Annotated in this window: 53 protein-coding genes, 2 tRNA genes, 2 pseudogenes and 1 riboswitch (2 of these 58 only partly in view); of the genes and pseudogenes, 38 read left to right on the plus strand and 19 right to left on the minus strand. The window is 69.7% G+C overall.

The features are described from left to right. Both ACRRRO_RS11595 and ACRRRO_RS11600 read left to right on the plus strand, forming a co-directional pair. Positions 1-169 carry the 3' end of a MarR family winged helix-turn-helix transcriptional regulator gene (locus ACRRRO_RS11595; protein WP_434080296.1) on the plus strand. Its footprint begins 287 nt before the window's first position, so the window shows 169 of its 456 coding nt (coding positions 288-456); its start codon lies beyond the left edge, outside the window; it ends in the stop codon at positions 167-169. Further along, positions 166-1,497 (plus strand): MFS transporter, encoded by a 1,332-nt coding sequence (locus ACRRRO_RS11600; RefSeq protein ID WP_424787368.1) that lies wholly within the window; start codon positions 166-168, stop codon positions 1,495-1,497. The genes ACRRRO_RS11595 and ACRRRO_RS11600 overlap by 4 nt, the downstream gene beginning before the upstream one ends. Positions 1,498-1,677: 180 nt before the next feature. Here ACRRRO_RS11600 and serC read toward each other — a convergent pair whose 3' ends face one another. Continuing rightward, complete coding sequence (serC, locus tag ACRRRO_RS11605) at positions 1,678-2,790, minus strand: phosphoserine transaminase (RefSeq protein WP_424797114.1); 1,113 nt, start codon at positions 2,788-2,790, stop codon at positions 1,678-1,680. A gap of 178 nt (positions 2,791-2,968) precedes the next feature. Between serC and ACRRRO_RS11610 the strand changes: the two genes are divergently transcribed. The 3 genes from ACRRRO_RS11610 (at position 2,969) to ACRRRO_RS11620 (ending at position 6,223) form a co-directional block, all read left to right on the plus strand. Further along, entirely contained in the window at positions 2,969-3,664 is a 696-nt protein-coding gene (locus ACRRRO_RS11610; RefSeq protein ID WP_434080297.1) for an iron dependent repressor, metal binding and dimerization domain protein, read from the plus strand. 369 nt (positions 3,665-4,033) lie between these two features. Beyond that, positions 4,034-4,203: riboswitch (cyclic di-AMP (ydaO/yuaA leader) on the plus strand. Continuing rightward, positions 4,203-5,048, plus strand: a complete 846-nt coding sequence (locus ACRRRO_RS11615) for a C40 family peptidase (RefSeq protein WP_424797112.1) — start codon at positions 4,203-4,205, stop codon at positions 5,046-5,048. Its footprint overlaps the riboswitch before it by 1 nt. Before the next feature lie 227 nt (positions 5,049-5,275). Next, on the plus strand, positions 5,276-6,223 hold the full coding sequence (locus ACRRRO_RS11620; RefSeq protein WP_424797111.1) for a universal stress protein: 948 nt from the start codon (positions 5,276-5,278) through the stop codon (positions 6,221-6,223). A 229-nt stretch (positions 6,224-6,452) separates the two neighbouring features. Here the strand turns inward: ACRRRO_RS11620 and rocD are convergent, their stop codons facing one another. Both rocD and ddaH read right to left on the minus strand, forming a co-directional pair. Then, on the minus strand, positions 6,453-7,655 hold the full coding sequence (rocD, locus tag ACRRRO_RS11625) for an ornithine--oxo-acid transaminase (protein WP_424797110.1): 1,203 nt from the start codon (positions 7,653-7,655) through the stop codon (positions 6,453-6,455). A 32-nt stretch (positions 7,656-7,687) separates the two neighbouring features. Further along, positions 7,688-8,569 carry a dimethylargininase gene (gene ddaH / locus ACRRRO_RS11630; protein ID WP_424797109.1) on the minus strand — a complete coding sequence of 294 codons (882 nt, stop codon included), beginning with the start codon at positions 8,567-8,569 and terminating at the stop codon, positions 7,688-7,690. Positions 8,570-8,787: 218 nt separating this feature from the next. Here ddaH and ACRRRO_RS11635 point away from each other — a divergent pair. Both ACRRRO_RS11635 and ACRRRO_RS11640 read left to right on the plus strand, forming a co-directional pair. Next, positions 8,788-8,860, plus strand: a tRNA-Arg gene (locus ACRRRO_RS11635). A gap of 269 nt (positions 8,861-9,129) precedes the next feature. Then, positions 9,130-9,309 carry a hypothetical protein gene (locus ACRRRO_RS11640; RefSeq protein WP_424797108.1) on the plus strand — a complete coding sequence of 60 codons (180 nt, stop codon included), beginning with the start codon at positions 9,130-9,132 and terminating at the stop codon, positions 9,307-9,309. Between the two features lie 6 nt (positions 9,310-9,315). On the opposite strand, the gene ACRRRO_RS11645 is transcribed toward ACRRRO_RS11640, so the two are convergent. From ACRRRO_RS11645 to ACRRRO_RS11655, 3 genes are read right to left on the minus strand one after another with little or no spacing between them, the layout of a single operon-like run. Then, positions 9,316-10,011: an SRPBCC family protein gene (locus tag ACRRRO_RS11645; protein WP_424797107.1), complete on the minus strand. Its 696-nt coding sequence runs from the start codon at positions 10,009-10,011 to the stop codon at positions 9,316-9,318. Positions 10,012-10,016: 5 nt separating this feature from the next. Further along, a complete protein-coding gene (locus ACRRRO_RS11650) occupies positions 10,017-10,187 on the minus strand; it encodes a hypothetical protein (protein WP_434080298.1) in 171 nt (56 codons plus the stop codon). Between the two features lie 24 nt (positions 10,188-10,211). Further along, positions 10,212-12,170 (minus strand): DUF2207 domain-containing protein, encoded by a 1,959-nt coding sequence (locus tag ACRRRO_RS11655; protein ID WP_424797106.1) that lies wholly within the window; start codon positions 12,168-12,170, stop codon positions 10,212-10,214. Between the two features lie 166 nt (positions 12,171-12,336). Here ACRRRO_RS11655 and ACRRRO_RS11660 point away from each other — a divergent pair, with 166 nt between their 5' ends. Beyond that, positions 12,337-13,455 carry an acetylxylan esterase gene (locus ACRRRO_RS11660; RefSeq protein ID WP_424797105.1) on the plus strand — a complete coding sequence of 373 codons (1,119 nt, stop codon included), beginning with the start codon at positions 12,337-12,339 and terminating at the stop codon, positions 13,453-13,455. Between the two features lie 74 nt (positions 13,456-13,529). On the opposite strand, the gene ACRRRO_RS11665 is transcribed toward ACRRRO_RS11660, so the two are convergent. Next, entirely contained in the window at positions 13,530-14,456 is a 927-nt protein-coding gene (locus ACRRRO_RS11665) for an aldose 1-epimerase family protein (RefSeq protein ID WP_424797104.1), read from the minus strand. Positions 14,457-14,691: 235 nt separating this feature from the next. Between ACRRRO_RS11665 and ACRRRO_RS11670 the strand changes: the two genes are divergently transcribed. The 7 genes from ACRRRO_RS11670 to ACRRRO_RS11700 all read left to right on the plus strand — a co-directional run bounded on the left by ACRRRO_RS11670 (position 14,692) and on the right by ACRRRO_RS11700 (position 26,836). Continuing rightward, the gene (locus tag ACRRRO_RS11670) at positions 14,692-16,029 is read left to right on the plus strand and encodes a Gfo/Idh/MocA family protein (protein ID WP_434080299.1); all 1,338 of its coding nucleotides are present in this window, start codon (positions 14,692-14,694) and stop codon (positions 16,027-16,029) included. A gap of 252 nt (positions 16,030-16,281) precedes the next feature. Then, positions 16,282-17,241, plus strand: a complete 960-nt coding sequence (locus ACRRRO_RS11675) for a carbohydrate ABC transporter permease (protein WP_424797102.1) — start codon at positions 16,282-16,284, stop codon at positions 17,239-17,241. Next, positions 17,234-18,169 (plus strand): carbohydrate ABC transporter permease, encoded by a 936-nt coding sequence (locus tag ACRRRO_RS11680; RefSeq protein WP_424797101.1) that lies wholly within the window; start codon positions 17,234-17,236, stop codon positions 18,167-18,169. Before ACRRRO_RS11675 ends, ACRRRO_RS11680 begins: the two co-directional genes overlap by 8 nt. A 264-nt stretch (positions 18,170-18,433) precedes the next feature. Beyond that, entirely contained in the window at positions 18,434-19,783 is a 1,350-nt protein-coding gene (locus ACRRRO_RS11685; protein ID WP_424787384.1) for an ABC transporter substrate-binding protein, read from the plus strand. 170 nt (positions 19,784-19,953) lie between these two features. Beyond that, positions 19,954-20,931: a LacI family DNA-binding transcriptional regulator gene (locus tag ACRRRO_RS11690; RefSeq protein WP_434080300.1), complete on the plus strand. Its 978-nt coding sequence runs from the start codon at positions 19,954-19,956 to the stop codon at positions 20,929-20,931. A gap of 6 nt (positions 20,932-20,937) precedes the next feature. Beyond that, complete coding sequence (locus ACRRRO_RS11695) at positions 20,938-21,858, plus strand: AEC family transporter (protein ID WP_434080301.1); 921 nt, start codon at positions 20,938-20,940, stop codon at positions 21,856-21,858. 100 nt (positions 21,859-21,958) lie between these two features. After that, a complete protein-coding gene (locus tag ACRRRO_RS11700) occupies positions 21,959-26,836 on the plus strand; it encodes a hypothetical protein (RefSeq protein WP_434080302.1) in 4,878 nt (1,625 codons plus the stop codon). Positions 26,837-26,926: 90 nt separating this feature from the next. Here the strand turns inward: ACRRRO_RS11700 and mscL are convergent, their stop codons facing one another. Beyond that, positions 26,927-27,364 carry a large conductance mechanosensitive channel protein MscL gene (gene mscL, locus ACRRRO_RS11705; RefSeq protein WP_424797097.1) on the minus strand — a complete coding sequence of 146 codons (438 nt, stop codon included), beginning with the start codon at positions 27,362-27,364 and terminating at the stop codon, positions 26,927-26,929. Between the two features lie 195 nt (positions 27,365-27,559). Between mscL and ACRRRO_RS11710 the strand changes: the two genes are divergently transcribed. Further along, a complete protein-coding gene (locus tag ACRRRO_RS11710; RefSeq protein ID WP_424797096.1) occupies positions 27,560-28,141 on the plus strand; it encodes a dihydrofolate reductase family protein in 582 nt (193 codons plus the stop codon). A gap of 49 nt (positions 28,142-28,190) precedes the next feature. Here the strand turns inward: ACRRRO_RS11710 and ACRRRO_RS11715 are convergent, their stop codons facing one another. After that, positions 28,191-28,838 (minus strand): SAF domain-containing protein, encoded by a 648-nt coding sequence (locus ACRRRO_RS11715; protein ID WP_424797095.1) that lies wholly within the window; start codon positions 28,836-28,838, stop codon positions 28,191-28,193. A 166-nt stretch (positions 28,839-29,004) separates the two neighbouring features. Further along, a complete protein-coding gene (locus tag ACRRRO_RS11720; RefSeq protein WP_424797094.1) occupies positions 29,005-29,373 on the minus strand; it encodes an FmdB family zinc ribbon protein in 369 nt (122 codons plus the stop codon). A gap of 214 nt (positions 29,374-29,587) precedes the next feature. On the opposite strand from ACRRRO_RS11720, the gene ACRRRO_RS11725 reads away from it, so the two are divergent. Both ACRRRO_RS11725 and ACRRRO_RS11730 read left to right on the plus strand, forming a co-directional pair. Next, entirely contained in the window at positions 29,588-30,460 is an 873-nt protein-coding gene (locus ACRRRO_RS11725; RefSeq protein WP_434080303.1) for a penicillin acylase family protein, read from the plus strand. Next, positions 30,409-32,247: a penicillin acylase family protein gene (locus tag ACRRRO_RS11730; protein ID WP_434080304.1), complete on the plus strand. Its 1,839-nt coding sequence runs from the start codon at positions 30,409-30,411 to the stop codon at positions 32,245-32,247. The genes ACRRRO_RS11725 and ACRRRO_RS11730 overlap by 52 nt, the downstream gene beginning before the upstream one ends. A gap of 333 nt (positions 32,248-32,580) precedes the next feature. On the opposite strand, the gene ACRRRO_RS11735 is transcribed toward ACRRRO_RS11730, so the two are convergent. After that, positions 32,581-33,198: a 5-formyltetrahydrofolate cyclo-ligase gene (locus tag ACRRRO_RS11735; protein ID WP_424797092.1), complete on the minus strand. Its 618-nt coding sequence runs from the start codon at positions 33,196-33,198 to the stop codon at positions 32,581-32,583. Between the two features lie 93 nt (positions 33,199-33,291). On the opposite strand from ACRRRO_RS11735, the gene ACRRRO_RS11740 reads away from it, so the two are divergent. The 6 genes from ACRRRO_RS11740 to ACRRRO_RS11765 all read left to right on the plus strand — a co-directional run bounded on the left by ACRRRO_RS11740 (position 33,292) and on the right by ACRRRO_RS11765 (position 36,789). Then, on the plus strand, positions 33,292-34,023 hold the full coding sequence (locus tag ACRRRO_RS11740) for a hypothetical protein (protein ID WP_434080305.1): 732 nt from the start codon (positions 33,292-33,294) through the stop codon (positions 34,021-34,023). Further along, positions 33,951-34,499 carry a molybdopterin-binding protein gene (locus ACRRRO_RS11745; protein WP_434080306.1) on the plus strand — a complete coding sequence of 183 codons (549 nt, stop codon included), beginning with the start codon at positions 33,951-33,953 and terminating at the stop codon, positions 34,497-34,499. The genes ACRRRO_RS11740 and ACRRRO_RS11745 overlap by 73 nt, the downstream gene beginning before the upstream one ends. A gap of 59 nt (positions 34,500-34,558) precedes the next feature. After that, positions 34,559-35,185: a GNAT family N-acetyltransferase gene (locus tag ACRRRO_RS11750; RefSeq protein ID WP_424797090.1), complete on the plus strand. Its 627-nt coding sequence runs from the start codon at positions 34,559-34,561 to the stop codon at positions 35,183-35,185. A gap of 120 nt (positions 35,186-35,305) precedes the next feature. After that, positions 35,306-35,941 (plus strand): hypothetical protein, encoded by a 636-nt coding sequence (locus tag ACRRRO_RS11755; RefSeq protein WP_434080307.1) that lies wholly within the window; start codon positions 35,306-35,308, stop codon positions 35,939-35,941. Positions 35,942-35,969: 28 nt separating this feature from the next. Beyond that, complete coding sequence (locus ACRRRO_RS11760; protein ID WP_434080308.1) at positions 35,970-36,575, plus strand: hypothetical protein; 606 nt, start codon at positions 35,970-35,972, stop codon at positions 36,573-36,575. Positions 36,576-36,713: 138 nt separating this feature from the next. Next, positions 36,714-36,789: transfer RNA gene (locus ACRRRO_RS11765), tRNA-Ala, on the plus strand. An 88-nt stretch (positions 36,790-36,877) separates the two neighbouring features. On the opposite strand, the gene ACRRRO_RS11770 is transcribed toward ACRRRO_RS11765, so the two are convergent. Then, the gene (locus tag ACRRRO_RS11770) at positions 36,878-37,468 is read right to left on the minus strand and encodes a dihydrofolate reductase family protein (protein ID WP_424797088.1); all 591 of its coding nucleotides are present in this window, start codon (positions 37,466-37,468) and stop codon (positions 36,878-36,880) included. Positions 37,469-37,712: 244 nt separating this feature from the next. Between ACRRRO_RS11770 and ACRRRO_RS11775 the strand changes: the two genes are divergently transcribed. From ACRRRO_RS11775 to ACRRRO_RS11785, 3 genes are all read left to right on the plus strand, one after another. Continuing rightward, the gene (locus tag ACRRRO_RS11775) at positions 37,713-38,549 is read left to right on the plus strand and encodes a sigma-70 family RNA polymerase sigma factor (RefSeq protein WP_424797087.1); all 837 of its coding nucleotides are present in this window, start codon (positions 37,713-37,715) and stop codon (positions 38,547-38,549) included. 83 nt (positions 38,550-38,632) lie between these two features. After that, on the plus strand, positions 38,633-38,869 hold the full coding sequence (locus ACRRRO_RS11780) for a hypothetical protein (protein WP_424797086.1): 237 nt from the start codon (positions 38,633-38,635) through the stop codon (positions 38,867-38,869). A 39-nt stretch (positions 38,870-38,908) separates the two neighbouring features. After that, the gene (locus ACRRRO_RS11785) at positions 38,909-39,223 is read left to right on the plus strand and encodes a YdeI/OmpD-associated family protein (protein WP_424797085.1); all 315 of its coding nucleotides are present in this window, start codon (positions 38,909-38,911) and stop codon (positions 39,221-39,223) included. On the opposite strand, the gene ACRRRO_RS11790 is transcribed toward ACRRRO_RS11785, so the two are convergent. Then, entirely contained in the window at positions 39,204-39,833 is a 630-nt protein-coding gene (locus tag ACRRRO_RS11790) for a LysE family transporter (RefSeq protein WP_424797084.1), read from the minus strand. The two genes, ACRRRO_RS11785 and ACRRRO_RS11790, sit on opposite strands and share 20 nt — an antisense overlap. A gap of 69 nt (positions 39,834-39,902) precedes the next feature. Between ACRRRO_RS11790 and ACRRRO_RS11795 the strand changes: the two genes are divergently transcribed. Continuing rightward, on the plus strand, positions 39,903-40,349 hold the full coding sequence (locus ACRRRO_RS11795) for an Lrp/AsnC family transcriptional regulator (protein WP_434080309.1): 447 nt from the start codon (positions 39,903-39,905) through the stop codon (positions 40,347-40,349). 34 nt (positions 40,350-40,383) lie between these two features. Here the strand turns inward: ACRRRO_RS11795 and ACRRRO_RS11800 are convergent, their stop codons facing one another. Together ACRRRO_RS11800 and ACRRRO_RS11805 are read right to left on the minus strand one after the other, a co-directional pair. Further along, complete coding sequence (locus ACRRRO_RS11800; RefSeq protein WP_434080310.1) at positions 40,384-40,767, minus strand: hypothetical protein; 384 nt, start codon at positions 40,765-40,767, stop codon at positions 40,384-40,386. Beyond that, a pseudogene (locus ACRRRO_RS11805) lies at positions 40,739-41,524 on the minus strand (serine hydrolase domain-containing protein); the annotation flags it as partial. The pseudogene ACRRRO_RS11805 and the gene ACRRRO_RS11800, both read right to left, overlap by 29 nt. Positions 41,525-41,591: 67 nt before the next feature. Here ACRRRO_RS11805 and ACRRRO_RS11810 point away from each other — a divergent pair. From ACRRRO_RS11810 to ACRRRO_RS11820, 3 genes and pseudogenes are all read left to right on the plus strand, one after another. Continuing rightward, complete coding sequence (locus ACRRRO_RS11810; protein WP_424797081.1) at positions 41,592-42,134, plus strand: PadR family transcriptional regulator; 543 nt, start codon at positions 41,592-41,594, stop codon at positions 42,132-42,134. Between the two features lie 348 nt (positions 42,135-42,482). Next, positions 42,483-43,414, plus strand: a pseudogene (locus ACRRRO_RS11815) (aldo/keto reductase). A 78-nt stretch (positions 43,415-43,492) separates the two neighbouring features. Beyond that, positions 43,493-43,870, plus strand: coding sequence for a VOC family protein (locus ACRRRO_RS11820; protein ID WP_424797079.1), 378 nt, complete (start codon positions 43,493-43,495; stop codon positions 43,868-43,870). A gap of 55 nt (positions 43,871-43,925) precedes the next feature. Here the strand turns inward: ACRRRO_RS11820 and ACRRRO_RS11825 are convergent, their stop codons facing one another. Then, on the minus strand, positions 43,926-44,321 hold the full coding sequence (locus tag ACRRRO_RS11825) for a hypothetical protein (RefSeq protein WP_424797078.1): 396 nt from the start codon (positions 44,319-44,321) through the stop codon (positions 43,926-43,928). Between the two features lie 162 nt (positions 44,322-44,483). On the opposite strand from ACRRRO_RS11825, the gene ACRRRO_RS11830 reads away from it, so the two are divergent. The 3 genes from ACRRRO_RS11830 to ACRRRO_RS11840 all read left to right on the plus strand — a co-directional run bounded on the left by ACRRRO_RS11830 (position 44,484) and on the right by ACRRRO_RS11840 (position 46,460). Next, positions 44,484-45,347 (plus strand): hypothetical protein, encoded by an 864-nt coding sequence (locus ACRRRO_RS11830; RefSeq protein ID WP_424797077.1) that lies wholly within the window; start codon positions 44,484-44,486, stop codon positions 45,345-45,347. 148 nt (positions 45,348-45,495) lie between these two features. Next, positions 45,496-45,876, plus strand: a complete 381-nt coding sequence (locus ACRRRO_RS11835; protein WP_424797076.1) for a phage holin family protein — start codon at positions 45,496-45,498, stop codon at positions 45,874-45,876. Next, positions 45,873-46,460, plus strand: a complete 588-nt coding sequence (locus ACRRRO_RS11840; RefSeq protein WP_424797075.1) for a DUF3618 domain-containing protein — start codon at positions 45,873-45,875, stop codon at positions 46,458-46,460. The genes ACRRRO_RS11835 and ACRRRO_RS11840 overlap by 4 nt, the downstream gene beginning before the upstream one ends. Positions 46,461-46,650: 190 nt before the next feature. Here the strand turns inward: ACRRRO_RS11840 and ACRRRO_RS11845 are convergent, their stop codons facing one another. Next, the gene (locus tag ACRRRO_RS11845) at positions 46,651-47,748 is read right to left on the minus strand and encodes a YihY/virulence factor BrkB family protein (protein WP_424797074.1); all 1,098 of its coding nucleotides are present in this window, start codon (positions 47,746-47,748) and stop codon (positions 46,651-46,653) included. 84 nt (positions 47,749-47,832) lie between these two features. On the opposite strand from ACRRRO_RS11845, the gene ACRRRO_RS11850 reads away from it, so the two are divergent. After that, entirely contained in the window at positions 47,833-48,423 is a 591-nt protein-coding gene (locus ACRRRO_RS11850) for a GNAT family N-acetyltransferase (RefSeq protein ID WP_424797073.1), read from the plus strand. 87 nt (positions 48,424-48,510) lie between these two features. Beyond that, the gene (locus ACRRRO_RS11855; protein ID WP_434080311.1) at positions 48,511-49,056 is read left to right on the plus strand and encodes a DUF1992 domain-containing protein; all 546 of its coding nucleotides are present in this window, start codon (positions 48,511-48,513) and stop codon (positions 49,054-49,056) included. A gap of 4 nt (positions 49,057-49,060) precedes the next feature. Here ACRRRO_RS11855 and ACRRRO_RS11860 read toward each other — a convergent pair whose 3' ends face one another. Continuing rightward, complete coding sequence (locus tag ACRRRO_RS11860) at positions 49,061-51,205, minus strand: alpha-glucosidase (RefSeq protein WP_424797071.1); 2,145 nt, start codon at positions 51,203-51,205, stop codon at positions 49,061-49,063. 198 nt (positions 51,206-51,403) lie between these two features. Here ACRRRO_RS11860 and ACRRRO_RS11865 point away from each other — a divergent pair, with 198 nt between their 5' ends. Then, positions 51,404-52,474, plus strand: a complete 1,071-nt coding sequence (locus ACRRRO_RS11865; RefSeq protein WP_424797070.1) for a hypothetical protein — start codon at positions 51,404-51,406, stop codon at positions 52,472-52,474. Here ACRRRO_RS11865 and ACRRRO_RS11870 read toward each other — a convergent pair. Then, positions 52,431-55,412 carry a BTAD domain-containing putative transcriptional regulator gene (locus ACRRRO_RS11870; protein WP_424797069.1) on the minus strand — a complete coding sequence of 994 codons (2,982 nt, stop codon included), beginning with the start codon at positions 55,410-55,412 and terminating at the stop codon, positions 52,431-52,433. The two genes, ACRRRO_RS11865 and ACRRRO_RS11870, sit on opposite strands and share 44 nt — an antisense overlap. A gap of 150 nt (positions 55,413-55,562) precedes the next feature. On the opposite strand from ACRRRO_RS11870, the gene ACRRRO_RS11875 reads away from it, so the two are divergent. Further along, a protein-coding gene (locus ACRRRO_RS11875) for a DUF222 domain-containing protein (RefSeq protein WP_424797068.1) crosses the window boundary here: on the plus strand, positions 55,563-55,998 show its beginning. The gene runs 1,409 nt beyond the window's last position; only the first 436 of its 1,845 coding nucleotides appear in the window; its start codon is at positions 55,563-55,565; the stop codon falls past the right edge of the window.

Consider the following 55,998-nt stretch of genomic DNA (forward strand, 5'->3'; position numbering starts at 1 on the left):
CCGCCGCCAAGTGCTCATCACGCCCACCGACGCCGGTACCGAACTGGTCAAAGAGACCAGGCGCCGCCGCGATCAGTGGCTGTCCAAACGACTCGCAACCTTGACCCCCGCCGAGCGCGCAACGCTCACCGAGGCAGAGAAGATCCTCAGGAGGCTCTACAACCAGTGAGCTCGATATTCGCCTCACTCCGTCTGTACAACTACCGAATCTGGTTCATCGGCGCCCTGGTCGCCAACGTGGGCACCTGGATGCAGCGGGTGGCCCAGGACTGGCTGGTCCTTGCCGTGCTGCCCGAAGGTTCGGCGATCCACGTTGGAATCGTCACCGGCCTGCAGTTCCTCCCGATTGTGTTCATCAGCCCCTTCGCCGGGCTGATCGCCGACCGGGTGGACCGGCGCAAGATGCTGATGATGACCCAGGCCGCAATGGGCGTGCTCGCCCTGGCCCTGGGCGCCCTGGTGCTGCTGGGTACCGCCCAGGTGTGGCACGTGTACTTCTTCGCACTGGCCCTGGGTGTGCTCAGCGCCTTCGACGCCCCGGCCCGGCAGGTGTTCGTCTCCGACATCGTGCCCACGTCCTCCCTGGCCAACGCGGTGGCGCTGAACTCCGCCTCCTTCAACGCCGCCCGCCTGGTGGGCCCCGGCGTCGCCGGCCTGCTGATCGCGGTGGTGGGCACCGGCTGGGTGTTCATGCTCAACGCGCTCACCTTCGCCGCCACCATCGGGGCGATGCTGGCGATGAAGTCCGAGTTGCTGCAGCGCCGCGACCGTCCCGTACGAGCCAAGGGGCAACTGCGCGAGGGCCTGCGCTACGTGCGCGGGCGCAGCGACATCATCACGATCATGATCGTGGTGTTCGTGATCGGTGGTCTGGGCCTGAAGTTCCAGATGACCTCGGCGGTGATGGCCCACGACGAGTTCGGCATGGGTGCGGGGGAGTACGGGGTGCTCGGGTCGATCCTGGCGATCGGATCCCTGGCCGGTGCGTTGATGGCCGCCCGGCGCCAGCGCCCGCGGCTGCGCCTGGTGCTGGGCGCGGCCTTCGGGTTCGGGATCAGTTCCGGGGCGATGGCGCTGATGCCCACCTACGAGCTCTTCGCCCTCAGCGCGATCCCGGTGGGCTACTTCTCCCTGACCATGCTGACCTCGGCCAACGCCGCCATCCAGATCACCACCGACCCCAACGTGCGCGGCCGGGTGATGAGCCTGTACCTGGTGGTCTTCTTCGCCGGGAACCCGATCGGCGGGCCGGTGGTGGGCTGGATCGCGGAGAACTGGGGCGCCCGCTGGGCGATCGGCATCGGTGCGATCGCCGCCATCCTGGTGGCGGGGATCGCCGCTCTGTGGACCGTGAAGCGGGAGGACGTGCGGGTGCGTTACCGCCTCCGGCAGCGTCCGCACCTGCTGGTGCAGAACCGCCACGAGCAACTCGACGCCGCGCGGGCCCGCGAGGAACTCAGGACCCAGGAGGGCGTGAACGCCGGCAGCGCCGCCTGACCGGGGGGCTGACCAGCACCGCCTGCCCAGCGTCGCCTGCCCGGCCGGCTGACCAGCACCGCCCTCAGCCTCCTGGCGCTCCTGCGGGAGCGCCGGGTCAGCGGACCTGGACCACCACTTTCCCGAGCGCGCGGCCGGCGCCCACGTACGTCAGCGAAGAGGCGCACTGGACCGAAGCGACTACAGACGCTCGACGACGTAATCCAGGCAGGCGGTCAGCGCTGCGGCATCCTCGGGGGTCACCGAGGGGTAGGTGCCGATCCGCAACTGGTTGCGCCCGAGTTTGCGATAGGGCTCGGTGTCGACGATGCCGTTGTTGCGCAGCACCCTCGCCAGCACCGCGGCATCGATGCTCTCCTCGAAGTCGATCGTGACCACCACCGGCGAGCGGTGTGCCGGGTCGGCCACGAAGGGGGTGGCGAAGTCACGCTCGGTGGTCCACTGGTACAGCAGCTGGGAGGACTGCGCGGTGCGCGCCGCGGCGAAGTCCAGGCCGCCCTGGTCGTTCAACCAGTCGACCTGCTCGGCCAACAGCACCAGGGTGGCGATCGCCGGGGTGTTCACGGTCTGGTCCTGCCGGGAGTTGGCCAGCGCCGCGGGAAGGGACAACGACGCCGGCGCCCAGCGCTGACCCAGTTCCTCGACCCGCTCGATCGCGGCCGGGGACAACAGGGCCAGCCACAGGCCGCCGTCGGAGCCCAGGGCCTTCTGTGGGGCGAAGTAGTAGGCGTCGGTCTGGCTCACGTCCACCTCCACCCCACCCGCGGCCGAGGTGCCGTCGACGAGCATCAGGGCACCGTCGTCGTCGACCCTTCTGACCGGGGTGAGGGTGCCGGTGGAGGTCTCGTTGTGGACCCAGCAGTAGGCATCGATCCCCGCAGCGGCCTCGGGGGAGCGGGTGCTGCCGGGTTCGGCGGTGAGGATCTGCGGGTCGGCCAGGAACGGTGCGCCGCTCGCGGCGGCGGCGAACTTGGCGCCGAACTCCCCGGCCCGGACGTGCTGGGAGCGGGTGCGGATCAATCCGAAGGTGGCCGCGTCCCAGAACATCGAGGCGCCACCGTTGCCCAGGGCCACCTCGTACCCCTCGGGGAGGTTGAACAGGGCAGCGAGACCCTCCCGGACGCGGCCGACCAGGGAGCGCACCGGGGGCTGACGGTGGGAGGTGCCCAGCAGCGTGGTGCCCAGGGCGGCCAGCGCCTGGCTCTGCTCCGGCCTGATGCGCGCGGGACCGGAGCCGAACCGGCCGTCCGCGGGACGGATCGAGGCCGGGATGGCGATCGCGGGATCGTTCATGGGCACGATCATCGCAGGTCCGCCGGCCTCGCCAGGAGCGCTGCGGCGCGCGGCCGGCCGGCCCTGGGCGGGAGAGTTGCCGGCAGGGCGCGCAGGAGGTGCGGCGCACCCGGTCCGGAGCCGGACGCCGGGCACTAGGCTGACGGGAGGAATGCGGCGACCACCAAGGGGCAGGCACGTGAGCGACCTGATCGACACCACGGAGATGTATCTCAAGACCGTGTTCGAACTGATCGAGGACGGCGTGGTGCCCCTGCGCGCCCGGATCGCGGAGCGTCTGGGTCACTCCGGGCCCACCGTGTCCCAGACGGTGGCGCGCATGGAACGGGACGGCCTGATGGTGGTCTCCGGTGACCGGCACCTGGAACTGACCGATGAGGGCCTGCGGCGGGCCACCCAGGTGATGCGCAAGCACCGCCTGGCCGAACGGCTGCTGACCGATGTGATCAAACTCGACTGGCCCTACGTGCACGAAGAGGCCTGCCGGTGGGAGCACGTGATGAGCGAGCGGGTGGAGCAGCAGTTGCTCGAACTGCTCGAGCGCCCGCGGGAGGATCCCTACGGCAACACCATCCCCGGCCCCGCCGAGATCGGGCAGCCCGTCGCCGCCGGTGTCGCCGAACTGCCCGGTACGTCCCTGAGCACCGCTATCACCGCCGATCCGGCCCACTACACGCTGGTGCGGATCGGGGAGCCGCTGCAGGTGGATGTGGAGCTGCTGACCGAGTTCGAGCGCGTCGGGTTGGTGCCCGGGGTGGGCTTCCGCGCCCAGACCGACGGCGCAGCGGTAGACCTGACCGTGAACGGACAGAGTCTGGAGCTCACCGAGGACACCGTGGGGCACCTGTTCGTCAGCGCCGCCGAGCCGGGGTGATCCGGTGCCCGTAGCGGGTGTCCGTGTGACGCCCGCGTGCGTTCGGGACGGGGCGCCGGAGGGCCCGCCGGCAGGTGCTCGGTGCCGTGGATCTAGCACAGCCGCAGCCCGCGCGCTCGCTGGGCGGGTCACGAGAGCGGCGTCCTGCATGTGGCGCAGTCCACATTGTGGCGATGACACAGCGTCTCGTCGATCGCGCCGTTGCCTCGGAATTCCACCATTTTCTGGGACGTAGGCGCCAGGGGCAGATCCTGTGAACCATTTCACAGAACCAATTGTGACCGGAATGTGACTTTTGCCGGGTGCGTCGGGTAACGTCAGCCGTGCTCGTCGTCCCCTCCATCGATGAGTACCCGCAGGCGGCGCCGAACCCTGTCACCGCCAGCAGGTCCCGACAGACGCAATTGACAGGGACGGGGGACCCAACCTTTGGTGCGCGAGCACCTAGGGGTGAAGTCCCACCTGGTTCGCCAGGTAAGACCGGGTGAATCTCCAACCCGAACCCGACAGCTCACCCCGTAGGCGCGTGGAGAAGATTTTGACTCAACGCACAACCGGAGCCCGCCACCGCGCAGCGTGCCGGCCCTCCACCCCCCTGACCGCTTTCGGCACCACAGTGGCCGGCACCACCGGTCGTCGTGCACTGGCCGTAGTTGCTTCCTCCGGACTGGCGCTGACCATGGGCGCCTCCACCGCGGCCGCTGCCCCCCAGGTGTCCAACTCCGCTTCCGGCCTCGGTTCGCTGGCCAACGTGGTGCTCGATGGTGACCGCGACTCCGTCAGCACCTCGCCGACCATCTCGGTCGACGCCGACACCGACTGGTCCTTCACCGCGGCCGTGGTGAGTTCCGAGGCCCCGCCACCACCTCCGCCCCCACCGCCCCCGCCGGCGGCGACCACGCAGCGGCCCACCGCGGCCACCGCCCCGGCGGCCCGCACCGGCAACCGCACCGCCGCTCCGGCTCAGGAGGAGACGCAGCAGGCGGAGGAGCAGCAGGCCGAGGAGCCCGCGAGCGAATCCACGCAGAGCGCCGCACCCGCGTCCGGTTCCGGCTCTGCCGTGGTGAACCTGGCCCGCCGGTACACGGGCACCCCGTACGTGTACGGCGGTAGCACTCCGGCCGGGTTCGACTGCTCCGGCTTCACCGCCTACGTGTACGCCCAGTTCGGTGTCTCCCTGCCCCGGTCGTCCTCGGCCCAGCGCAACGCCGGCCGTGTGGTCTCGGCTTCTGAGGCGCGGCCCGGCGACCTGGTCTGGTGGCCCGGACACGTGGGCATCTACACCGGCAACGGCCAGCACATCGCGGCTCGCAACCCCAGTTCACCCCTGCACGAGGGCCCGATCTGGAACTCGAGCCCCACGTTCATCCGTGTGATGGGCTGACCGGCACACGCACCACTCACAACGGCTCGTCCCGCATCGGGGCGGGCCGTTGTGCTGTGCGCACCGGTGCGTCGTGTACCTGCGTGCCCGTGCGGAGAGGTGCTGGCACAGGCACCGATGAACAGCTCCGATGAGACAGCTATAAGATTTTCCGGCGACATGCCCCGCAACCGTCAGGCTTGTAGCACAATGGTCAAGATCAGCCCAAAAAACGGGGGTAGACCGGTATGGAACGCGAACCCACGATCCTCGTCGGAGTCGACGGATCAGCCGCCAGCCTGAACGCACTGGACTGGGCGTTGGCCCACGCCGGAAAGTCGGGTTGGAACCTGCACCTGGTGTGTGCCTACGCGCTGCCCACCTTCGCCGCCGGAACCATCGACGGCGGGTATGCCACCCTGGACGACACCGCCATCCGCGACGGCGCGCAAGCGGTCCTGGACGAGGCCCTCACCCGCTGTGAGGGCGTGGGTGTGCAGGTGACCAGCGCCCTGGAGACCGGCGACGCGGCCGGAGTGTTGGTGGACCTGTCCGCCCAGGTGCGCCTCGCCGTCGTCGGCACCCGGGGCCGGTCCGGATTCGCCGAACGGATCCTGGGCACCGTCTCCTCGGCGCTACCGGCCCACTCCCACTGCCCCACCGTGGTGGTGCCGCACCGGGAGGGCGAGGACGACGAGGACGCCGGTCTGCCGTTGCCGGTGCGCCGGATCGTGGTGGGCGTGGACGGGTCGGACTCGGCCAAACTCGCCCTGAACGTGGCCATCGACGAGGCCGAACGGTGGGAGGCGGAACTGACCGCCGTGGTCGGTGTGCCGATGGGCGCCGGCGCCGGCCTGCTGGGCTGGCTGCCCTCCGGGGTGGACCGGGAGACCCTGCTGGCCGACGTCAAGACCGGCCTGGACGTCACGGTGGACCGGGCCAGTCAGGGTCGTTCGGTGCAGGTGCGCCGGCACGCCCTGGATGGCACCGGAGCGGCGCTGCTGTCGGAGTTCTCCACCGCGGTGGACCTGGTGGTGGTCGGCTCGCGCGGCCGCGGCGGCTTCACCGGGATGCTGCTGGGCTCCACGTCCCAGACCGTGCTGCATCACTCCCGTTGCCCGGTCATGGTGGTGCCCACCAGCAGCACCGACGATCCCGAGGACCACGCCTTCAACTGGAAGCGGCGCCGGCACTAAGCCGCCAGCCCGCCACCCCACGGCGCCCACCCGGCCCCCGCGGCACCCCCACCCCCACCCCACCCCCAACCCGTCCCTGCGGCGGCGAGGGCGAGCGTGAGCGTCGAGGGCGAGCCTTGGGGGACTCGCCTTCGGCTGGGAGGCTCGCCCTCGGCGGCGGCGGCTATGGCGGCGGCGGAGGCGGGGTGGCGACGGCGGTGGCGTTGGGGTGGCGACGGCGGCGGGGGGGCTACCGGGCGCTGCGCAGCACCCGGCCCAGGGTGTCCATGAGGCGGTCCAGGTCCGACTCGGTCACCGTCAGCGGCGGGGCGAAGCGGATGGTGTTGTCGTGGGTCTCCTTGGCCAGGATGCCCTCGGCGGCCAGCCGCTCACTGACCTCACGCCCGGACAGAGACACCACGTCCAGGCCCATCCACAAGCCGATCACCCGGGCGTCGGTGGCCAGCCCGTCGGCAACCAGATCCTTGGCCGGGCCCTCCAGCCTCGGACCGAGGTCGCGCGCCCGGGCCTGGAACTCACCCGTGGCCAGCAGTTCCGTCACCGCGATCCCCACCGCACACGCCAACGGGTTGCCGCCGAAGGTGGACCCGTGCGTACCGGCGGTCATCACACCGAGCACATCGGCCCGGCCCACCACCGCAGAGACCGGCACGATTCCACCACCGAGGGCCTTGCCCAGCGTGGTCAGGTCCGCGCGCACGCCGAACAGCTCCTGGGTGAGGGTGGCCCCGGTGCGGCCGAGGCCGGACTGGATCTCATCGAGCACCAGCAGTGTGTTCGTCTCATCGCAAGCCGCGCGCACCTGCTCCAGGTAGCCCTCCGGCGGGATCATCACCCCGTTCTCGCCCTGGACCGGCTCCAGCAGCACGGCCACGGTGTCCGGCGTGATCGCCGCGCGCACCGAGGCGGCGTCACCGTAGGGCACGACGACGAAGCCCGGGGTGTAGGGACCGAATCCTTCCCGGGCAGCCGGGTCGGTGGAGGCGGAGATGATCGTGGTGGTGCGGCCGTGGAAGGCGCCGTCGGCCACGATGATCTCGGCCCGGTCGGCCGGCACGCCCTTGACCTCATACCCCCACTTGCGGGCGGTCTTGATCGCGGTCTCCACCGCCTCGGCGCCGGTGTTCATCGGGAGCAGCATCTCGGTGCCGGTCAACTCCGTGACCGCGCCGGCGAACCGCTCCAGATGCTCATGGCTCACCGCCCTGGAGGTCAGGGTGAGCCGGTCCAACTGGTCCTTGGCGGCCCGGACCAGGTGCGGGTGGCGGTGACCGAAGTTCAGCGCCGAGTACCCGGCCAGGCAGTCCAGGTACTCCCGGCCGCTGGTGTCGGTGACCATCGCGCCCTCGGCGGTGGCCAGCTCCACCTCCAGCGGGTGATAGTTCGGCGCCAGCGGTCCGGGTGCGTTCGTGGTGTGGGGGTTGTTCGTCATCGTGCGACCTCCTCGTCGGTGACTCGCGGGAATCACTGGGCTGCGCCGTCGTCGGCCTCACCCGGGCGCAGGGCGCCCAGGGCGGGTAGTGCGCTCGCGGCTGCGTCGTCGTCGGCCTTGGTTGAACTCCGCAGGATCAGGGTGCAGCACTTGGCGCCGCCACCGCCCTTGAGCAGTTCGGAGGTGTCCACCGCGATCGGCTCCAATCCGCGCTCGCGGGCCTGCGCGGCCAGGTTTGTCGCTCCCGGTGCGTGCACCACGTGGGTACCGTCGCTGACGGCGTTCAGGCCCAGGGCCTGGGCGTCGGCGTCGCCGGCCACGATCGCCTCGGGGAACATGCGCTGCAGCACCCGCTGGGAGCCGGGGGAGAAGGCGGGCGGGTAGTAGGCGATCAGGTCATCGCGCAGGATGGTCAGTGCGGTGTCGAGGTGGTAAAAGCGCGGGTCCACCAGTTGCAGCGAGATCACCGGGCGGCCGAAGACCTCCTGGGCTTCGGAGTGCGCGGCGGCGGAGGTGCGAAAACCGGTCCCGGCCAGGATGTACCCGTTGGTGCACAGCAGGTCCCCCTCGCCCTCGTTGGTCTCGGCGGCCTCGACGGGAGTGAACCCGGCCCGGCCCAACCAGTCCAGGTACGCCGGGGCTTCGCCGGCGCGCTCGTTGTGCCGGAACCTGGCGGAGTAGGCGATGCCGCCGATCACGGTGGCACCGTTGGCGGCGTAGACCATGTCCGGGTACTGCGGCAGCGGGTCGATCACGTCGACGGTGTGCCCCAGGTCCGCATAGGTGCGGCGCAGCGTGTCCCACTGGCTCATCGCGCGGTCGACGTCGGTGGAGACCTTGGCGTTCATCCAGGGGTTGATCTCGTAGGAGACCGTGAAGTGCGTGGGTGGGCACATCAGATAGTGAGCGGGCATCGATGCTCCTTCGGTTCGTGGTCCAAGCCCTGGCCTGGTGGGCCCGGTGCCGGATCGCGGGTGCGGCCCCTGGGTGGTGGGCCACACATGTGATTGTCACAGAAACCCGCGCGTTGTGTGGGGGTGGCTGGATTACCGGCGGGGCTGGTGTGTGCCCTACGATCGGTGCGCGAGAAGTGTGGGCCCGGGTTCGCTCCGGCCCGGTGCTGCTCGCCCCCGCCCCCGTAGCTCAGGGGATAGAGCAACCGCCTCCTAAGCGGTAGGTCGCGCGTTCGAATCGCGCCGGGGGCGCTGGAGTTGGGCGCCGGTGCGGGGCACTGGCGGTGGGGCGCGCTCAGCGCCGGCGCGCCGGTCAGCACTAGCCCTTGGGCGATGCGCATCGTCTCGTTGAACGCCAGGGGCGGAACCCGCTTTCCCGAGTTGACGCCGTGGATCAAGTCGTGTGCGGCTGATCTCCTCTGCCTGCAGGAGGTGACCCGCACCCCGGGCGTGCAGGCTGGACGTGTGACCGGGGCCCGCGATCTCCAGCGGGCGCCGAGCAGAGACCCTAGGCTGGAGACATGAAGGTTCTCGTTGTGGTCCTGCTCGTCCTGTGGGTGCTGGTCTCGATCGTGGGGTTCGCGCTGGAGGGCCTGATCTGGCTGGGCCTGATCGGGATCGTGCTGTTCCTCGGCACGGTGATCATCGCCGCACTGCGCCGTAGCGCCGGTCGCAAGAGCGGTGGCCGCCCGACCCCCTGACCGCCGTCACCGCCGTCGAGCGGGCCGGTCCGGTTCAGTCGCCGGCGTGATGCTCCCTTCCACCAGGCCGGCGATCCGGTTCAGCATCCGCCAGGTCATCAAGGCCGAGATCAGGCTGGTCGCCTCCACCGGTGCCCGCTGTAGGCGGGTTCGTGGGGCGTAGCGTTCCCGCACATGCAGGCGGGTGAGCGGGCGGTCCGAGTCCGGATCGTTCAGCGGAACGAGGTGAAGAGTCCAGGTGTAACCCATGCCGGTGTCCGCGAGCACCGGGGTGCCGGCGTTGGTGGCAGCCAGCAGCACCCCGGGATCGACCGCTGCGATACGCAACTGGACCCGAGGGTGCAGGGCCAGGGTGTCGCCGGCCTGGACGTCCTGCCACTCGGGGTGGATCCGGGTGGCGCCGGCGATCTGGCACCCCGCCAGGTTCTCCAGGGTCTCGAAGGAGTAGAACCCTGCCTTGTCCTGCCCGATCTGGGCGAGCCAGGGCCAGATGCGTGCTGGGGCGGCGTTGATCAGAATGGCCCGGTCGTTCTGCACGGTGGCATCCGGCAGCAGGTAATCCCCCGGCAGTGGGGCTGCCGCCTCCTGCGGGGTGAGGCCGAGGCGGCGGTGCGCGCCGGCGATCATCACGGCGGCGGTCGTTACCGCGAGCGAGACGAACGGGGCGGCCGCCAGCCCCAGGATGGCGCGTCGGGTGGACATGAACATCACCTCACCCACCATCGTGGCACCGGAACCGCCGCCCGGACAGGTGCGAAGGTCCTGGGCGGTGTCAACCGCAGCCGCGCCCGGGCGCTGAGCGCGCCCAGCACCACCGGCACGCAGCCCAGCGCGCCCAGCACCATCGGCACGCAGCCCACCGCGCCCAGCACCACCACCCGCAGCCCCCGCTCCCAGCAGGATCAGCGCCCGCCCCCACCGCCGCCACCGCCGCCGCCACCGGCGCCGCCCCCACCGCCGAACCCCGAACCCCCGCTGGAACCGGAGGTGGGCGAGGCAGCGCCGACGAAGGAGTTCATCGACGAGGCGATCGAAGCCACGCTGGGCACCGCTCCGGGATGGAAGCCGACGTACCAACCGGTGTTCACGTGCGCGCGGCCCTGAGCCTGGAGCTCCTCGAAGATCTTCGCCCACCGCTCGGCCACCCCGAACACGATCGCGTAGGGCAGGTACCGGGAGAACACGTCGATGCCCTCCTCGAAGCGGATCTGGTTGGCCTCGGCGGCAGACAGGTACATCTTGAACCCGCGCAACTGCTCATACAAGGCCCGGCCGGTGGCGCTGCGCCGGAACGAGGTGACGAACGTGATCGCGCGCAGCACGAGCCACAGTCCCAACACGATCAGCAGCATGACCGTCAGACGCACCGCTGAGGGCGGCAGCACGTCGGCGCTGGTGCCGACGAAGGCAGTTCCGAGCAGCACCACGGCCGCGGCGATCTGCCAGACCAACGACCGGCCCCGGCGGGTCGGTCCGCTCTTCCGCCGTGCCGACGCCGACACCGGCCGGGTGAACAGCCCCTGGGCGTCGATCTGCTCGGCCACCCGGGTGCGCAGTGTGGTGGTGAGTTTGGTCAGCCGGGAACGTTCCTTGCTCAACCGCACCGTCGGCTGCGTGGCGAACAGGTCGATCAGGACCCGGTCCTCGAACTCGGCCAACTCGGAGCGCCGCTGCGCCGCATCGGGCGCCAGGGTCACGTCCCAGTCCTTGGCCCGGCCGCGCCGGTCGGTCTTCGCCTCCCGGATGGTCAGGAACCCCCGCACGGCCAGATCCACGATGGTGGCAGCCAGCGCGTGCGCGTCGCTGACCTTGTGCTCGAGCCGGCTGGCCACCGCCGGGGCCAGACCCTCGGGGGGCTGGAACCGGACCGTCTCAGGTGGATTGCGCTGCAACTGCGCCACCGGGTGGGTCTCGCGGGCGTGCGGCGGCGGGAAGGTGCCCGGGGGAATCCCGACGAAGTGGTCATCGCGGCCCTGGCGGTACCGGCGCACCAGGAGCAACGCATAGGCCAGGACGACCGCCCCCACCGGCACCGGCCAGTACGTGGTCAGGGTGTTCACGATCGGGTCGGTCACCTGCGCGATGCGTTCCTGGCCGGCGGTCAAGCCCACCACGTCCCCCTCGGCCGGGACCAGGATCGGCTCGATGTCGTCGAAGGTGCCGGCCGGAAACGCCACCGCGACCGTCTGCTGCTGCCCGGGCCGGAGCGTCCCGGTGGCGAACGTGGCGGTGCTGCCCGCGGCCTCGGCGGCGCACGGCTGGTCCGAACCGGACGGGCCCTCCCAGCAGCGGTGATCGGTGATGTCCACCGGCCCGGTCACCGTGGTGGTGACCTGGTCGAAGCGGACCTCCCACTCATCACCGGTGACGTTCCAGAAGAACTCGTCCTGGTCGGGTACCTCGTCGTCGTCGCGGATCGCGTTCAGGGCGCCGGCGATGGTGTACCCGAGTTCGTAGGTCTGCACCCCGGTGCGGGTGTCGTCGGAGCCGTCCGGGGCTCCGATGTCCACCCTCAGGTAGGCCCCGCGCTCGCTGATCCAGTGCTCCGCCGGGGCCCCGGAAGGGCTGTGGACGTCGAACTGGTCGTAGCGGTACAGGCGCATCAGGTCGGGATCGTGCGGCCAGGCGAACCGTTGGGCGAGTTCCCGTCGCAGCCCCAGACCGTCACGGTCGCCGAAGTCCCACTCATACGTCTCGGTGACGTGGACCAGCCCCCCGGCGTCGATCGTGATCTCCACATCCAAGGCCCGGACGACGTCGTCACGGGCGTCGGCCTGCGTCGGTGCGGCCGTAGCGCTCACCCCGGCGACGGTCAGGACGGCGACGGCCACAGCGAGCAGAGCGGATCTCAGCACAGTCATCCGTGCCACCGTATTGGCCCGCGGGCCCGCCCGACCACCATCCCGGGTGGGCAGGAGTGCCCATGGCGAGATGCGTCGTCGTCGGTTGTTGCCTGCCCCTCCGTAGGATCGTGGCGTCCGCAGCAATTCTCGGTGCCCCGGGGTCGACGTCGAAGTGGAGCAAGGAATGAGCCAGCAGCGCCCGAACGCGATTGCGGGTTATGAGGACTGGGCGGACTATGTGCTCGCCGGCGGCGCCGCGGGAGGCGAGGCACCCACCGGCGGGCTCGCCGAGGTGCTCGCGCCCCCGGCCGCACCCACGCAGCTCCAGGTCACCCACGGCGCGGCGACCAGCGCCGAGGGGGTGCGTACCCTGCGCCTGTCCTGGCAACTGGGGTACGGCCCGGCCACCGCGGCCTACCTGTGCACACCCGAGGGTGCCGATGGCCCGCTGCCGGCGATCCTGCTGATGCACTGCCACTCGGGCAACAAGTGGGTCGGCGCCGAACGGCTGGTGGACCTGGGGGAGCAGGACACCCCGGAGTCCCTGGCGCTGCGAGCACAGATGTACGGCGGTCAGGCGGTGGCGAACCACCTGGCCGGGCAGGGTTTCGCCGTGCTGGCCCACGACGCGTTCGTGTGGGGCAGCCGCGCCTTCACCCTCGATCCGCGACCGGCCCGGGCCGATTTCCACCTGCAGGGACAGATGGCGCTGTGGCGCGAGCAGGGCGAGGAGGCCACCCCGGAGCGGATCTACAACACCCTCGCTGCCGACCACGAGCACACCGTGGCCAAAGTCGCGCTGATGCTGGGCACCACCTTCGCCGGGATGGTGGCCCACGACGACCTGGCCGCACTGACCGTGCTGGCCTCCCTGCCGATGGTCGACGTCGATCGGATCGGCACCATGGGGCTGTCCGGGGGCGGTGGCCGGGCGATGCTGCTCGCCTCGCTCAGCCCCCGGATCCGGGCGCACCTGGTGGCCGGGATGATGTTCACGTTCGACTCGCTGCTGCCCGCGCACATCGACGCCCACTCCTGGTTGATGTACTCCCCGGGCATCCTGCGTTACTCGGAGTGGCCGCTGATCCCCACGCACGCCCCCACCCGCCAGTCGATGCACGTGCAGTTCGCCACCCAGGACGCGTTGTTCTCCCCGGCGGGCATGCACGCGGCCGATGCGATGCTGCGGGCCGCGGACCCAGCCGCCGTCGAGTACTCCAGCGCCTGGTTCGACGAGCCGCACCGGATGACCCCGCAGATGCAGGACGACGCCGCGGCGTTCTTCACCCGGGCGCTGGGATAGCGGCCGCTGGGTAGCGGCCGACGGCGCGGGACGGCGCCATGCGCGAGCGGGCGGGGCGACCTCGCCCGATCCGGTTACTGCAGCGTCAGACCCCAGCGCACGTAGTGGTCATCGCCGGGCTCCAGGCGCACCAGGTCATCCCCGGTGCGGAAGGCGTCGGCGACACAGCTCATCGGCTCGGCGGCCAGGCCGGTGCGGCGCGCGGGGCCGGGCAGCTCATCCCCGGTGCACATCTGCCAGCAACCCATGGTCCGGTCCATCCACACCGCCGCGGTGTGCCCGTCGGCCCCGCGCAGACGCAACCAGGACAGGTCCTGGGCGTCGTAGGTGGCGCCGACGAAGGCATCATCGAGCACCGTGCCGCCCAGTTTCCGGGGCTCGCGGAAGTCGAACTCCTCCGGCAGTTCCTGGGTGCCGGTGGGCAGCAACCGGTCGTCGGTGGCGACCCACCTGGTGGCGTCCAACTGCAAGGTGGCCTCATCCAGCCCGCCCTCGCCGGGGGAGAGCCACGGGTGGAACCCGATCCCGTAGGGCGCGGCCGCGCTGCCGATATTGCGGGTGCGCACTTCGATCTCCAGCCCGCCCGGCCCCAGGGCGTAGCGGATCGTGGTGGCCAGCTGGAAGGGGTAGCCGGGCGTGGCCGGGGGTTCGATCATCAGGGTGACGGAGGCCGCGCTGTGGTCGATGGTGCGCCAGCGCTTCCAGTTCACCAGGCCGTGCAGGGCGGTGTTGCGACCGGGTTCGCTGATGTCGAGCTGGTAGTCCACCCCGTCCCAGGTGTAGGCGCCGTCGCGGATGCGGTTGGGCCATGGCACCAGCACCGCGCCGTGGTAGGCCGGTGGCAACTCGTCCTCGGCGAAGGGGACGACGACGTCGCGTCCGCCGGTCCGGAAGGCGCGCAGGTGCGCGCCCACCTCGGTGATCACGGCGTACTGGTCGCCGCGCTGCAGTTCGAAGGCGGCGCCGGTGGGCAGGGGGGCTTCGTTGGTGGTGATGGTCACGGCCACACGATACTCACCGCGCGCGCACGGGGCCCGATGGGCCCACGGTGCCGTCGTACGGGGTCCCCATCGGCTGCGGTGCCGTCGTACGGGGTCCCCATCGGCGGCGGTGCCGTCGTATCGACACGATCCGGGCAGGGCGTTGCCAGCGCCACGATCGACCTGGCATGATGCGTGGAAGCGTTTACGCAGACACCAATGCCGGTGCTCACTGCCGGCCTCCAGGAGGAACTCGATGGCCGACCAGCCCAGTACCCGCCGTTACGCCGTCGTCGGCACCGGACACCGTTCGCAGATGTACATCAACGCGATCCTCGGCGAGCACGCGCCGGTCTCGGAGTTGGTGGCCTGGTGCGATGTGAACCCGGGCCGGATCGACTACTACGACGAGGTGGTCCAGGCCGCGGGTGGCCGGGCGCTGCCGCGCTACGCACCGGACCACCAGTTGGAGCAGATGATCGCCGAGCAAGCCGTGGATGTGGCGATCGTGACCTCCCCGGACCACACCCATGCCGACCTGGTCTCCCGTTCCCTGCGCGCCGGCGCCGACGTCGTGGTGGAGAAGCCCTTGACCATCGACGCCGACGGCTGCCGCAGCATCACCACCGCCGTGGCCGAGAGCGGCAAGGCGGTGGTGATGACGTTCAACTATCGCTACTCCCCGCGCAACTCCAGCCTGAAGGAGGTCATCGCCTCCGGCCGCATCGGCCAGGTCACCTCGGTGCACTTCGAGTGGGCCCTGGACACGATGCACGGCGCGGACTACTTCCGCCGCTGGCACCGCTACAAGAACTCCTCCGGCGGCCTGCTGGTGCACAAGTCCTCCCATCACTTCGATCTGGTCAACTGGTGGTTGGCCGACGTGCCGGTGCGTGTCTACGCTCGCGGTGGCCTGAAGTTCTACGGCGACCAGGGCGCCGGCATCGCTCAGGCACCAAGCCCGCGACCCGAGCGCGGCACCCCGGCGCCGGGCAATGACCCGTGGACGCTGGATCTACGCGAGGACGAACGGCTGCGCCGGCTCTACCTGGACGCCGAGCACCACGACGGGTACCTGCGCGACCGGGATGTGTTCGACGCCGGCATCACCATCGAGGACAACGTGGCGGTGCTGGTGGACTATGCCGGCGGCGCGGTGATGACCTACTCCCTGAACGCCCACGCGCCCTGGGAGGGCTACCGCGTCACCGTCAACGGCACCAAGGGCCGGGCCGAGTTGGAGGTGGTTGAGCGCGGTTCGGTGGCGATGACCGCCGAGGGCGTGCTGGACCCGAGTGCCCGGGAGGCGCAGGACAGTGACGCGCTGCGACCCAAGGGGGAGCACCTGGTGGTGCAGGAGCACTGGCAGCGTGCCACCGAGCACCCGATCCCGATGGGGCAGGGTTCGCACGGTGGCGGCGACGCGATCTTGCTCTCCGACGTCTTCCGCGGCCCGGGGGAGGATCCGCTCGGCCGCCCGGCGGGCTACACCGACGGCATCCACGCGGTCTCGGTGGGCATCGCCGGCAACGAGTCCCTGCGTACCGGCGCCCCGGTGGACATCGCCGACCTGCGCCTCAACGACGCGACCTGACCGCCCGGTCCGGGACGGGCAAATGTTTCGGTTCTGCATCAATCGCCGCGGTAGCCACCAGGGGCTGTTGCGGTGGGATGCCTCGTGCTACTCTCTGCGAAAGCGTTTACGCACACGACCAACAAAGAGTCAGATCATCGGAGTGGATGGCCGCGTGAGCGGGCTCCACCACCCAGAGCGACAAGGAAGCCGCATGATGGAAATGGACCCGATCGGCACCCGCTGGTGCCGGAATGTTTCGGGGGGTGGGTAATGGCTGCTTTAGGTGAGTTGTCGAAATTGCGGTCAAAGGCGGGGCGGCCTACGCGCTCTCCGTCGGAACGTAATGACGGTAAGGCGGCGGTGTTCTTCCTGGGGCCGTGGTTCGTGGGCCTGGCGTTGATTGTGGCGGGGCCGTTGGTGGCGTCGTTGTATCTGTCGTTCACCGATTACGACTTGTTGTCCGATCCGAATGTGATCGGGCTGGACAACTACGTGCGGATGTTCAACGATCCGCGGCTGATCCAGGCGTTGTTCGTGACGTTCTCGTATGTTTTCATCTCGGTGCCGTTGCAGTTGGGTGCGGCACTTGGGTTGGCGTTGATCCTGGACAAGGGGTTGCGCGGGCTGTCGTTGTACCGGTCGGTGTACTACCTGCCCTCGCTGCTGGGGTCCTCGGTGGCGATCGCGATCTTGTGGCGCCAGATCTTCGGTACCAACGGGTTGGTGAACCAGGTGCTGGAGTGGTTCAACGGTGTGCAGCCGTTGATCCAGATCGGTACCCAGGGGTGGGTGTCTCACCCGGACTACGCGTTGGGCACGTTGATGATCTTGAACGTGTGGACGTTCGGGTCCCCGATGATCATCTTCCTGGCCGGGCTGCGGCAGATCCCGGAGATGTACTACGAGGCGGCCAGCATCGACGGGGCGAGCAAGATCCGCCAGTTCCGCTCGATCACGATCCCGATGCTGACCCCGATCATCTTCTTCAACCTGGTGCTGCAGGTGATCAACGCCTTCCAGACCTTCACCCAGGCCTACATCGTCTCCAACGGCACCGGTGGCCCGGTGGACTCCACGTTGTTCTACACCCTGTACCTGTACCAGCAGGGCTTTGCGAACTTGAACATGGGTTATGCCAGCGCGATGGCGTGGTTGCTGTTGATCATCGTCGCGGCGATGACGGCGATCAACTTCTTCGCCTCGAAGTATTGGGTTTTCTACAATGACTGACTCCACCACCCGCCAGCCCGGCGCCGGCGCCGCACAGGCCGTGATCGGTCCCGCCGAGCCCACCGAGCGGCCGAAGTCGAACGTGCGCAGGATCCCCCCGGCGGTGCGGGTCCGCAAGGTCGGCAAGCACCTGCTGCTCATCGCCTTCGGGGCGTTGATGATCTACCCGCTGTTGTGGATGATCTCCTCCTCCTTCAAGCCCGATGCGTTGATCTTCCGCGAGCCGGGCCTGATCCCGGGGGAGTTCACCACCGACAACTACGTCCACGGGTGGAACGCGCTGTTGCACCCCTTCTCCCACTATCTGCTCAACTCCACCATCGTGGTGGCCGGGGCGGTGCTGGGGAACCTGGCCTCCTGCGCGCTGGCCGCCTACGCCTTCGCCAGGTTGAACTTCAAATTCCGCGGCCTGTGGTTCGCGATCATGCTGATGTCGATCATGCTGCCGATCCACGTCATCATCGTGCCCCAGTACGTGTTGTTCTCCGAGCTGGGCTGGATCAACACCTTCCTGCCCCTGATCGTGCCCAAACTCCTGGCCACCGACGCCTTCTTCGTCTTCCTCATGGTCCAGTTCTTCCGCGGCATCCCCAAGGAACTCGACGAAGCCGCCCGTATCGACGGCGCCGGACACCCCCGCATCTTCTTCCAGATCATGCTGCCGCTATCCACCCCGGCGCTGGCGACCACCGCGATCTTCACCTTCATCTGGACGTGGAACGACTTCTTCTCCCAGTTGATCTTCCTGACCAGCCCGGACCGCTACACGGTGCCCATCGCCCTGCGGACCTTCCTGGACTCCACCGGACAATCCTCATGGGGTGCGATGTTCGCGATGTCCATCGTCTCCCTCATCCCCCTCTTCATCGTCTTCCTCCTGGGCCAGCGATATCTCGTCCGAGGCATCGCCACCACCGGAATCAAATAGGAAGCACACCGAATGAGTCACGAACCCGACAAAACGAAAGCGAACTCGATGCAGAGACAACATTCGCGCTGACGGGAAGAAAGTCAGAAATAACGCACCGCACACACCGATTCAAGATATTTCACGAATACCCCGAGTGCGCAGTCATGCCCCGACGGGTAACCGTGCACTAACCGAGACCGGCGGAACGGCGTCACCGCCTCATGACCATGACGCACAACGAAGTGAAAAGTCCCAGGAGGAAGAACAATGAAGAGGACACGAATGGCGCAACCGCGCCTTCTCAAGGTCGCCGCACTCGCGGCCGCCGGGGCATTAGTGCTCAGCGCCTGCGGACAGGCTGACAACCTGGACGATGACGAGCCGGCCGCCGATGGCGAGCCGGTCGAGGAAGTCGACGAGGCCGATGGCGAGGGCGACGCCGAGGAGGTCACCATCAGGTTCTCCTGGTGGGGCTCCGACACCCGGCACCAGATGAACCAGGACCTCATCGACGCCTTCCAGGAGGAGTACCCCCACATCCAGGTCCAGCCGGACTACACCGACTGGGGCGGGTACTGGGACAAACTCGCCACCCAGACCGCCGGCGGTGACACCCCGGACGTGCTCATGCAGGAAGAGCGCTACCTGCGCGAATATGCCTCGCGCGGGGTGCTGGCTGACCTGAACGAGTTCGACATCGACACCTCCCAGATCGAGGACTCCCTGGTGGGCTCGGGAGAGTTCGACGGCGGCCTCTGGGGTATCGGCACCGGCGTGAACGTACGCGCGATGATCGTGGACCCGGAGGTGTTCGAAGAGGCCGGAGTGGACTTCCCCGACGACACCACCTGGACGTGGGAGGACTACGCAGAGATCACCGAGCAGATCTCGGCCAACACTGACGCCGGCACGTTCGGCACCCAGGAGTATGGCTTCATTGAGCCCGACCTGGCCATCTGGCTGCGCCAGCACGGACAGAACCTGTGGAACGAGGACGGCGAGATCGGCTTCGACGCCGAGTTGATGGCCGAACGCTGGCAGATGTCGCTGGACCTGATCGAGTCCGGCGCCGCCCCCTCGGCCAGCGAGTCGCTCGAACTCTCCGCCGGCGGCCCGGAGCAGTCCCTAGTGGCCACCAACAACGGTGCGATCTCGATGTTCTGGACCAACCAACTCGGAACCCTGGCCGGAGCGTCCGGGCGGGACCTGCAGTTGCTGCGCTACCCGGGTGAGTCTCAGTTCGAGCGGACCGGCCTGTTCCTGAAGCCAGCCATGGCCCTGTCCATGTCCGCCACCTCGGAGCACCCCGAGGAAGCGGCACTGTTCCTGGACTGGATGCTCAACAGCGAGGTGGCCGGTGAGATCCTGCTCACCGACCGTGGGCTGCCGGCGAACATGCAGGTTCGCGAGGCGATCCTGGAGGAACTGCCCGAGTCCGAGCAGCAGGCCGCGGACTGGATCGCCGAGATCTCCCCGGACATCGTGGACGCCACCCCGTCCCCGCCGACCGGTGCCGGTGAAGTTGCCAGCCTGCTCGAGCGGCTGAACGAGCAGGTGCTCTTCGGACAAATCAGCCCGGAGGAAGCGGCCGAGGAGTTCATCGCCGAGGCCAGCGAGATCACCGGCGACTGATCCGCCCGGCCCACCGCCGCAGGCACAGTACTCTCCTGCGGCGGTGGGGTTCCGTGCCGCCACCCGCACCAAGCGGGAGGCGACCGACGACCACGCGCTGCCGCGGCCGGTCCATCCGGCCGCGGCAGCGCAACTACAGGTGCCCTGGCGCACCCGAGCAGAGAGGCGCGATGGCCACCATCCACGACGTCGCGAAGCGCGCTGGTGTCTCCATCGCGACCGTCTCCCGGTCCCTGAACGGGCACGGCCGGGTTTCCAGCGAGACCCGGGAGCGCGTCCTGGCGATCGCCGCGTCCCTGGACTTCCGGCCCAACCGCACCGCCCGTGGACTGGTGACAGGACGATTGGGCAACATCGGGGTGCTGCTGCCCGATGTGGCCAACCCCTTCTACGGCCCCATCCTGGTCGCGATCGCCGACATCGCCCAGGACCGGGACCTGGGCGTCTTCCTCGCCGACTCCCGCGAGGACCCGCGCGCCGAGGAACGCCTGTGCCGGCGGCTGGTGGAGCAGGTCGACGGGCTGGTGCTGGTGTCCACGCGGATGCCCTCGGCGAAGATCGCGGCGGTGGCGGCGCAGCGCGACACCGTGCTGGTGAATCGCCTGGTGGACGGGGTGGACGCCGTCGTCGTCGATGCCGCCGAGGGGATGCGCGCGGCGGTTGAGCACCTGGCCGGGCTGGGCCACCGCAGGGTGTTGTACCTGGACGGCCCGGCCGCGTCCTGGTCCGGTGCGGCCAAACTCGCCGGTGTTCGTGAGGGCGCGCAGGCCAGCGGTGTGGAACTGATCCTCGACGGGCCGCACCCACCCAGTTACCTGGGCGGGCGGGAAGCAGCCGACGTGGTCCGCGATGCCGACGTCAGCGCGGTGCTGGCCTATGACGACCTGATCGCCTGGGGCGTGATCACGCGGCTGCAGCAACTCGGCGTGGACGTGCCCGGAGACGTCTCCGTGGTGGGTTTCGACGACGCGATCGCCGAGGGGATGCTCGATCCGGAACTGACCACGGTGCGCTCCGGCGGGGCCTCGATGGGCGCTACCGCCACCGAGATGCTGCTGCGACGCATGGCGGAACCGGACTACCCTGTGGAACATCAACGACTCTCATGCGAACTGGTGGTGGTGCGTCACTCCACGGCACCGCGGTGAGGTGCCATGACCGCCGTCCTGCAGGGCTTCGCCGTCCTGGGCGCCATCATCGCCCTGGGTGCACTGCTGGCCCACGTACGGCTGCTGGGCGAGGAGAGCCAGCAGATGCTGGCCAAACTCGCGTTCTTCGTGGCCAGCCCGGCGCTGATGATCACGGTGATGGCCGACGCCGACGTCGCCACCCTGTTCTCCCTCAACCTCGCCGTCACCTCCGCGGCGGTGGTGGTCTCCGGTAGCGCCTTCCTGCTCATCTCCCGGTTGTGGTTCAAACGAGCCGTGCCGGAGACCGTGATCGGGACGCTGAGTTCGATGTACGTCAATGCCGGGAACCTGGGCCTGCCGATTGCGGCCTACGTGCTGGGCGATGCCTCTCTGGTGGCCCCGGTGCTGCTGCTGCAACTGATCGTGCTGCAACCGCTGGCCCTGGCGGTGCTGGACCGTTCCACCGCAGCCGCCGGCACCTCCCCCCGCGCGCTGACCGTGCGCACCGTGACCAATCCGTTGCTGTTGGGCGCCCTGGTGGGGCTGGCCCTGGCCCTGACCGGCTGGGAGATGCCGATGGTGGTGGCCGAGCCGGTGAACCTGATCGCCGGGATGGCGGTGCCCTCGATGCTGCTGGCCTACGGGGTCTCCCTGCGGGTCGGCCCGCGGGCCGGACGCGGGGTGGGGATGATCGAAGTGGGCGTCACGGTGATCCTCAAGCTGATCGTGCAACCGGTCAGTGCCTTCCTGATCGGGTGGGCGGTGGGCCTGGACGAGGCCTCCCTGTTCGCGGTGGTGGTGCTGGCCGCGCTACCGGCGGCCCAGAACGTGTTCGTGCACGCCGTGCGCTACAACCGCGGGGTGGTGCTGGCCCGGGACTCGATCTTCCTGTCCACGGTGCTGTGCCCGGTAGCCCTGCTGGTCATCGCGGGCCTGCTCACCTGATCGCCCGAATATGCCCCTTGCGCCCCATCGGCAGTGATCTTCGGCGCAAATACCCGACATCCGGCGGGTTAGCCCCGACTTACCGCTCACAGCGTCTAGCGTGGAAAACGTGATCCCCGTACGTCGTTCCCGAATCGCCGGTGGGCGCTCGCGCTCGCGCGGCGAGCCGGAGGCGCCGCCGCGCGCCGAGCCGATCACGCCGCGGGAGCGGATCGTGGCTGAGGCGGTGGAGCGCTGGCACACCGGCCTGTCCGAACTCAGCGGTGGCAGCGGGCTGTGGGATGTGCGCTCCCTCGGTGATGCGCTGGTGGATCTGAGTTCGGCCCACCCCTCCGGGATCGCCCAGTTGTTCGCCGGGCGTCCCACCCGGTTGAGCAACCTGATCCGGGAGGGCTCGGCGCTGGCGCAGGCCCGCCGCCGGATCCGGGTGGTGTCGGCGCGTACCGACGAACTTGCGCAGCGTTACGGCGTGGCCCCCACCTACGTCGCGGTGGGCGTGGCCACCTGGCGCACCAGGATGGGCACCGCGGCCGACACCGCCGTGGCGCCGTCGGCGCCCTCCCCGGCCTCAGGGAGCGCGACGGCAGGTGCTGGCGCCGCTACGGCGGGTGCGTCGTCGTCCGCGCCGGCCCAGGAGGCGGACCCGAACGCGCCGATGCAGCGCTCCGGCCCCCAGGACGTGACCCGTGCCTTCCCCACCGAGAAGGTCGCGACCCGGGTGGTGCGCGCCCCGGTGCTGCTGCGCCCGGTGCGCCTGGATGTGCACGGCAGCGAGTCCGAGATCGACCTGGAACTCGACCCGGCGGTGGAACTGAACCCGGTGCTCGTGCGGGACCTGCAGGAGCACGGGGTGGCGCTGGATCCGGGCGCGATCGCCGCCGCCACCATGACCCCGCACGGGTTCAGCCCGCAGAGTGCATTGGATGAGGTAGCGGCGCTGGGCGGGGAGCTGGAGGAGTTCCAGTTGGAGCGACGGATCGTGCTGGGTGCGTTCGTGCACCCCGGCCAGTCGCTCGCGGAGGACCTCGAGGCCCTGCAGGACCGGGTGCCCCGGCACGACCTGATCGCGGCCCTGGCCGGTGAGCCGGGGGCTCGGGAGAAGCTGGCCTCCCAGTCGCTGCCCGAGCCGGTGGGCCCGGACCGCCCGCCCGCGCAGGAACCGGGCGTGGGGGATCTGGACCGCAGCCAGCACCACGTGCTCGACGCAGTCGCCAGCGGCGGGCACCTGCTGATCGATGCCCCGCCGGGAGTGGACGTGCCCGGCACGGTCGCCGCGGTGCTCGCCCAGGCCGTGACCGCCGGGCAGAAGGTCGCCTACGTGCCCGGGTCCCGCCGCGCCGCGCACGGGCTGATGGACCGGCTGCGCAGCCTCGGACTGGCGGACCTGACCCTGGACCTGTGCGGGGACCCCACCTGGCGGCGCAGTTCGGTGCTGCGGGTGGTCGACGGGCTCAACCCGGCCGAACCCGAGGTCGACGCGGAGCAACTCGCCACAGACCGTGCCGAACTGGTGCGGGTGCGCCGCACGCTCGAGGGGTTCGTCGAGGCCCTGCACCAGCGTCGGGAGCCGTGGAAGGCCTCGGTGCACGAGGCGTTGCAGTCCCTGGCGGCGCTGACCTCCCAGCGCCCGGGTCCGCGTACCCAGGTGCGCCTGGACGGACCGGTGGTGACGCTCGATGAGGACGGGCGGGTACGGGCCCGTGAGGCGCTGGCCCGTGCCGCGGCCCTGGGTGCCTTCCGGCTCCGGGCCGCCGACACTCCCTGGTTCGGTGCCGAGCTCACCAGCGCCGAACACGCCCTGTCCACGCTGGAGCAGGTGCGCTCGCTCTCGGAACTGATGCCCACCCTGCTGGAGCAGGTCGAGGCCACCTCGGCACAGACCGGCCTGGACCAGGCCACCACGTTCACCCAGTGGGGTGACCAGTTGCGCCTCCTGGAGGGCATCCGGGCCTCCCTGGACATCTTCAACTCCCACGTGTTCGAACGCTCCGCCAAGGACATGGCCGCCGCCACCGCCACCCGGGCATGGCGCGTCGAGCGGGACGTGGACCTGGGCTGGGCGGAGCGGCGCCGGCTGCGCCGCCAGGCCAAGGACCTGGTTCGACCCGGGGTGTCCGTGCCGAACCTGCACGAGGAGCTGGTGCAGGTGGAGCGCCGCCGGGATCAGTGGCGCAAGCACTGTTCCGGGGGTTCCTGGCCGCACCTGCCCCAGGGGCTGCGGGAGATCACCGAGACCCACCGCCGGGTCCAGGGCCTGCTGGAGGACCTCGGCGGCGTACTCGCCCCCACCGTGGGTGGGCAGGACCTGTCCGAGATCCCGCTGACCGACCTTGCCACGCGGATGGAGCGCCTGGGCGCCGACGATGACTCGGTGCGCCAGATGCCCGAACGGGCCGCGGCGCTGTCGGTGCTGAACTCGATGGGCCTGGCTCCGCTGGTGCAGGATCTGACGACCCGGCGCATCCCGACCGCGATGGTGGGTGCCGAGTTCGAACTGGCCTGGTGGTCCAGCGTGCTGGAGGAAATGCTGGCCGCTGACCCGGCGTTGTCGGACATGGACGCCGACACCCTCGCGCAGATGACCGAGGAGCTGCGCCGGCTGGACTCCGCGCACATCGACTCCCTGACCGCCCCGGTGCTCTCCGCACTGCGCCGGCGGGTGCGGGCCGCGATCGAGGCCGACCGACCCCGGGCCCAGGAGTTCTACCGGGCCGCGCACGGGGGTCTGGCCGACCTGAAGGAAATGCTGGCCCGGTTCGGGGAGGTGGCCTGGGAGCCGCGCCCGGTATGGCTGGTCCCGCCGATGGTGGTACCCACGGTGCTGGGCCCGGCCGACCAGGTGGACCTGTTGGTGCTCGACGCCGTGCAGCACCTGCCCGCCGAGCACGCCATCCCCGCGATCGCCCGGGCCAAACAGGTGGTGGTGGTCGGGGACACCAGGCGCGCCGGCACCGGGCTGGTGCAGCAGGTCTCCTGGCTGCCCAGGCTCACCCTGTCCGGTGACCTGGTGGACCAGGAGCCGGAGATCGCCGCGTTCCTGGCCGGGCACGGTTACGAGGGGCTGGTGCGCCCGATCCCTGCCCCGCCGCGGCAGGCCCCGATCCGCCTGGAGGTGGTGGACGGCTCCGGGATGCCGACCCCGGACTCCCAGGTGGTCGAGAGCGTGCAGGCCGAGGTGGACCGGGCTGTGGACCAGGTGATCGACCATGCACTGACCCGCCCGGAGGAATCCCTCGCGGTGATCGCCATGAACACCCGGCACGCCGACCGGGTGCGCGAGGCGGTACTGAACGCCGCGCAGGGCTCCCGCACGCTGGAACGCTTCTTCGACGCCGCAGCCGCCGAGGCGTTCACCGTGGTGGAGATCGAGGCCGCCGCCGGACTGCGCCGGGACGCGGTCATCCTGAGCCTCGGCTTCGGCAAGACCCCGCACGGGCGGGTGCTGCACCGGTTCGGCGCCGTCTCCGGCTCGGACGGAGCCGCCTACCTGATCGACGCCCTGGACGCGGCCCGGCACCGGCTCAGCGTGATCAGTTGCTTCCGGGCCGGTGAGTTGGACCCCGAACGGCTGCGCAACCCCGGCAGCCAGATGCTGCGGGAGGTCCTGCAGTTCGCCGAGGACGGTGCGGCACCTGCCGGGGAGGAGGACGGCGAGCACGTGGCCGATCCACTGCTCAGTGACCTGACCGACCGGTTGCGCCGCCGGGGGCTGCGAGTGGTGCCCCGGTACGGCCGGGCCGGTGGTGTGCGGATCCCGCTGGCCGTGGGACACCCGGCGTTGCCGGGTGAACTGGTGCTGGCGGTGCTGACCGACGACGACGACTACGTGGCCGAACCGAGTCTGCGGTTGCGGGAACGGCACTGGGTGCAACGGCTGCAGAACCGCGGCTGGCACGTGCGGATGGTCTACTCACCGGCAGTGTTCATGGATCCGCAGACGGTCGCGGCCCAGATCGCCGCACAGGTCAGCGACATCGTCACCGAGCGCCGCGGCGGAAAGGCGCCCGCCACACCGGTGGTGCCGCCCCGCACGGTGGTGGATGACGACGACCCGCTGGTGACCACCAACGCCACCCTCTCGGCGCTGCGCGGTGAGCAGATCGCCGGCGCCCGTGAAGCGCCGCTGATGGACGCGGTGGCCCCGATCGCCGGGGAGCGCAGCGCCCGACCCGACATCGAGCCCGGCCGCCCGCTGGGCGATTACGGTGACAACGAACTCGACGCACTGCTGGCCTGGATCGGCTCGGACAACCGGCCCCGCACTGCGGCTCAGTTGCGCACCGAACTGGCCCAGGCGCTGGGGCTGCGCCGCCGCGGCAAGCACGCGACCGCGGTGCTGGGTCACGTGGTGGCACGCTCCGGGCTGGCGCTGGCCGAGGGGGAGTTCGAGCCGGAGTCGGCGGCGGGGACCGACGCAGGGACCGAGGCCGACGCAGGAACCGAGGCCGACACCGAGGCCGAGTCCGCGAGCGACGCCGGGACCGAGCCCGGTGCTGCGCACCAGCAGGCGCAGCAGCCGGCCCAGGAGCAGGAGCAGGACACGGCTCCGGAAACAGCGGCGGCTACCGGTCCCGTCGATGCCGGTGCACCCGTGCCTACCGACCAGATGCCGGTCAGGGGCAGTGACTCCGCCACCGCGGCCGGCACCAACTCCAGTACTGGGGCCGGCGACGACGCCGCGCAGGGAACCCTCGACCTGGGCCCGCAACCCACCCGCCGGGCCGACCTGCGGCACGCCCCGGGTCGGCGTAGGCGCTCAACGCGGCGCAGCGGTTCCGGTGAGCCGCAGGCCGGGTCCACCGCAGGCGCTGAGGTGACCGGGAACGCTCGCTCCGAGCCTGCCAAGCGTCCCGACCGACCCGTGTGGTCGCCGGTGATGCCGGACCGGGCCCGCGAGGACGATCCCCGGGCGTGGGGCGAGCGCAGCGAGGACGACGACGAGCGCATCCTGACAGAACGCCCACCGCACTGGCAGTGAGACCTAGGCGTGTGAGATCCAGGCAGTGAGGCATCCGCGGTGAGGACGTAGCCGGAGCCGGAACGCGCCCGGCTCCGGCCGCTGCCGACTTCAGACGGTCGGGCCGGCGGGGTTGACCGGGCCGGGGGCGCCGGTGCCCGGGGTGCCGGGCGCGTTCTGGGCGGCGAGGGAGTCGCGGATCTCACGCAGCAGCAGAATCTGCTCCTCGACCTCTTCCTCCGCGCCCGCCTGGCGACGCTCGTTGAACTTGTTCATCGGTGTCACCACGACGAAGTACAGCGCCAGTGCCACCAGTAGGAAGTTGATCAGTGCGGTGATCACGGTGCCGGGCATCACCAGCGCGTCACCGATCTGGAAGGACAGGACGGTGTCGAAATTCGGCTCCCCGACCAGCCCGGCGATCAGGGGGTTGAGCACGTTGTCCACGACGTTGGTCACCACGAGGGTGAACGCCGCGCCGACGACCACACCGACGGCAAGGTCGATGGCGTTACCGCGGGCGATGAAGTCTTTGAATCCCTGGAACATCTCTGGTCCTCTCCCGAACCTCCCCGAGCCTGAGTACTCGAAGAGAGGGTGCAGAACGCATCGAAGCCGCTCGCACCTGCCAGCACAATAGCGCGCCGGCCGATCCGGGTAGGCCGCAATGATCTTGTCGGGCGCCACCAGAACGAATACTCTCCGATCACAACCAGTTGTCATATGCAATCAGAGGGAGGTGCGATGGGCGCTCTCATCGCCTGGAACGTGGTGTCCGCAGATGGATTCTTCGAAGGGGTCGACCCGTGGGACTTGAGTCACCACGAGTACATCTGGGGTGAGGACCTGCGCCGGCTCAGCCTGGACATCGGGCGGGAGGCCGGCCTTCTGGTGTTCGGCCGGAACACCTACGAGGGCATGGCCGCACATTGGCCCACCGACACCACTGAGCCCGAGATCGCCGATTACATGAACTCCATCGCCAAACTCGTGGCCAGCCGCACGCTCACCGAGGCGTCCTGGCAGAACACCGAGGTAACCGCGAACATCGTCGATGAACTGCGACGCCGCAAGCGCGCCGACGACCGGCCGATCTACGTGTTCGGCAGCGCCACGCTCACCCATTCCCTCCTCGAAGCCGGCCTGGTGGACCAGGTGCTGCTCGGCATCGCTCCGGTGCTCCTGGGCGCCGGGACCCCACTGTTCAAGGGTGCGCACGGCCCGCGCGGGCTGACGCTCATCGAGTCGCGAACCGTCGACACCGGTGGCGTGCTCATTCGCTACGGCGTGCCACGTGGTTCTGAGGAAGACGACCAGGCCGGGTAGCACCGGGTCCCGGTACCGCTGGGGCCGGGTGCGCCCTGGCGAGGCGGTGTTACTCGGGCGTCCCGTTCCGGAGCACGGCCCGGAACGGGGCGAACCCGCTGGCGCCGGTCAACGCAATCGCGTCACCGGCCCGGACCGCGAGGATCACCACGTCACCACTGCTCGGCGGGGCAAGCGTCCCGAACGGTCCCGCATCCTCCCCAGCCGCCTCGGGCAGACTCAGGATCACCGCGCTCTGGGTGATCAGATCGGCCTCCTCGCGTTGCCCACCGGTGTCCGCCGGGGCGAGGTAGAGGTCCACCAGATCCCCGGGCCGGGCCAGGCTCAGCACCGCGGGGTCGGCCAATCGCACCGGAGCCACCACGGTTCCCGGGGGAGCCCCGTCCGCCAGCCCCGGGCCCACCAGCATCGTGGTGGCCAGCGGCATCCCGGCCGGCAATCCCACCGACATCCGCAGGCCGATCAGATCCTCGGCAGCAGGCTGGTGGGCCGGCGGGTCGGGGTCGTGCCGCACGCGCAGGTCGTCGGCGCCGAGCACGATGCCGGCGCTGAGATCATGAGCGGCCACCACCACCGGTGTGGTGGCCGGGCCGGGCGGGCGCACCTGGAGCAGCACCACCGCGATCGCCGTGCCCACGCACGCCGCCGCGATCAGCCAGCGCATCCGCCACAAGGTGGCCCTGGTCCGTACCTTCATCGTCCTCCACCCCGTCCGAACGTGCCGGTGATGGCGCCACGGTAGGCACGGCACGGGCAGCCGGTTCGTGTTCAGCACCGCCGATGTGGACGGCCGGTCCCGGGTGGTGCGGCTGTGGAGGGGTGAGGACGGGACAGACCGGCGCGCCAGCCCTGCCCGGGTTCCCTCAGGTCGAGGCGCCGGCCTTGGCGGGGGTCTTCTTCGCCGTCGTCGACGTACTCGAGTCGCCGCCCGAACTCGAGGAGGAACCGCCGTCGGCCGTCTTCCCGTTGCCCGCGGACTCCTTCGCCGCAGCGGGCTTGCTGTCGCCGTTCTTGCTGGTGTCCTTGGCCGCACCGGACTCGGTGGTGGAACTGGAGCCGCGAGCGTCGTTTCGGTAGAACCCCGACCCCTTGAACACCACGCCGACCGCGGAGAACTTCTTGCGCAGCACCCCCTGGCACTGCGGGCACTCGGTCAGGGCGTCATCGCTGAACGCCTGGTAGATGTCGAAGGCGTGCCCGCACTCGGTGCAGGCATAGGAATAGTTCGGCACGTGCCCTCCGCTGGGATAAGCGCGGCCCGGGTACAGCAGCCGCCAGAGGGATTGTAAACGTTTCGGAGCGAAGTTGCCGTGACGTGGCCCACCCCGACGTGCAGCAGTGGTGTGACCGGCGTCGCGCCGCACCGCCCGCGGGGGAGTGTCGGGCACCGCCCGCAGTGGAGTGTCAGTGCGCGCCGGGCCATCGCGCCGCGTTACCCTGCCCAGTGTGAGTCCTCTCTCGGTCATGCGTCGCGTCTCCCTGGGGCTGGCTGCGGCCCTGGTGGTGGTGCTGGTGGCCGGGTTGATCACCACCGTGGCGCTGGTGCGACGCCCGCTGCCCTCCCTCAACGGGGAGTTCCGTGTTGACGGGCTGGCCGAGCAGGTGGACGTGATCCGCGATGAGAACGGCATCCCGCGCATCTACGCCCACAACACCGACGACCTGTTCCTCGCCCAGGGCTACGTGCACGCCCAGGACCGCTTCTTCGAGATGGACTACCGCCGGCACCTGACCGCCGGGCGGCTGTCGGAACTGGTCGGTGAGGCCGCGGTGGCGCCGGACACGGTGATCCGCACCATGGGCTGGCGTGCGGTGGCCGAGGAGGAGTGGGAGATGCTCGATCCCACCGTGAAGGAGTACCTGGAGTCCTACACCGAGGGCGTCAACGCCTACCTGCAGGGTCGCCAACCCAGCCAACTGGCGCTGGAGTACACCGTGCTGGGCTTCAGCGTCGAGGTGGAGGACATCGAACCGTGGCACCCGGTGGACTCCCTGGCCTGGTTGAAGGCGATGGCGTGGGACCTGTTGGGCAACTACTCCGACGAACTCCAGCGCGCCGCGGTGTTCGGCCAGACGGATGATCTGGAGATGGTCGAGGCGCTGTTCCCGCCCCACCCGACCGACCGGAACCTGCCGATACTGCCCACCGACGCCGAGTACGAGGCCCATGCCGCGGCACGAGAGACCAATCCGGATCAAGCGGCCGACGACGGCGAGGACGCCGAGGTCGAGGACGCTGATGCGGGTGCGGACGGCGCGCCGGTGCGTTGGCCCAACTCGATGCCCAGGAGGCGGTCGAGTTCGCCCTATCGGCGCTGACAGCGGTGCCGCACGCGCTGGGGGAGGGCGACGGCGTGGGCTCGAACTCCTGGGTGATCGGTGGAGAGCACACCGCTTCGGGGATGCCCCTGCTGGCCAACGACCCGCACCTGGGAGTTTCTGCGCCGGGCATCTGGTACCAGGTGGGTCTGCACTGCGTGGAGGTGAGCGAGGCGTGCCCGTTCTCGGTATCGGGATTCTCCTTCGCCGGTCTGCCCGGTGTGGTGATCGGACACAACGACCACCTGGCCTGGGGGCTGACGAACCTGGGCGCCGACGTCTCGGACTTCTTCCTCGAGCGCCTCTACCCCGACGGCACCTACCTGCACGACGACGAGCGGCTTCCCCTCGTGGAGCGGCGTGAGGTGATCGCCGTCAACGGTGGCGAGGACGTGGCGATCAACGTGCGCAGCACCCCGCACGGTCCGATCATCTCCGACGCGATCCATCAGACCCGGGAAGCCGCCGATACCCCCCTGCCGGAGGATGCTCCGCCGATGGGCCTGGCCGGGTTCGGGGTGGCGCTGTCCTGGACTGCGCTGGAACCCGGCCGCACCGCCGAGGCGATCTTCGCGATCAATACCGCCACCGATGCCGAGGACATCGCCGCCGCGGCCGCGCTGTTCGAGGTGCCCAGCCAGAACATCGTGTTCGCCACCACCGACGGCGACATCGGCTACCAGGCGCCCGGGCGCATCCCGATCCGCGCCGATGTGGCCGACTCGCCGGTGCCCTCCGACGGCACCTGGCCGCGACCGGGTTGGGACTCCCGCTTCGACTGGCAAGGTTTCGTCGAACCGGAGGACATGCCCGCACAGACCAACCCCGACGAAGGGTTCATCGTGGCCGCCAACCAGCCGGTGACCGGCCCGGCTACCGGCCCCTTCCTGGGTGTGGACTTCGACTACGGCTACCGCTCGCAACGAATCCGGGATCTGATCACCGCCCAGATCGAGGCCGGTGCACGGTTAACGGCGGCGGATATGAACGCGATCCACCTGGACGATCACAACCCCTACGCCGAAGTGCTGGTGCCGGTGCTGCTGGAGGTGCAGATGGAAGACGCCTTCGTGGCCGAGGCGGTGGAACTGTTCGAGGAGTGGGACTACCGCAACGCCCCGGATTCGGCGGCAGCGGCCTACTTCGCCTCGGTATGGGTGAACCTGCTGAACCAGACCTTCTGGGACCAGATGCCGGTGACGGACCGGCCCACCGGGGGCAGCCGCTGGCTGGAGGTGGTGACCCACCTGCTGGAGGACGAGGACAACGAGTGGTGGGACAACCGGGCCACCCTGACGGTGGTGGAACAGCGCGATGAGATCCTCTCCCTGGCCCTGCGTGATGCGCGCGAACAACTGACGGTGAGTCTGGGCAAGGACCCGCAGTCCTGGCAGTGGGGCCGGTTGCACCAGGCCGCGCCGCTGCACCCCGTCCTCGGTGAACAGGCGCCTGGCCCGATCCGCTCCTTCGTCAACCCCGACCCGCAAGAGGTGGGCGGCGGATCGTCGATCGTCAACGCCACCGGATGGGACGCCTCGGCATGGGAGGGCGGCTATCCCGACTACTCCGTCACCACCGTCCCCTCGATGCGCGCGGTGGCAGACCTGGCCGACTTCGACGCCTCCACCTGGGTGTCCTTCACCGGCAACTCCGGTCACCCGGCAGCCGATGCCTATGACGACCAGTTCGGCGCCTGGGCTGCGGGGGAGACCTTCACCTGGCACTACTCCCGTGCCGCGGTGGACGAGCACGAGGCCGACACCCTCACGCTGATCCCGGCCCACTGACCCCGCCGGCCCCGTCCGGCCGCCCCGGATCCCGGAGCCACCCGCGTTCGCGACTCACCGCCCACCGCCGTAACCGTCCAATTGCGCGCGTGTGGCGGGGCAGGGGGTGGTGGGAGCGCTGCAACTGTCCAATTGTGCGGTTGTGGCGGGGCTGGGGGTGGTGGGGTCGCTGCAACTGTCCAATTGGGCGGTTCGGGCGGTTCGGGCGGTTCGGGCGGGCGCGCGGGCGCGGGGGTGCGCGGGTGCGCGGCGGGCGCGCGGGCGCGGGGGTGCGCGGGGGCGCGGGGGGTGCGCGGGTGGGCGGGTGCGCGTGCTGGGGAGGGAGCGGGCGGCTCAGGCCAGGGTGCGCACGCCGTTCGGGGTGATGACGCCGTGCACGACATGGTCGTGCTCTGCCCGGGGCAGGGGTTCGTCACTGATCTCATCGTCATACGTCAGGGCGTAGATCGGTGCGCCCGGGGTGGCGTGGCGCAGCACCCGGTCATACCAGCCACCACCCTGCCCGATCCGGAAACCACCGGTGTCCACGCTGAGCGCGGGCACGATGATCAGGTCCGCCTCGCGGATCGCATCCTCACCCAGGCCCGGCCCGGCCGGCTCCGGAGGGCGCCCGGGCGCACGAACCTCCAGCGGCTCCCCGGGCCGGTACTGCGCCCAATCACGGCTCAGCCCGGCCCCCAGCATCGGCATCAGGATCCGGATATCGCGCTCGTGCATGCGTGCGATGAGCGCCTCGGTCCCCGGCTCGAACCGGCGCGAGGCGTAGATCGCCGAACACCCGACACCCTCCAGGAGGGCTTCGGCGTGTTCGGCGATCTGCTGGGCGGCCTTCGCGCACTCGCGCTCGGACCGTTCCCTGCGGTGTGCCCGGATGGCTTCACGGAGCAGGATCTTGGCGTCCTCGACCTCCAGGTCTGTCCCGGGAGGGAGGGTGCTCGACACTGACCACATACGCCAACTCTCTCATTAGTCCGATGAGGTTGTGCACCGATAACCTGCACCCATGTCATGTGCTTGGATCCGGACCGAAGAGATGCAGCGCCGATGAAGTCGGTCTCCGCCCATCTGCGGGCCATCCTCGACCTGCTGCAACCGCTGCCCCCGCTGGCCGTGGTGCTGCACGACGCCGTGGGTTGCGTGCTCGCCGAGGACGTCCTCGCCCCTGCGGACCTACCCACCCGTGACGTGGCCACCCAGGACGGTTACGCCGTGCGCTCGGTGGACGTGGCCGGAGCCAACCCCGACCGCGCGGTGAGCCTGCGGGTGCTCGATGAGGTGCGCGCCGGCGCCCGGGAGACCGAGCGCCTGGTCGCGCTGTCCTCGGTGCGGATCGCCTCCGGTGCGCCTATTCCGGTCGGAGCAGACGCCGTCGTCCCCTTGGAACGGACCGACCGCGGCATGGCCACCGTCCAGGTCCGCACTGAAGTAGGCCCCGGGACGAACGTGCGCACCCAGGGTGCGGACCTACGGGCCGACCAGGTCGCGCTGGCTGCCGGGGAACGCGTGGGGGCCCGGCAGATCGCGCTGCTGGCTGCGCTGGGCCGTTCGCGGGTGAGCGTGCATCCGCGACCGCGGGTGGTGTTGGTGTCGGTGGGCGATGAGCTGGTGGAACCGGGCCGGCGGATCAGCGCCGGCGAGGTCTATGACGCCATGGTCATGCCCTGGCCACGGCCGTGCAGGACGCCGGTGGGTCCACCTTCCGGGTGGCGGCGGTGCCCGATGAGCGCTCCAGCCTGCGCGAGGTGCTCGAGGACCAGTTGGTGCGGGCGGATCTGATCATCACCACTGGCGGCCTCTCGGCCGGGGCCAACGACACGGTCAAAGAGGTCCTGTCGCCGCTGGGCACGGTCCGGTTCGACAACGTCGCGATCGCGCCGGGCCGTCAGTTCGGAGTGGGGGAGGTGGGCGAGGGCACCCCGATCGTGTGCCTACCGGGGAACCCGGTGGCGGCGCAGATCGGGTACGAGGTGTTCGTGCGCCCGGCGTTGCTGTCCATGGCCGGGCACGCCGATCTGTACCGGCCGACCGTGACTGCCGCGGTCACCCGGGGGTGGTCCTCCCCGCTGGAACGGCGCGAGTTCGTCCCGGTGCACCTGACCGGGACCCCCGATGAGGGCTACCGCGCCGCTCCGACCGGGGACCCGCTGCTCCTGACGTCGATGTCCAGGGCCAACGCGCTGGTGGTGGTGCCCCAGGACGTGGGCCACGTGGCCACCGGCGACCGACTCGCCGCGATGGTGCTGGAGAGCTGACCATGCCTCCGGGTCGGGCGGGGCACGGCGCACCGCGCCAGGGGCCGGGTGGGGGAGCGATGCCCCGACCACCCCGGGTGGGTCGCGGCTCCCTGCGGGATGCGGACCTGCGCCACGGCCTGCGCGCCGGCGACCTGATGCTGCGCCGGATGAACCGGAGCGACCGGGCGGCCTGGCAGCGCCTGCGAGAGTCCAACCTCGACTGGCTCACGCCGTGGGAGGCCACCAACCCGGGCCCGCCAGCGCCCTCGATGACGTTCGCGGAGTACGTGCGCCAGCAGCGCGTCCAGGCCCGCCAGGACATCGGGTACGCCTACGTGCTGGAGTGGCGCGGACAGGTGGTGGGCCAACTGACCATCGCCGGGGTGGCCCGGGGTTCCCTGCACTCGGCACACATCGGCTACTGGATCTCCGAGCACGTGGCCGGGCAGGGGCTGATGACCAGGGCGGTCGCGTTGGCGATCGACCACTCCTTCGGCGCGTTGGGGCTGCACCGGGTGGAGATCAACGTGCGCCCGGAGAACGCCGCCAGCCTCCGGGTGCCGCAGAAGTTGGGTATGCGCGAGGAGGGGCTGCGCCGGCGCTACTTGCACATCCAGGGGCTCTGGCGCGATCACCGCAGTTTCGCCGTCACCGCCGAGGAAGTCACCGGCTCGATGCTGGATCGGCTCTCGGCCCCGGAATGACGGCGGGAGCCGGTCGGACCCGGCCCTGCGGGCATTGCCACACCGGTCTTGGCCATGTCGGCACCGACACGCCGCACCGGCTGATCGATTCGCCCGCCCGGCGGTTCTACCGTCAGGAGGGTGAGCACGGGACAGGTCGAGAGCGTCGCAGGGTTCGTCCTGTTGGCCATCGTGCTGATGTCTCTGGGCTACCTGCTTCCCGCGCTGATCCGCTCCCGGCAAGTGGTGAGCGATGCGCGGGTCGATGACCGTTTCTCCACCAACCTGCGGGTGCTGGCCCGCGCCGGTGGAACCCCACCCCAATACTCCAGCACCGCTCGGGTGTACCTGCACACGCCCAGCGCCCGTGAACCGGAGGCCCCGATGGACCGCCAGCCCGCCCCACCCGCCTCGCGTAGCGCCGCCGAAGCACGCCGGGTCGCGGCGATGCGCGCCGCCCGCGCTGCAGCGGCGAGCCGACGTGCTGCGGCCGCACGCCGTCGTCGGGTCCTGCTGCTCGGTCTGGTGTTCCTCACCGCCGCGCTGTGGACCCTGTTCGCCACCATCACGCTGCCGATCGCCGCGCCGATCGTGGCCTCGGTGCTGCTGGTGGCCGCCGGGGTAGCCGGGCGTCGCGCGGCGGTCCGGGCCGCTCTGGCGGAGAGCCGCGAGGCCGAACGCTCCGACCGCCCGGCCCGCACCGACCGCAACCCGCGACGGCGCAGCGCCACCGGGTCGTCCGCCGCCGCCGCGCGCCGAGCGAGTCGAGCAGGATAAACCGACGACGGCGACCGGTCCGCTCGCGGTGCGGCACGCCCGTCGTAGTTCCCAGGGTGAGGCCGCCCCCGCTCCAGCCGAGACGCAGGAGGGAGGCGAAGCCACGAAGGCCGCGGTGGCCGACGGCGGCACCGGCGAGGACGCACCGGTCGCCCCGCCCAAGCGCACCCCGGTCAGCGAACGCACCGGAAGCCTGCGGATCTCGGTGGATCCGGCCACGATCGACAATCCGGTCGCCATCGACACAGCCGAAGGCTGGACGCCGGTCCCGGTGCCACGGCCGACCTACACCCTCAAGGCACCCGCGCCGCGCCGGGAGGTGGCCGCCTATGAGTCCCCGCAGTGGGAGTCCGCTCCCGCGCCGGCCGATGCGGAGGTGGAGCGGGAGTTGACGCTGGCCGAGGTGGAGCAGACAGTGCGTGCGCGCACCGACGCCCAGGCGCCGCCGGCCACACCCGAACAGGTCCTCGCCGAGCAGGAGTCCGCCCGTCTCGATACCCAGGGCGAGGCTGCCACCGCGGCCGGGGTTACGTCGTCGTCGGCTCCGGTTGCGGCCACCGGCACCGATGAGGCCAAGCGGCCCACGATGGATCTGCAGTCGGTGCTGGAGCGTCGCCGCGCCGTCGGGCAGTAGTCCGCACCTGGCGGTAGTCCATGGCGTCGTCCGGGCGCCGTCGCTGAGTGGGCCGCGGCGGGTGCGCCCGGAGTGATGTGGTCCGCGCCACCAGGGGTGGGAATCACCGGGCACCGGGTGATAATCTTGGTGCTGCCTGGGGCTATGGCGCAGTTGGTAGCGCGTCTCGTTCGCAATGAGAAGGTCGGGGGTTCGAATCCCCCTAGCTCCACCAGAGGGTGAGGTTGTCGGCCAGTTGGGCTTTGCCGATACCCCGACGCCCGCCTATGGGTGTCGGCCTCTAGGAGAGTTCGCGCACCTACTCAGTCCGGTGAACGGCGGACTCGATAGCTTAGGTGGAGCACTCGTTCGCCTTGAATGGCCACGTCGGGATCCTCCAACAGATGCTGCGCGTCGACCGACCCGAAGTAGCGTTTGCCGGACCCGAACACCACGGGTACGACGTCCATGCGCACCTCGTCGACCAGACCCGCGGCAAGGACCTGGCCCCCAACGTCCCCGGCGCCGACCTCGACCACGCGGCCACGTGCAAGTTCCTGTGCCTTCGCCACCGCGGCCTCGATGCCGTCGACAAAGTAGAACGGCGCCCCGGGATGCCAACCCTCGGGCCTGCCCCGGTGGGTCACGACGACGACGTGGTCGATCCCGCTCGGCGGCGTTCCGTCCCAGCCGTCCGTCATGTCGAAGACGTGGCGACCTACGATTGTCACCCCGATCTGGTCCCAGTAGGCCCGAGTGTGATCGTAGGATGCCTGCGACACCGTCAAGAATCCGCTGTCGTCCAACGGCACGTCGCCGCTGGTCAACCAGTCGAACAGAGGTCCGGGCCGGTCGTTCTCGTCCGCGATGAAGCCGTCGACCGACACCGATGCGTACATCACCACCTTGCGCATGGGACTCTCCTTTGCTCTGGTACCCACAACCTAACGAGTCGTGAGCCGTCGGACTTGTAAGAAATCAATCCGCCGGCGCTCCGTGCGCGGACATTAGGCTCGGGTTCGTGGTCAGGGCTGTGTTCGTCGGCGGTCCGACCGGATCCGACGCGCCGCGCCTGGTGAGTCGTAGTCGGTGTTGGGTCACATTCGTCACGGCCGGTGCGTCATTCCGGTAACGGCTACGGAAGGAAGGGCGATCGGTGTGAATCAGACGGAGGTCTTTGAGCGGGAGCGGCCTCGATTAGTTCGCCTGGCAACCGGTGTGCTGAACGATCACGCCGAGGCCGAGGATGTGGTGCAGCAGGCATGGCTGCGGCTGGAACGTTCCGACACAGACATCGACTGCCTCCCGGCGTGGTTGACGACGGTGACCACCCGCCTGTGCCTGGACCGGCTTCGCTCCAGGACGCCGGTGCCGGCGGAGGAGATAGAACCAACCAGCCTCGCGCCCGATGTCGCGGAGGAAGTCTCCCTGGCTGACACGGTCGGCGTCGCCCTGCAGGTGGTACTGGATCGGCTCTCGCCGCAGGAGCGCGTGGCGTTCGTGCTGCACGACAGTTTCGGTTTCGAGTTCTCCACAGTTGCCGCCATGCTCGAGACCACACCGGTGGCGGCCCGCAAACTGGCCTCACGGGCCCGCGCGAAGGTGCGCCAACCCTCGTCCGAGGACCAGGCGTCCAACTGGGAGGTCGTTGACGCGTTCATGGCAGCAGCGCGTAACGGGGAGTTCGAGCGGCTGATACGGCTCCTTGCCCCTGAGGCTGTGGTCAGTGCCGATGCCGCCGCGGTCCTCGTTGGCACGCCGGAGCGGATCGAGGGCCGTCACGAGGTGGCGACGTTCTTCAACGGCAGCGCGCACGCTGCGCTGCCGGTCTACATCGATGACCGGCCTGCTGCGGCCTGGTTCCACCGAGGAGAGGCGAAGGTCGTCTTCGATTTCACGCTGCGCAACGGGGTGGTCAGCACGATCACCTTCCGCGCGGAGCCCGACGTGCTGGCCCGGGTGTCGCGCCGCGAGGGTCCAGAACGACGCTCCTGATCTCGGCGGTCACACTCGCCGGTTCCTGCTCGTCACCAAGATGTAGGACTCACCATCACCGCTACCACCAGAGGGAAACGACCATGAAGACTATGACCTGCCGCCAGCTGGGAGGGCCCTGCGGCCTCGAACACACTGGCGAAACTGCCGACCACGTGATCAAAGCCCACGATCGTCACCTCAGGGACGCGGTGAAGGCCGGCGATGCCTCCCACCAGCCGGCTCGTGACGCCATGAAAGGCCGCTGGCGCCATCCGAAGAAGTCGCTCGATTGGTATCGCGATGTGCAGAACACCTTCGCCGACCTTCCCAAGAACTGAGAACCCCGCCATGACGTGCGTACGAGAAGCGACAGTCCGATGAACCCGACGACGAGCCCGACACTCGTCCCCAGGAACAGCCAGGATGTGCCCGGTGGAGTGGTGCACCCACTACCCACCGACCTGCGCGAGGCAGTCATCGGCAACACCTCCGCTCTGGCGGCCTGGCAGTCGATCACGCCCCTGGCCCGCAACGAGTTCATCTGCTGGGTCGAAGACGCCAAGCAAGAGACCACGCGTCAGCGCCGCATCCGCGTCGCCTTGGATAAGTTGCAGAACGGTGAACGCCGACCATGCTGCTGGCCCGGATGCAAACACCGGGAACCCGGCCGGCTCAGAAGACCACGCCCGTGATCATCAGTACGCCAAGTATGCCCACAACGCCGTTTCCGGTCAGCGTTGTCAGGTGTCGAAACCGTGCACCGGTCCGCCAGCGCAGGATGGCTCCAGCGAGCACCAACAGAAGCTGCCAGCTCAGTGATGCCAGCGCGACCCCCGCGACGAACAGTGCGGCAGCGACAGTGGAGGTCGAGAGTGTCGATAGGCCGGTCACGATCGCCGCGAAGTAGACCAGGGTCGCTGGGTTGATCGCCGTCAGGCCGAAGAACAGCAGGTAGCGGTGGCTGGACCGTGTGTGGGGGGCGTCATCGCTAGGCCTGGCCTCGACGATCGAGCGTCTCGTCCGGACCAGGTTCCAGACGGCGAGCGCGACCAGGGCTGTGCCACCGGTGATTCCCGGCCACGGAGCCCAGGTCGCGATCACCGGCGCGAAAGCGGCACCTGCCGCCACAGCGGTAGTGCAGTAGAGCAGGTCCACGGTTGCGACCGCGAGAGCTGCGGGTGCACCGCCGGCCCACCCCCGGAGAGTTCCCTCGTGGATCAGTAGGACTCCGATGGCTCCGAGAGGGACCGCCAGAGCCAGCCCGGCGACCAGGCCGGCCCCGAACACGGCGATGAACTCCATGCCGACGAGTGTCAGGGCTACCAGACGAGGTAACTGCACGAATGTGTCATCACGTGAGATAATTCGCATGTGGACCGTATCAACGAGCAGATCATCAGCATTCTCCACGTGGATGGCCGCGCTTCGTTCAGTGCGATCGGGCGACAGGTCGGCTTGAGCACCAATGCTGTCGCGGTCAGGGTCCGACGCCTGGAGAACAGCGGTGTCATCGTGGGCTATCGAGCGGTGCTGGGCTCCGACGTCCCCGAGAGCACCACTGGGCTGGAGGCGTTCATCGATGTGCGCCTGCATCCGGACCGTGATTCAGAAGAGTTTCTCGCTTGGGCGGTCGGAGTTCACCAGATCATCGACGCGGTGCACGTCACCGGCCCCTACGACTACCTGCTGCGCGTGCGCGCCAGAGACACCGCAGCGCTCGACCGTCTGCTCAGACTGCTGAAGAAGGACGCCGGAGCTGCCCAGACACAGACCCGGCTCGCTCTCCGAGAGGCAGCTGGGCCGGCCCCGTCGCCGTAGCGCCGCGTGCCTCGAGGCTGCCGGCTGGCACCACTCAGGCCCGCGCCCAGATCCGTAGGCACCGGGCCATGATGTGGAAGGGGAGTGCGTTCGCCTGCGTCTGGTCCACCGTGCCGGCCAGGTGCACCCCGAGTTCGGGGCAGGTGAACAGCCAGGTGCCGGTTGAACCGGAGTGTCCCACAAGGGTGACCGGGGCGTGCGAGGGCGACATGAGCCGGTTCACCGTGAAGATCATCGTGCCCAGCCCGTAGCGAAGGCCCGGTGCGTTGCGCAGTCGGTTGGCGCGTTCGGTGAGCAGGTTCGGGGTGCCGGGGTCCCGGAACGGATGACCAGCCACCAGCGCGCGTTCGAAGGCGAGCAGGTCGCCGGTGGTGCTGATCAGGTCGTTGCTGGAGGCTATGACGCGGTCGACGGTCACCCGGCGGCGCCGGGCATGCAGCGGCGCCGTGGCCGGCAGGTCCGGTGCCGCGGGCCGACCGGCGGGATGCCAGGTCCGGTCCAGGCCGAGCGGGACGGTGATGCGCTCGGTGAGCAGATCGGGGAAGGAGCGGGGCGGTCACCGACTCCAGGATGCGGATCAGTAACTGGAACCCGGTGTCGGAGTACCGGGCCCGCTGTCGGGGCGCACCCAGGTCCTGCGGATCGAAGTGCGGGCGTTGCTGGTTGCGGGTGATGTCGAGGACGTCGTCGAAGTCCCAGGAGGTGTCCTGGCCCGCGCGCAGTTGCTTGAATAGGCTCGGTGCCCCGCGTCGTCGTTCGAAGAAGTCCGGCAGGCCGGAGGTGTGGCTGGCGAGGTGGCGCACGGTGATCTCGCCCGAGCGGTCCCCTCCGCCGCGCACGTGCAGCCCGGTGGTGACCGAATCGGGCAGGTAGGCGGTGATGGGTGCGTCCAGGTCGATTTCGTCGCGTTCGTAGGCCTGCAGCAGCAGCGTGATGATGAACCGCTTGGTGATCGAGGCGATGAAGAACGGTGTGGAGGGGCGGATCTGCAGTTCGTCGTCGGTCGGTCCGGCAGCACCTGACCAGGACCGCCCATCATCGCCGGCGATGGCCAGGTTGACGTGGTGCAGCCGGGACCTGGCGCTGAGGGTGCGCACCAGGTCCTTCAGGCCGGCATCGACGTCAGCGCTGACGCGGTTGTCGGGTGCGAGGAAGGTGCGCCGTGGCGTTCGCATCGAGGTCCTTTCATTGGAACCTGTCTACTAGACATGTCTATGAGGGTCAACAGAATAGACTTGTCCGGTGGCACACGTGATCCTCGGGCTCCTACTCCTGCGCCCGCAGAGCCTGTACGAGTTGATCAAGAACGTCGAGGTGGGCGTCTCCCTCGTCTACAGCGCGAGTTCCGGCAGCATCAAAAGGGCTCTGGACAGCCTCCTGAGCAAGGGCCTGATCGAGGTCGCCAGCGTGGAACCCGGCGGTCGGGGTAAGAAGACCTACCGCACCACCAAGGCGGGCCGGCAGGAGTTCCACGAGTGGATGACCGGGGAGATCACCGGGCCTCAGTTGGAACTGGCGGCGCTGCCCCGGCTGTTCTTTCTGGGTCTGTTGGAACCGGGGGACCGCTCGCCCGTGTTGCGCAGAATGCAGGAGCGAGCCGCCGCAGATCTCGCCGAGTTCACCGAATTGGAGGAGCGCCTGGACACCATGGAGGTGCCTGCGGAGCTCAGCGACGTGTTCGCCTACCAGCGCGCCACGCTGGACTACGGGATCACCATGGGTCGCCATGCGGTGGCGTGGTTCGACGCGTTGGCGCAGCGGGACGGCGCCGCATCCGGCCAGTGAGGCGGATAGTGCGGATGACGGCGTGATGCGCGTGGAGATGGCACTGGCGACGGCGCCGGTCATCGCGGCGACCTGACGGCGTGCCTGCGACTGTGTGATGGCGTCGTCATCGCAGCCAGCGCTCAGGCTCGATGCCCTACCGGGAGCGGCCCGTCGGTGCTCGGGTCTGTCGTTAACGATTGCCTGGGTTCGTGCGAGTCTTGACCTGGAGTGCACTCCAGGCAGCACAGTGATGACACGAAGCCCGGAAGGAGTGATCCCATGACCACGAACATCACCCGCACACCCCCACGCAGACTCGGCCGCGAAGGTCCCGAGGTCTCCGCGCTCGGCGCCGGGACCTGGGCCATGGGTGGCCCATTCACCGTCGACGGCCGCGATGCGGGATGGGGACCGGCCGACGACGAGGTGAGCCTGCGCGCCCTACGCACCGCCTTCGACCACGGAATCACCCTGATCGACACCGCGGCGATCTACGGGACCGGGCACAGCGAACGCGTCCTGGGCCGGGCCCTGGCGGAACTGAACCCGGACGCCCGGGATCACGTCGTCGTCGCCACGAAGTTCGGCCACCTCTTCGACGAGGCCACCCGCACCGACCGCGGACACGACGTCTCCGCGGCCAGCATCCGCACCCAGTGCGAGGCGAGCCTGCGGCGGCTGGGCATCGAGGCCATCGGCCTCTATCAACTCCATGGCGGCGCCCGGAGCCTCGCCGAGGCCGAAGACGTCGTCGCCACCTGTGAGGAACTGGTCGATGCCGGGAGATCCGGTGGTTCGGCACCAGCCAGGACGCACCGGAGATCGTCGAGACTTTCGCCTCATCGCGGTCTTGCGTGGCCGTGCAGACGCAGGTCAACGTGTTCGGGTGGTCCTCCGCAGTCCTCGACGTCGCCCGCCTCCACGGGCTCGCCGTCCTTGCCCGATCACCGCTCGCGATGGGTCTGCTCAGTGGCCGCTACGCGCCCGACCGCCGTCCCGGGCCGGGCGACGTCCGGCTCGACACCCCTTGGTGGACGTACTTCGACGAGGGTGAGATGCACGCCTGGTTGGAACGACTGGACCGCGTCCGCGAACTCCTCACCGCCGGGGGGCGCAGTCTGGTCCAGGGTGCGCTGGGCTACCTGTGGGCCCTGGACGAGGCGATCATCCCGCTGCCCGGCATCCGCACTCCCGAGCAGGCCCAGGAGAACGCCACCACCCTCGAGTTGGGGCCGCTCCCGGCGCCCGTCGCTGCGCAGATCACCGAACTGCTCGCCGACTCCCCGGAGCGCCGCTGAAGGTCGCGACAGCCCCAACCTCGTCCCGGGGAGGCAACCATCCCGGGGCGATACTCTGCCCGGACGAAGGGAGCAGACATGGCACGCGTGATCGGAATCGGAGGATTCTTCTTCCGGGCACGGGACCCGGACCGGCTCAGCGCCTGGTACGCCGAGCACCTCGACGTGCTTCGGCCACCGGCCTCCTACGACGCGCCGGCGTGGAACCAGGCAGCCGGACCGACCGTGTTCGCCCCGTTCGGTGGTGACGGGCCGAACGACCACCTCGGCCCGTCCGGGTGGGGGCTGAACCTACGGGTGGACGACCTCGACGGCATGATCGAACGACTCCGTGGCGCCGGGATCGACGTTTCCCTCGACCCCGAGCCCTATCCGAACGGACGGTTCGCCTCGCTGCACGACCCCGAGGGAAACCCCGTCCAGCTCTGGCACGTCGCGGGGCCCGCGACCTCGTGACGACGGACCGAGGAACTGACCACCCCGGGCCCCCGGCGCCGTTTCAGCGATCGCGTCAGGGACCGGTCACGAGGGTCAGGTTGTGCTGGAAGCGCAGGCGCTCGCTGCTGCTGGGCCAGTGCTCGGCCAGGAGTTGCCGGTAGATCATCGCCGCCTCCCCCGGACGCCCGCTCTCGTCCAGCCAGGAAGCCTTGTGCTCACGGACGAAACTGCGATAGACCCGCTGCTCCAACGCGATGCCCTGGTCGTAGGCCGCTTCGACCTGCCGGGCATCGGCGCCCGACTTCTGCAGCACGGTGGCGAGGTTGACCGCCATCACCGACCGATCGACCTGCGGCAAGGTGGCGCTGCTGATCAGACGATGGAATATCTGGACCGCCTCCTGCGCCCGGCCCTCCTCGAAGGCCGCGTTGGCTTGCTGCGTGAGGTCCGAGTACTCCTGATGGTCCATGGCCAGCAAAGTAGCGGATCAGGGTGTTGAGCACCTCGCATCCCGCGTCGAGAAGCCCTTTTTCTGGGTTGAGCGCGCGCTATCGCCCGGGCCCGCGCACACTGATCTCCTCCCTCGAGCCATCCCGCGTCGAGACGGATCAGAACCGGAAGGACCGAATCGATGACTGAGGACATCAACCGCCCACCCCAGGGCCCCACAGTCTCAGGCGGGGGCGTCACCGATCCAGTCGGTGATCCCATGCCCCAGACGTCCGAGCCGATCGCGGCTACCGGGTCGCACGACTCCGGCGGCGCATCCGCTGACAGCAGGGCGGATACAGCCAAGCAGGAAGCAACCAAGACCGCTCAGAACGCTCAAGCACAGGCCGCGCACGTGGCCGAGACCGCCGCGGACGAGGCCAGACAAACCGTCGGGGAGGCCAAGCGCCAGGCGATGGATCTGCTGCGGCAGACGTCGACCGAACTGAACGAACAGGCCGGGACCCAGTTGGAACGGTTCACGAACGGACTTCAAGGGTTCTCCTCCCAAGCGCGCCAGATGGCCGATGGAGCCGAGCAGGACGGAACCGCCGCGACCCTCGTGCGGTGGGCCTCGGAAACCGCCGGCGACGCCGGGCGCTGGTTGGAGGGTCGCGACCCTTCGGCGGTACTGGAGGAGGTCAAGCGTTACGCCCGTCGTCGTCCGGGCATGTTCGTGCTCGTCGCCGCAGGGTTGGGCCTGGCGGCCGGAAGGATCGCGCGCGGTCTCAAGGATGCCGGGCAGGACGACGGCGGTGATCACGCGGCGGGCAGTGGCGCTTCACCGGCGTCCGCACCGGCCGCAGTGACGGGAGGGGGCACGTCCGGCGCGGCAGTGCCGGTGCCGGCAGCGGCCCCGCCTCCAGTACCGGCAGCGACCCCACCCCCGGTGCCGCCCCGACCGCGCACCGCAGACAGGGTCCCGCCCCCCACCATTCCGCCCGCGCCGCCGCGCCCCTCCGGCGGCCAGCACAGCGGGCCGTATGACGAGGGAAGGGCCACCTGATGACCACCACCCCAGAGCACAGACCCGACCCTGCGGTCGGGCCCAGGTCGCAGGCAGGAGGGGCAGGCAACGCCGCACCCCACCCCGCCGCAGCCGGTCCCCCGAGGCCTCCTCGACCTCCCGCCCCGAGGACGCATCTGTCGGAGAGTTGCTGGGCAACCTCACCGCTGACTTCTCCACCCTGGTGCGCCAGGAGGTGGAGTTGGCCAAGGCCGAGATCACCGAGAGCGTCAGCAAGGCCGGGAAGGGAGCCGGACTGTTCGGTGGCGCGGGCGTGGCCGGGCACTTCGTGCTGCTTTTCGCTTCGCTCGCCCTGTGGTGGGCGCTCGGCGTGCTGCTCAGCGCGGACGGAGCGGACTGGCCCGCACTGGGCTGGTCCGGCCTGATCGTCGCCGTCCTCTGGGCGATCATCGCCGCAATCTTGGCCGTCACCGGCCGCAAGGAGATCAAGGAGATCGCGGGCATTCCCCAGACCACCCGGACCGTCAAGAAGATCCCGGACGCCGTGAAAGGACAGGAACACCGATGAGCACCAGAGACCCAGATGAGATCCGTCGAGACGTCGAACGCACCCGGGCTGACCTCAGCCGGGACGTCGACGCGCTCACCGACAAGACCAGCCCCCGGAACATCGCCCACCGTCAGGGGGAGAAGGTCCGTGACGCGGTCGCCGGGGCCAAGGACAAGGTCTTCGGGGCCGCCGAGGACGCCTCGGACTCGATCGGTGCCCAGACCTCCCGAGCCGGTGACATGGCACGCGAAGCCCCGCACCGGGTGAAGGAGAGGGCTGAGGGCAACCCCTTGGCTGCCGGCCTGGTCGCCTTCGGCGCAGGATTGCTGGTCGCCGGGCTGATCCCCTCCTCCCGCAAGGAACGTCAACTCGTGGATCAGGCCAAGTCCAGTGACGCGGTCAGCCACGCGACCGAGGAGGTCAAGTCGATGGCAAGCGAGAGTGCCGAGCACCTCCGCGAGCCCGCCGAGCAGGCGGTGCAGGAGGTCAGGGACACCGCCACCGAAGGCGCGCAGCATGTGCGCGAGGAAGGCACGGACGCCGCTCAGGACGTTCGGTCACGGGCCGAGGACTCGGCCCAGAACGTGCGCGGGAGCAACTGAACCCAGTCGGCCACTCCCACGGACGAAGGTCCCCGGCACGTACGCCGGGGACCTTCGTCTGTGTGTGGGGTGGCAGGGGTGACCATCTGCTGACGTGAACCCGTGGGGCCGGGCAGGTGCGTCGTCGGACAGGCGGCGACGCCGTCGGGCGGGCTATTGCGTCGTCCTACCGTGTGCGGCGGGTCCGGCCTCAGCGGGTGCTGCCGCCCCGGCGGCTGCGGCCACCCCGGCCGCGGGCGCGACCCTCGCCACGGCCCTCGCCCTTTGCGCCCGCGCTACGGCGGATCGTGGCCGCCTCCTCGACCAGGTCCGCACGCTTGTCCTTCTTCTTCACGATCTGGGTGTCGTCGCGGGGCGGCAGTTGGATGTGTTCCTCGGCCGGCATGTCACTCTGCAGTTCACGGCCGCGTTCGAGTTCGGCGTCGAACTCAGCGCCGAAGAGGATGGCCAGATTCATGATCCACAGCCACAGCAGGAAGATGATGACTCCGGCCAGCGCGCCGTAGGTGGCGTTGTAGGAGCCGAAGTTGGCCACATAGAAGCCGAGGCCCGCGGTAGCCAGGGCGGCCGTCACGATCGCCAGGAGCGCTCCGGGGCTGACCCAGCGCAGTCTCTTCATCTTCACGTTCGGGGTCATGTAGTACAGCAGCGCGAGCACCAGCATCACGATCAGGACCAGCACCGGCCACTTCGCGATGTCCCACACCAGCACCGCCGTCTCACCCAGGCCCACCAGATCCCCGACCCAGCGGGCAACCGGGCCGCTGACCACCAGGATCAGCGCCGCGATCGCGACCAGGATGATCAGCACCGCGGTCAGCAGGTACATCAGCGGGCGCAACTTCCAGATCGGACGCCCCTCGGCGACCTCATAGACCGCGTTCATCGCCCGGCTGAAGGCGTTGACGTAGTTCGACGCGGTCCACAGCGCGGTGAGGATACCGATGACCAGACCCAGCCCGGCGCCCTGGCTCTCCGTGATCGAACTGATCGGTCCGCGCAGTTGGTCGGCGGTGTCCTCGGGCAGGTACTCGGTCAGCATGTTCAAGATCGCGTTCGTGGTGGCCTCCCCCTGGCCGAGCACGCCGAGCAGGGAGACCAGCACCACCAGCGCCGGGAACATCGACAGCACCGCGAAGTAGGTCAGGGCGGCGGCCCGGTCGACGAGCTGGTCGCGGGTGAATTCCGCGGCGGCCCGCTTCAGGGTGTACTTCCACGTAGGCGCCTTCAGGTCCGTGGGACCTTCGGGGTTGCGGTCCCCGGTGCGCGCTGCCTTCTTGGTGCTCATGGCAGAAGCGTCATGCACTTTGGCCGAGTCGGCCACCTGAACGCGGCCCCGGGGCTGCTGACCTATGCCGGTAACCTCCGGACGGTGAGCACCAACTCCCCGCCACTGCCCCCGTGGCCGGACACCCCGCCCAGGCACGGGCGAGTGCTGCTGCGCGCAGTGACCGAGCAGGACGTGACGATGGCCAGGGACCTTTCGACCGATCCCTATGTTCCCGCCACCGGCTCCCTGCCCGCCCGGGCCACCCCGTCCCAGGCGCGTGCCTGGGTACGTCGCCAGCAACGCCGCCACGCGGAGGGGAGCGGCTTCTCCTTCACGATCGCCGTCGCCGCAACCGGTCGCGCAGTTGGTCACTGCGGCCTGTGGCTGAGGGAGTTCGGAGCAGGGCGCGCCAGCGCCGGGTACGCCCTCGCCCCCTTCGCCCGCGGACAGGGCCTGGCCGTTGACGCGCTCACCGCGCTGACGCACTTCGCCTGGACCGTGCCCGGGCTGTTCCGGATCGCGTTGTACATCGAACCCGACAATCACGCCTCGATCCGCACCGCCGAGGCCGCCGGCTACCTGCGCGAGGGTCTGCTCCACAGCCACCAGGAGATCGCGGGCCGGCGCCGGGACATGGTGCTCTACGCCGTCGTCAGGCCCAGTGGTACGGCGACGGATGCACCGGTGGCCTAGGAGCTGGCCGTACCACGGCACCGGCAGGCGGAACAGCAGCGAGACATGCTGGACCGACGCGCCCGCCGGCGGGCACACTGGCAGGCGATGACCCAGCGCATTCCAGGCGGCGTGCCGATCCACACCTGGGTGGACCGGCTCATCCACGAGGCCCGGGAGCGGGGCGAGTTCGACAACCTGCCCGGTGCCGGCAAGCCCCTACCCGGCCTGGACGAACCGGTGCATGAGGACTGGTGGGTGCACCAGAAGATCCGCGAGGAAGAGGTCCCGGCCCACGTCCTCCTGCCCCCCGCTCTGCAGTTGCGCAAGGAGATCGCGGAGTTGCCCGAGGTGGTGCGGGACCTCCCGGATGAGGAGTCGGTCCGCGCGGCGGTTCACGAACTCAATCGGCGGGTCGCGGAGTGGATCCGCGCTCCCAGCGGGCCGGTGCTGCCGGTCGGGCGCGCCGACGTCGAGGAGGTCGTCGTCACCGGGTGGCGCACCGCCCGTAGCCGGACGGCCCCGGCAACGCCCGACGACGACGCAGCCTCGGGTGGGCAGGGCGGTGCACCCGGGGACGAACCAGCCGAGGTGCCACAGCCGCGCCGTGCCCCCTGGTGGCGCCGGATACTTCGACGCGAACGCCGGACCTGAGCGCTCAGTGGGGCACGCCGGGGGTGGCGCCCACCCCGGCGATGACCACCTGGTAGGGGGCCATCATCTTCCCCCGGGTGGCGGTGGTGCCGAGCACCACCGCCAACTCATCCGCGCCGCCCGCGCCGCCCGCGCCTGCGCCACCCGCACCGCCCGTACCCGCCCGGCGCAGCAGGGCATCGAGCCGGTCGCCGAGCACCTGGCGGGGGCGCCGGATGGGCCGCCCGGTCAGGTTCACCTCCACCAACCACACCTCACCGTCGGGGCCGGTGCGCAGCCACCCGAAGTAGTGGCGGGACCGGGGAGCGCAGAAGTGCACGTCGCCCTCGGCCAGGGCCGGATGAGCCCGGCGCAGTCGGATCAGGTTCCGGTAGAAGTTCAGCACCGAGCCGGGTTCGCCGTCCTGCTCCAGCACGGTGAATCCGCTGGAGTCCTCCACCCCGGGTTGCCACGGATCGCCGGCGCTGAACCCGGTGGTCTCTCCCGGTTGCCAGCGCATCGGCACCCGGGAGTGGTCCCGCGCCCCGGGCAGCACCTCGGCCAGGGCCTGGGCCTCGGTGCGCCCCTCCTCCCGCAACTGCGCGAAGCGGTCGCGTGACTCCACGTCCCGCAGGTCGATCACCGAGGTGAAGTCCTGGTTGATCGCCCCGATCTCCTGGCCCTGGAAGATGAACGGGGTGCCGGGCAGCGTCAACTGGATCGTGGCCAGCACCTTGGCCACCGCGGTGCGCTGATGGGGGATGTGGTCCTTGTCCCCGAGTGCCTTGGAGACCATCCGCGGGTTGTCGTGGTTCTCGATGAACAGGGCCAGGTGGTCATCGGGACCGAGCCGGGCCAGGTAGTCCTGATAGTAGGTCTTCAGGTATCGCAGGTCGTAGCGGTAGTCGTCCCAGCGGATGCGGCCGGGGTTCTCCAGCACGTCGAAGTTGAACACCAGGTCCAGTTCACCGCGTCCGGCCGCACTGAGCAGGCGTCCCATCTCCACCCCCACTCCCGGGGTCTCCCCGACCATCACTCCCACCGGATCAGGGGGCAGCCGGTCGCCGATCAGGCCGTCGCGGTCGCGGGCCCGGGCGGTCGAGGCAGGTGCGGGTTCGTCGGGGGAGCGGGTGAACCCGTCGGCGCGCAGTTCACGCAGGTAGGTGTGCAGGTTGGGGCCGTAGAAGTAGTTCTCGATCCCGGGGAACCCGATCAGGTCCCCGATTCCGTCGTCGCCGTCGGGCAGGCCGGGCCGTTTGGAGATCAAGTTGATGACGTCGAGGCGGAAGCCGTCGATGCCCCGTTCGCGCCACCAGCGCACGATGTCGGCGACCTCGCGGCGCACCGCGGGATTGTCCCAGTTCAGGTCCATCTGCCCGGGCGCGAACAGGTGCAACGCCCAGCGCTCGGCCTCGGGGATCCACCGCCAGGCCTGGCCCCCGAAGAACGCCCTCCAGTTGTTCGGCGGCGGCCCGGACCCGTCCTCACCCGCGAGGCCCGGACGCAGATGGTAGTACTCGCCGTAGGGTCCATCCGGGTCCCGTACCGCGGCGTGGAACCACTCGTGCTGATCGGAGGTGTGGTTGACCACCAGGTCCAGGATGATCCGCATCCCCCGTTGGTGACAGCCCGCGATCAACTCGTCCAGGTCCTCCAGGGTCCCCATCTCCTCCATCACCGCGCGGTAGTCACGCACGTCATAGCCCATGTCCATGTTGGGGGAGTCGAAGATCGGGGACAGCCACACACAGTCCACCCCCAGGTCCGCCAGGTAGTCCAGGTGGGAGATCACCCCGCGCAGGTCCCCGATGCCATCGCCGTCGGAGTCGGCGAAGGAGCGGGGATAGACCTGATAGAAGACGGCGGAGTGCCACCAGGGGGCGGGAGGTGGCGCCGTGCCCGGGGGTACTGGGACGTCGTGCGGCCCGTCCGGGGTGCCGGACCGCTCGGGATGGTCGGCAAGCACCGCGAGGAAAGCGTCGGCGAAGCCCGGGCCGACGCTGCGGCGGGCCAGGCGCGCCACGGCGGCCAGGGGCAGGTTCGCCACCACCGGGTTGGTCACCCACCGCCGGGAGCGTCCGAGTTGGAGCAGTACCTTGTCGATCGCGTCCCGGCCCACCGGGTGGGCGTAGACGTCCTTGATCCTGGTCTGCCCATCGGGTCGGGCCATCGATACCTCCACGTGGTTCGGTTCGCGCTGATGTTCTCGCACTTCGACCCGCGGCGCCCGGGGAAGGGCAGTGCTAGTCGGCGGGGCCTTTAACAGGTTCTTAACAGCGGTCTCCTAGCGTCGCCGTTGACGCCGGTCAGGAAGTCTCTGACGAGGAGGCACCGGGGGATGAGGGAAGGATCGACGATGAGACGAAACATGCGAATCACACTGCTGGCGGCGGCTGCCGGTGTGATGCTGATGCTGTCCGGGTGCGGCATGTTGCCCGACGGCCTCGGAGGACCCGGTCAGGACGAGGAGATCGACGACGACGACGGCCTCGCCGCCGCCGAGCCGGCCCAGCCCGCCGCGGATGAGGCCGAGGAGACCGTGGAGGCCGAGGAGGCCGGCGGGGACCTGGAACCGTTGCCGGTGCAGCCCCAGCAGGTCGGTGCCACGGTGCATGTCGGCGGCATGGAGTACACCATCGAGTCCCTGGACGTCATCGACGTCGACGCCGAGCACAACCAGAGCGACCGGGTCCAGGGGGCGCGCGTGATCCTGACCGGGAGCGTGACCAACCCCGGAAGCAGCAGCGCACCGGCCAACGCCGGGTTCGTCCTGGAATGGGAGGACCCCGAGACGGGGCACTCCTTCGAGTCATCGGGACGGAACATCGGCGATCCGGTGCCGAGCGGAGGCACCGGGCCGCTCGAAGTCGAGATCCCGCTCAACCCCGACCAGTTGGAGACCTTCGATCAGGACCGGGCCATCGTGCTGGTCGGCTCCCCCGAGCGAAGCCGGGCTCAGGCTCCGCTGGGCAGCCAGGGTGAGTTGATCACGCGCATCCCGGTGCAACAGCCCGGTCTGGTCGGGGAGGCCTTCGACGTGGGCGGCCAGTTGACGGTGACCGTTCAGGAGGCCGACCTGCGCTGGGACATCGATCAAGGTACCGAGGACGGCACCGCCGTGCTGGAACTGATGGTGGAGGTGCGCAACGACACCGACCGCCAGCAGTGCTGGAGCCGGGGCGCGGGGAACAACTTCGCGTTGCTGACCTCCGATGGCACCGACACCGTGGACCTCGGCATGAGTGACCGCGGCTGTGTCCCCGGTGGTGGATCCACAGTCTCGCTCACCGGGCTACCGGTCCATGAGGCCTACGCCGGTGAGTACACCCTGGTGCTCGACTACGAGCCCATCACATCGGATGACCGGTTCGCCGAAAACCAGGTGCCGATGGAGTTCACGATGGTCGAGGAGCCGGCCGTGCTGCTGTCCGAGCGCTGACCGGCAGGTCCGGTTGCCGGCCCAGGCCGGCGATCCCGGCCACCACCACCGCGACCGATCGCGCGCCACTGACTGCCATTTCCTCGGTGAGGCGTTCGGGTCCGAGCACCTCACCGAGGCGGGTGAGCACATCCGGCAGATCGGGCACGGTGGTGGGGTCGGCCCCGTGCCCGCTGCGTTCGCGGTGCCGGCGGGCCACCCCGAGCAATCCGGCGGCGTGCCCGGGTCGCTCGGGCACCTCGAGCGCTGCGCTGGTTTCGATCAGGCCGGAAACCCACCAGGCGTCGAGGAGTTCATCGGTGACCACGGCCTGGGCCACCGTCCGCACCAGTTCCCGGGCCTCGGTCTCCTCACCCAGGGCGCGGTGTCGCAGTGCGCGCTGCCAGCCCAGCCGTGCCTGCTGCTCCGGTGAACCGACGTCAGCGTAGATCGCCTGCGCGGAGCGGGTCAGGATCATCGCCGCCCGATGCTGCCCCCGTTCGGCCTCGATCCCCGCGAGACGTTCCAGCGCCATCGCCTCCATGTGCGTGCTGCCCAGGTCGCGGTAGGCGGTCCGGGCGCTCTCCAGATGCGTCGCGGCATCGTCGAGCCGAGCCGACTTGTGCGCAGCGATGCCGCGATTGAGTTCGGTGGCGGCTGTGCCGACCGCGTGGCCGCTCTCCACGAACAGTCCGTGGGCGCGGCTCCACATCTCATACGCACCCGCGTGGTGGCCCCGGTCCGAGGCCAGCCCGGCCATGTTGTTCAGGGTCAGCGCCTGCCCGGCCTTGTCCCGCAGGCCCTTGCGGATCTGCCACGCCTGGTGCAGCAGGTCCTCCGCAGCGGGCCGGTCGCCGTCGTCCCAGGCCAGGCCACCGGCGGCGTGCAGGGCGGCCCCTCGTACAGCCGGGTCGGCATCGTCGCCCGCCTCGAGGAGCTGGCGCAACCATCGGCGTCCCTCGGTATGCATGCGCCGCCGCATCCAGAACGGCGACAGCGCCGCCGCCATCGAGAGGCCCCGCTGCGGATCGGTTTCCACCGCGTGGGCCAACCCCGCGCGAAGGTCCGCATCGAGTTCACCCAGGCCGGCCAGTGCCGGTGCCTCGCCGGGGCCGCCCACGTGCGTCACGGCCTCCCGGACCTGGTGGTGCAGGTACTCCAGATGGCGGGTCTGCAGTTCCGGTGGGGCGTGACCCAGGCGGGAGAGCACCTGTGGCGCAGAACGGCGTACCGGGGGCAGTAACGAGTACCGACCGCGTTCTCCGCTGAGGTCGGCGACCACCACGGCCGCGTGCGTGAGTTCGGCGAGGAGCGCGGGAAGGTCCCCGCCCGGCACCGTCGAGTCGGAGCAGACCGCCTCGATCGCCTCGACCCCCACCGGGCTGCGGAAGATGCGCATGCGGCTCAGCAGCTCCCGGGCCGCAGGCCGCAGGTGCTCCAACGTCCCGGTCAGCGCCACCTCCATGGACCGGTGCCGGGTGGGCCGGTCCCGTTCCGAAGCAGCCGAACCCAGGTTCCGGTGCAACTGGTCGATCACGTCCGAGACGGTGAGCACGCCGCACTGCGCGGCGGCCAGTTCGATGGCCAGCGGAAGGCCGCCGAGCAGGGTGGCCACCTCCCGCAGGCGAGGATCGTCGTCGTCCGGCAGCACGGTGCCGGGGCCTGCTTGGCGGGCCCGCTCCAGGAACAGCCGCACCGCCTCCGGTGCGCCCGTCCCGTCGACGGAGACCTCCAGCATGGGCGTGACCCACACCGACTCACCGACGACGTTCAACGGGATCCTGCTGGTGGCGAGAACCCGGACGCGGGGGCAGGCGGCGAGCAGACCCGATACGAGGTCCGCCACCGCCTCGGCCACGTGCTCGCAGTTGTCGAGCACGAGCAATTGCTCCCGGGTGTCGAGCGCAGCCGCGACCCCCTCGACGTCGGCAGCGGAGATACCCAGAGCAGCAGCGACGACGGAGGGAACCAGCGCGGGATCCTCCAGGGCCTCGAACGAGGCGAAGATGACGCCGTGGTTGAAGTGAGCCGCCGACGCCTCCGCCGCGGCCACGCTCAGCCGGGTCTTGCCCACCCCGCCCAGGCCGGTGAGGGTAGCGAGCCGGTGCCGGCCGATCAGGGCGGTGATTGCCTCGATCTCTGCGGATCGCCCGACGAAGGAGGTCGCGAACACCGGCAGGTCGACGTTTGCCGCGGCCGGTGGATCCAAGGCCGGGTCGTGCCGCAGGATCTGCTCCTGGAGCCGGCGCAGCGCCGCAGTCGGCTGCACGCCCAGTTCCTCATCCAGTGCCGCCACGGCGCGGTGGTAGGTCTGCAGGGCATCACCCTGCCGCCCGTTCCAGTACTGGGCGGTGATCAGCAGACTCCAGACGCGTTCATCGAACGGGCGCTCCACGGTGAGTGCGGACAGGTCGCCGGTGTCGGTGTTCGCGCCCTGCGTGCGCATCTGCAGTTCGGCCAGGTCCACGTTGAGTTCACTGCGCTGGGTCAGTATCCGCTCGATCTCGGCGGTGGCGCCGGAGCGGACATCGGCCAGCGGCAGACCCCGCCAGAGGCTCCTCGCCGCCAGTAGATCGTGTCCGGCCCGTTCCAGGTCGCCGGAGCGGAGGGCCTCCCGACCGGATCTGGTGTGCCGGTCGAATTCGGCGATATCGACCTGCTCCCGGGAGATCGCGAGCCGGTACCCGGTGCCGATCCGCTCGAGCAGATCGGGTCGGCCGAGCATCCTGCGCAGATGGGACACGTGCACCCGCAACGCGCTCTCCGCTGTCGCCGGCGGAGCGCCGTCCCAGGCGAGTTCACACAGCAGGTCCACGCTCAGCACCTCACCCGGATGCTGGGCGAGGACCGCCAGCAGCGCCCGCCGGATCGGCCCGGTGATCGGCCGCTGTTCCCCGTCGATCCAGACCTGGAGCGGCCCGAGCAGCCCGATGTGCACGTCACTGCCGACCTTGCTCATCAATCGATTCAAGCATGTCGGGCTGCTCCGGGGGCAGGGAACGGGTGCTGATCGCGGAGTGGATGTGGTGCGGAGATCTGGCGGATTGCAGGGCACCCAGATCGCACGCACGTTCTATGAATGTCAGTGGTGGGGTCTAGCGTGGTCTTCATGTCCACCACATCGGCGCCGAGTACGGGGGATTCCTTCCCTGGGCGGGGGCCCGCGGCACGAGAGGCCGCCGCCCGGTACCTCGGCGCGCCGGTGGCCGGGTGGGAGCGGTTCAAGCGCCTGAAGACCTATCTCGATGCCGCCCCGGATGATCCTGGGGTGCTGATCGAGCTGGCCGCCGCGTGCGGGCAGGTGCGGTCCAATATCGACGGGATCGAGTCCGAGATCCTGCAGGCCCTGTTGCGGGTCCCTTCGCGGTCGGGCTGGGGTGAGGAGATCGCCGCACGGATGGCGCTGTCGACCCGGGCGGCCGAGGGACGGTTGGATCGTGCCGCGGCGTTGGATCAGTACTCAGAGGTGCACTTCGCCTTACTCGGTGGCGAGATCGATCTCTCCAAAGCCCGGGTGTTCATCGATGCGGTCAAGACGTTGCCGA

It is taken from the genome of Sanguibacter sp. Z1732 (assembly GCF_051020515.1).
In the GTDB taxonomy this organism is placed as follows: domain Bacteria; phylum Actinomycetota; class Actinomycetes; order Actinomycetales; family Beutenbergiaceae; genus CALKWS01.

Excerpts from the sequence above, each read along its gene's own strand:
- serC (WP_424797114.1), bottom strand. The coding sequence starts at position 2,790 with ATGAACGATCCCGCGATCGCCATCCCGGCCTCGATCCGTCCCGCGGAC.
- ACRRRO_RS11620 (WP_424797111.1), top strand. The coding sequence starts at position 5,276 with ATGGAACGCGAACCCACGATCCTCGTCGGAGTCGACGGATCAGCCGCC.
- rocD (WP_424797110.1), bottom strand. The coding sequence starts at position 7,655 with ATGACGAACAACCCCCACACCACGAACGCACCCGGACCGCTGGCGCCG.
- ddaH (WP_424797109.1), bottom strand. The coding sequence starts at position 8,569 with ATGCCCGCTCACTATCTGATGTGCCCACCCACGCACTTCACGGTCTCC.
- ACRRRO_RS11640 (WP_424797108.1), top strand. The coding sequence starts at position 9,130 with ATGAAGGTTCTCGTTGTGGTCCTGCTCGTCCTGTGGGTGCTGGTCTCG.
- ACRRRO_RS11645 (WP_424797107.1), bottom strand. The coding sequence starts at position 10,011 with ATGTCCACCCGACGCGCCATCCTGGGGCTGGCGGCCGCCCCGTTCGTC.
- ACRRRO_RS11655 (WP_424797106.1), bottom strand. The coding sequence starts at position 12,170 with ATGACTGTGCTGAGATCCGCTCTGCTCGCTGTGGCCGTCGCCGTCCTG.
- ACRRRO_RS11660 (WP_424797105.1), top strand. The coding sequence starts at position 12,337 with ATGAGCCAGCAGCGCCCGAACGCGATTGCGGGTTATGAGGACTGGGCG.
- ACRRRO_RS11670 (WP_434080299.1), top strand. The coding sequence starts at position 14,692 with ATGGCCGACCAGCCCAGTACCCGCCGTTACGCCGTCGTCGGCACCGGA.
- ACRRRO_RS11675 (WP_424797102.1), top strand. The coding sequence starts at position 16,282 with ATGGCTGCTTTAGGTGAGTTGTCGAAATTGCGGTCAAAGGCGGGGCGG.
- ACRRRO_RS11680 (WP_424797101.1), top strand. The coding sequence starts at position 17,234 with ATGACTGACTCCACCACCCGCCAGCCCGGCGCCGGCGCCGCACAGGCC.
- ACRRRO_RS11685 (WP_424787384.1), top strand. The coding sequence starts at position 18,434 with ATGGCGCAACCGCGCCTTCTCAAGGTCGCCGCACTCGCGGCCGCCGGG.
- ACRRRO_RS11690 (WP_434080300.1), top strand. The coding sequence starts at position 19,954 with ATGGCCACCATCCACGACGTCGCGAAGCGCGCTGGTGTCTCCATCGCG.
- ACRRRO_RS11695 (WP_434080301.1), top strand. The coding sequence starts at position 20,938 with ATGACCGCCGTCCTGCAGGGCTTCGCCGTCCTGGGCGCCATCATCGCC.
- mscL (WP_424797097.1), bottom strand. The coding sequence starts at position 27,364 with ATGTTCCAGGGATTCAAAGACTTCATCGCCCGCGGTAACGCCATCGAC.
- ACRRRO_RS11710 (WP_424797096.1), top strand. The coding sequence starts at position 27,560 with ATGGGCGCTCTCATCGCCTGGAACGTGGTGTCCGCAGATGGATTCTTC.
- ACRRRO_RS11715 (WP_424797095.1), bottom strand. The coding sequence starts at position 28,838 with ATGAAGGTACGGACCAGGGCCACCTTGTGGCGGATGCGCTGGCTGATC.
- ACRRRO_RS11735 (WP_424797092.1), bottom strand. The coding sequence starts at position 33,198 with ATGTGGTCAGTGTCGAGCACCCTCCCTCCCGGGACAGACCTGGAGGTC.
- ACRRRO_RS11740 (WP_434080305.1), top strand. The coding sequence starts at position 33,292 with ATGAAGTCGGTCTCCGCCCATCTGCGGGCCATCCTCGACCTGCTGCAA.
- ACRRRO_RS11750 (WP_424797090.1), top strand. The coding sequence starts at position 34,559 with ATGCCCCGACCACCCCGGGTGGGTCGCGGCTCCCTGCGGGATGCGGAC.
- ACRRRO_RS11770 (WP_424797088.1), bottom strand. The coding sequence starts at position 37,468 with ATGCGCAAGGTGGTGATGTACGCATCGGTGTCGGTCGACGGCTTCATC.
- ACRRRO_RS11780 (WP_424797086.1), top strand. The coding sequence starts at position 38,633 with ATGAAGACTATGACCTGCCGCCAGCTGGGAGGGCCCTGCGGCCTCGAA.
- ACRRRO_RS11785 (WP_424797085.1), top strand. The coding sequence starts at position 38,909 with ATGAACCCGACGACGAGCCCGACACTCGTCCCCAGGAACAGCCAGGAT.
- ACRRRO_RS11790 (WP_424797084.1), bottom strand. The coding sequence starts at position 39,833 with ATGGAGTTCATCGCCGTGTTCGGGGCCGGCCTGGTCGCCGGGCTGGCT.
- ACRRRO_RS11820 (WP_424797079.1), top strand. The coding sequence starts at position 43,493 with ATGGCACGCGTGATCGGAATCGGAGGATTCTTCTTCCGGGCACGGGAC.
- ACRRRO_RS11825 (WP_424797078.1), bottom strand. The coding sequence starts at position 44,321 with ATGGACCATCAGGAGTACTCGGACCTCACGCAGCAAGCCAACGCGGCC.
- ACRRRO_RS11830 (WP_424797077.1), top strand. The coding sequence starts at position 44,484 with ATGACTGAGGACATCAACCGCCCACCCCAGGGCCCCACAGTCTCAGGC.
- ACRRRO_RS11840 (WP_424797075.1), top strand. The coding sequence starts at position 45,873 with ATGAGCACCAGAGACCCAGATGAGATCCGTCGAGACGTCGAACGCACC.
- ACRRRO_RS11845 (WP_424797074.1), bottom strand. The coding sequence starts at position 47,748 with ATGAGCACCAAGAAGGCAGCGCGCACCGGGGACCGCAACCCCGAAGGT.
- ACRRRO_RS11855 (WP_434080311.1), top strand. The coding sequence starts at position 48,511 with ATGACCCAGCGCATTCCAGGCGGCGTGCCGATCCACACCTGGGTGGAC.
- ACRRRO_RS11860 (WP_424797071.1), bottom strand. The coding sequence starts at position 51,205 with ATGGCCCGACCCGATGGGCAGACCAGGATCAAGGACGTCTACGCCCAC.
- ACRRRO_RS11865 (WP_424797070.1), top strand. The coding sequence starts at position 51,404 with ATGCGAATCACACTGCTGGCGGCGGCTGCCGGTGTGATGCTGATGCTG.
- ACRRRO_RS11870 (WP_424797069.1), bottom strand. The coding sequence starts at position 55,412 with ATGAGCAAGGTCGGCAGTGACGTGCACATCGGGCTGCTCGGGCCGCTC.